The following is a 57671-nucleotide window of genomic DNA, read 5'->3' as shown; positions in this document are numbered from 1 at the left end:
TAGACATTACTTTCAAGATTCGCCACACTCCCGAATTTACAAAAGGAAAACTGATACAGGAAGGGGAGAGGCAGTTTCACATCTTGTCGTCCGAAAAGTTGCAAGGCATTGCTCCGGGACAGTTTGGGGTGATTTATGATGAAGAAGCAAAAGTTTGTGTGGGGAGCGGTGAAATCATCTGTTAAATAGTTTATTTTGATTGGTGAAGATTGGATTATCAGGAGATTTTTCACTACTTTTGTTTCGTAGAATATAAATAAAGGAGGATTGCTTATGACAACGATGGAATTGAAAAGTCTGAAAATGGACTTGGTGGAGGAACTCCTGAGTTTGAATGACAAAGAGATGCTCAATCGAGTGAAGAACTATTTGAAACGACTGAAAAAAATGGAAGCTGAAAAAGAAGAGGAAGAAATCACGAAAGAAGAAGTTCTAGCAGGGATTGACGCCGGACTGAAAGAGGTAAAACTTTCAATGGAAGGTAAGTTGGAGGTAAAGACTGCAAGAGAGTTCATTAATGAATTATGAAATTATAGTTAAGCCGACATTTCAGCGGGAGGCTAAAAGGTTGGCGAAACACTATTCCTCTTTTAAGGAGGATTTTGTTTCATTGATTGATGATTTAGAACAGAATCCTCTGCTAGGAACGGACTTGGGACATGGACTGCGCAAAGTTCGTATGAAAATAACTTCAAAAGGAAAAGGTAAAAGTGGAGGAGCAAGGGTTATAACATTTACTTTAGTCGTTTCTCAACAAGATGCAGTTTTGAATCTTCTTTATATTTATGATAAAGCAGATAGAGCGTCTATATCAGAAAAGGAAATAGAACAACTTCTGAAACAGAATGGATTGAAATAGAATAGAGAAAGGCACTGTTCACTAGTTTGTGCTAATAGGATGTGTAGGGTAATTCTTATAAGGCGGCATCTCAGATATAGTATTCCGCTAAATCCACAATCCCAGCCCTCATCGCATATTTAGTAGCTTCATGTACATTATTTACTCCCAATTTGCGAAAGATATTCTTACGATGACTGTTTATCGTATGGAAACTAAGATTTTTCTCTGCTGCAATCTCTTTCGTCGTTTTTCCCAATGCAATTTCTTTTAGGATATTCTTCTCCGTTTGTGTCAATAGATGATCGTCTACGCTTGAGGCAGCCAGCGGAGAAGAAGCGCCCGAAAGCAACAGATTGCTGACATGATTGCAAATATACCGTTGTTTGCGGGTGGCACATTGAATGGCAGTCATGATTTCTTCTTTTGAATTATCTTTCATCACTACCCCGAAAGCCATACTGCTGAACAGTACCTGGCGGAGAAAGTTCAGGCTAAGTTCGTCAGAGAATAGAATCCAGTCGGCTTCCTTGAATCTTTCCTGCAAGACAATCAATTCATCCGCCCCGGCAAAATTGAACAGTGTATAATCCAATACAATCACCGCTTGCGGATGCAATCGTAGCTGCTGAATCAGTTCAGCCTTGTTATCAGCTTCTAAAAGGAGGGACACTTCCTTTTGTTTACTTAGCAGGAACATCATTCCTGCCTTACTGATATCCTGATTGTCTGCGATGATAAATTCTCTCATAAGCAACGATGAATAAAAAAACTCCGCTACAAATGTACGCATTTTGCGCGATTTGTAGCGGAGTTATGATAAGATTCTTGTATCCGGATTACCAGGAACGTCCTTTGAAGATATTTGACTGGTCAAGCGGAACGATATTTCCGTTCAATGTCAGGTTATTGTTGCTGAAGTTCGGGCTGATGCTAACCGAAGCAGCATTGTTTCCGCTGCTCATATTGATAAATACTTGAGCGGAGATGCCGATACCCTGAACGCTGAATGAGCAGTTCACATTTCCTTTTTTGTCGATATTCATCTTCATATCCGAAGAATTACCATCTACTGTAACACCACCGATTCCGTTAGGACCTGGGTAAGGAGTGTTGAAAGCAGTCTGTACGGTAGCTCTGTTGCCGTTCATCAAGACGAAGTTTGTGTTTGAAGTAACAAAAGCACTCATACCGTTGCGGAAGACAACCTGATTAGCTTCCAATACAAATTGCTTGTTCTTCAAAGCCTGTACAGCTTGTTGATAGGCTGCCATGTCCTGCACCTCTTCTTCGGCACGGAGTTTTGCTCTTTCTGCATCTCTTTGAGCTTTTCTTTCTGCGCGGCGTGCTGCTGCGTTACTTTCTTGTGCATACATCATTGTGCTTGCACTTACTAATACTAATGCTACTAATGCAATAAACTTTTTCATAACTTTTTTTTGTTTAGGTTTAATACGTTGTTCGTTTATTGCAAAAACAAAGTGTATGCCAGATTGTTCACGAACGTCTTGCAATTTTATATCCGATGGCTGCCACAGTGATACTCATTAAGGGGCTGATAATGTTGAAAAAACAATAAGGTAGATACACAAGTGTGGGTACACTCAAGATAGTAGCTTGTGTCATTCCGCAACTATTCCATGGAATCAATACGGATGTAACGGTTACTGCATCTTCCGTCGTACGGCTTAGTAAGCAACTTTCATACCCTTTCTTGGCATAAATATCGCGAAACATATTTCCCGTCAGAATGATACTGATGTATTGGTCGGCAGTTGTCAGATTAAGAAACAGGCCGGAGCAGACTGTCGCTCCAACCACGCCGACTGTTTTCTTCATGAAGCGGACGAAGATGGAAGTGATACTTCCCAGCATACCGCTTGCTGTCATTGCCCCGCCAAAACACATGGCACACAGAATCAGCCAAATCGTATTCATCATTCCCGCCATCCCACGTGTAGCGATTAAATCTGTCAGAACGGCATTGTCTGTATGTAAATTTGTCGCTCCATAGACGGTCATCATCAGTCCTTTGAACAAAGAATCGAATCCGGAAACGGCAACTCCGGAAATCTCTTGCAACAACTCCGGCTGAAATATCAAAGCAAAGACACCAGCCAGCAGAGTGGATAGGAACAGCGTAACGATAGAGGGTACTTTCCGTGCTATCAGTATTCCGGTTACAACAGGGACTATTAACAACCACGGAGTGATATGGAACTTTTCATTCAAAGCGGTTGCCACCTCCGCAATATGTTGTGTATTGCTGGCATCATGGGAAAGTCCTGCCACTGTGAAAATAATCAGCGTGATGATAAGAGACGGTACCGTAGTAATCATCATATAACGAATGTGACGGAACAGGGGAGTGTCTGTGATGGAAGACGCCAGGATAGTGGTTTCGGATAAAGGAGATATTTTATCCCCGAAGTATGCCCCCGAAATGATAGCTCCGGCAATCCATCCATCTTCAAAGCCTTGCGCCTTTCCGATACCCATCAATGCAATACCGATAGTGGCAATAGTGGTCCACGAACTTCCGGTCATTACAGAAATCAACGCGCAGATGATGCAGGTCGATGCCAGGAAGAAACTGGGATGGATAATTTGCATCCCGTAATAGATTAAAGTCGGCACTACTCCGCTAATCATCCAAATGCCACTCAACGCACCGATTATCAACAGAATGATGATGGCTGTTGCCACTCCGGCAATATTGTTGGTGATGGCGAGCTCGTAATCTTTCCAGGGAATCTTATAAAACACCATACCGATCAGGATACAAATGGCTGTAGTGGTAAGCAATGACACTTGACTTCCGCCGCTTAGGGCATCACTGCCAAAGGTACGGATAGTGGCAAACAATAATAACACCAGTACAACAATCGGTATCAACGATACGAGGGGAGAGGGAGCTTTCTTCATCTTGATTCTTATAACCTTTTATTTATTTTCCGGCTACTGTTTGTTGATAGCCGCGCAAAGATACAACAAAAAAGAATGAAATCTTTTGCTTCAAAACATCTGGTAATAAAAATTATTAGATGTTTATATTTGATTGGAATATATAGGAGACGGCTCAACTGGCAAAAGTCTTGCGCCTGATCCACCAGTAACGGATGAAAAGCACTCCTGTCAGGATGAGGGCGATGGATAATCCGGTATAGAAAACAGAAATGAACGTTTCGGGCAGGAGGTGGAAGCTACGGATGGTGATTCCCAGGGAAATCATGAATATCATTGTAATCCAGCTTTTCACATCGAAAAAGGAGAACGGACAATTCCGGCGTTCTTTCTTTTGCTCGATTCGCTGGGTATGTTTATAGTAGAGCCTTCTGAAAACCAATACGAAGAATAATAAGAAAACCACGGTGGCTTCTCCTATTTTGAACATCCAATCTTGGGAAGTGTTTAACCAGGTCACAATTCCTATTCGCAGAATATTGGCACCGGCTATAATCCAGACGGCACCGGCTGTGATAAGTAAGATTTGTCTGTTAACTCCGTATTTCATTGGCGTTTTATTGTAATAAACGGTTTGACCGTTCGTTTTGTTGACTCATTTCTTGTAGAAAATCGTAATTAATAAAGAAATCCCGGTTAAAATGACTCCGATACTGATAACTCCGTGCCAGCCATACAGTTGCCAAAAGCTGCCTGCCAGAAATGTTCCCATAGAACCACCGATAAAGTAAGTAGTCATGAAAACTGTATTAATACGGTTCGAAGCACGCGGATTCAGTTCGAAGATACTTGTCTGGTTACTTAGCTGGATGCACTGCATTCCTATGTCAATGATGATGATACCGGCGATGATACCGACAAAGGTGTTTTCACCGACGAAGAACAACAACCAGGCAAAGAGAATCAAACCGCAGCCGATAAAGTTGAAGCGGCGTACACCTACCCGTTTTACGTATCTTCCTACAAAAGAAGCAGTCAATGCACCGGCTACTCCGCAAAGTCCCAGCATACCGATTACATCGCTGTTGGCGAAGAACGGAGCTTGTCCCATTTTAAAAGCCAGACAGGACCACATGGCAAGGAGAGAACCGAAATTCAGTGCTGCCCGAATCGAATAAATGCGTAGTTGCGGATATTCTTTCACTAAGGCTAACAGAGATTTCATCAGGTCGCTATATTTTCCCTGGAAGTTGGTCTGAATATCGGGAAGGACTTTTAATACAACAATCGCGCAGATAAACATCATGCCTGCAGCAATGTGATACATTTCCCGCCAGCCAATCAGTTCACCGATAAATCCGCTGACGACACGTGAAGCCAGAATACCGGTCAATAGTCCTGATAAGACAATTCCTACGTTTCTGCCTTTATGTTCCGGACGGGAAAACTGCGCGGCTATGGGAATGAATATTTGTGGAATCATGGAACAGACTCCCGTGAGGAATGAAGCGATGAGTATCAGATGGAAATTGCGTGTCAAGGCAATCGTCAAGAGGGAGAAGATTAGGACGGTGAAATTGACAAGGATGATTTTCTTTCGTTGATATAAGTCGCCTAAGGGGGTGATGAACAACAGTCCTGCTGCATAGCCTATTTGCGTGACCATGGCAATCAGGTTAGTTCTGAACTCTGATATGCCAAGTTCATGGCGTATCATATTTAATAGAGGTTGGATATAATAGATGTTGGCTACCGAGACACCTGCCACAATAGCAAGTGTCCAGAGGATGGATGCCGGTAGTCCTCCGTTTTCTTTTAATGGCTGTTTCATGCGGCAAAGATAATAAAATAAGATGTTTATTCGATGAAGAAAGTAGTGGAAACTGTGTTGCCTTCTCCGTCTACTGTCGTCAGGGAATGTTTGCCGGGAGCGGGTTGCAGGGAAATTTTGTGGAAATCCTGCGTTTGTGTCTGATAGGTGTCGTCAAGATGCCAGAAGATAGTCGCATTGGGGTTACTGTGTGCCAGTTCGACCGTGAGAAACCCTTTACTGCCGTCCAATTGTTTGGGCAACTTGATATGGGCGTTCATCGGAGGGTAGATGAACTGCATGGATTGGAAAGAATCTTCTCCACAGCCGGCTTTGAAAGGTGGCAGTGGTTTGTATTCCGGATGGTGCTGTTTATAGTACCACTCCCATACGGGTGGCAGGGCAAACCATGATTTCTGAATGGTAGGTTCGGTATTTGCACAGTTTTCATAGATGCGGTGGCTTTCATCGGCAGATAGGGTGACGAGATGATGGTAAGGACAAGCCTCTGTCCGTAATCCGGCAGGAAGAATCAATACGGTATCAGTTTCTTCACAGAAACGTCCTTTCAGATGACCGGACTGGCGGCATATTTCCGCATCAACGAAAACGTCTGTGGGACGTTCGAACCAGGATGAAGAAGGGAGATAACTGAATATGTCGAATAATACGGGACCGGCAGTTTGTGCACCAACCAATCCGGGCTTTCCTTCTCCGGTTGCATTGCCTACCCATACGCCTACTGCATAGCGCGGAGTCACACCCACTGCCCACGCATCACGGAATCCGTAGCTGGTTCCGGTTTTCCATGCGATAGTTTGCATGGATGGAATTGATTTCCAATCAATCTCTTCGGGACGGTTGACTTCTGTTAAGGCGGAGAGGGTGAGCCAGGCTGCTCCTGCTTTAGCCGAAGTGGTTTCTTCCGAATTCTCTTCTATGGAGATAGGACTGGAGTTACTTTGTTCTCGTTTTTTCTGCTTGTTATGATTGCTTTTATGATTACGGCTTGTTTGCTTCGTATCATTGTTTATTGGTTCTGTATTTTCTGTTTCCAGTAGTATCTGTGCTTCCTTTCCTTGAGATACGGTCGGGGAGGGGCTATTGCTGGAAAGGCTTCGTCCCATTTGCGCATAGGCATTCGTTACATCCCATAATGTTGCTTCTGCACCTCCTAAAATCAGTGACAAACCATAATGAGAGGCTGCTCGATTGATAGTCTTGAATCCCATCTGTTGCAACAAATGGTGAAACTTGGGTACTCCATATCTTTGTAACATGGTTACAGCCGGGATATTCAACGAACGGGCAAGGGCTTCGGAAGCGGGAACAGCTCCTTCAAACTGCATACTGAAGTTTTGAGGAGTAAATCCGTTGATATTAACCGGTACATCCGGTAACAGCATTTTCGGCAATAAACTTCCTTCCTGTAGCATGGCATTGTAGAGAAAGGGCTTTAAAATACTGCCTGTACTTCTGGGAGCTTGGATCACATCTACCTGGTTTCCTCCTTGTTTACGGTCGAAATGTACATTTCCGCAGTATGCTACTACTTGATTGGTGGGAATGTCGATAACCAGAATTGCCAGGTTGCGGATATCACTTCGATTAAACTCGTTGCTCCACCGTTCTGCCAAACTCTCTATGTGGGTTTGTATCCCTCTGTCAATAGTTGAACGGGTATATAGCCCGTTTCTTTCCTGATAGAAACGACTGACTAGGTGGGGAGCTATTTGAGGAAGCGGATGCGGCTCGTCGGGTAACGGTTCGCTGACAGCTAATTCGTAGGTAGACGTATCGATAATCTCTTCTTCAAAAAGTTGCTTTAATAGACGGTTGCGTTTGGAAAGCAGTGTCTTTCGTCCTTTGGATAGATGGATCATGGCAGGGGCATTGGGGAGGACAGCCAGCATGGCCGATTCCGCCCATGATAAATCTTCGGCAGAATGACCGAAGTAACGCCAGGCAGCAGCATCCAATCCTACAACATTTCCTCCGAATGGCGCATGAGAGACATACATGGATAAGATTTCCTCTTTAGAAGCCCGAAATTCCAGACGGGTAGCCCATATCATTTCAACGACTTTCTCTCCGAGAGTTCTGGGCTTGTTCCGGGCGAGACGAATGGTTTGCATGGTAAGAGTACTTCCTCCGCTTACGACACGTTTGTTCTTTAAATTTTGATAGAGTGCCCTTCCGGTAGCTAACGGATTAACTCCCCAGTGGTGATAAAAGTGTTTGTCTTCAAAGGTAATGAGGCATTGCTTGATTTTTTCGGGTGTTGTTTTTCGGGGAGAAAACCGCCATTGACCGTCCGATGCGATACGTGCTCCCAATAATTCTTCATTTCGATCAGTCACAACGGTAGAGTAGGGTACATGAAACAGTTGCCGGGGAAGGCAAAAGATGTATCCTATTATCAAAAGAGTAATGCTTATAGTCATTACTTTCTTAGTGACAGATAATCGTTTGAAGAATTTTATAGGATTCATTTAAATATTAAAAGCTAAGAGACATATCTTTGTGACAAATAATTAAGTAAGAAATAATAAGGTACGAAATAATTAGGCACGGATTACACGGATTACGCGGTTTAAGTGAACGAGTAGAACCGTGAAATCCGTGTAATCCGTGCCAAGTATTATCGACTGACAATGGTTCTTCCTGCTTTGCTTCGTGCCTGTACGTTTACATCATACATCGCTTCACATTGAACGGCAGGGAGAATAAAGTTACCAGCATAGGTCGCTTGTAACCTGACAGTGAATACCTTTGTCTCACCGCGGCGCAGATTGAAATAGGTCAACACCCTGTCATCACGTATATCCTGATAGCTGTACTTGCTGACTGATTGACCGGAGCCGTCGGCTGCTGCGTTTTCCGTTTCGGGAGCAACCATTCTTTCATTGTATATTTCCCAACCGGACGGTATGATATGCGTCAGTGCCAGATTAGTGTAATCGGAAGTACCGCTGATATTGGATATTGAGGTGATAGCCATAAAGTCAGTTCCCTGTATGATGTCATTGACAGAGAGCGGTGTACCGTTCAGGTTAGCATATCTTATATCCATGCGGAGGTTATCGCTGATAGCTGGTAACGTATCGTTTAATAACTGCGTACGTGTGATAAGGTCTACGCTAAGCGCTCCCTTTCCTTGATTCTTCACAGAAACAGTGCCGGATTTTGGAGTGGTAGCGATCTCTTTTTCAAACACAGCTTTGGCTGATTTTACAGCCGGTTGCTGTTTATCGTTCCATGACCATACAAAATCCAGTGTGCCTGATAACTTTTCTGCCAGACGTCCCATTGCCATCAGAGCAAAAGCGGTAGATTGTGTACTGAACCAATCCTCTTGTGACAGATTCTTAGAAACGACTTTCGCTTGTTGCAAAGCATCCCGTTCCCGGTTCATCAGGATGAGTGTTTCCAAAATCATAGCTTCATCACGATCGGAAGAACCGTAAATCTGATTCATGGAAGAGTAGGGGTTCACCGTTGTTTCCACATTATACACAAGTTCTTCAGCCGGTTTCATCTTTCCGGTCAGTGCGTATGCGGCTGCCAGCCTCCATTTGGCCTGAATAGATAATCCGGTCTGTTCTTTCATTCGGTTCATGGCTCCATATTCCGGTACTCCTGCCAATGCAAGGGTATATAAACGGAAGGCTTGTTGCAATTCCGACTGCCATTGCTGCCAACCGCTTGCTTCCTGCGGCATACGCCAGTTTTGTGCGGCTGCACGTTGGAAGCGCTTCCACTTGTTCAGTACGTTCGCATGAACGGCATATCCTTTTTCTTGCGCCAGCGTCAGGAACATTCCTGCATAAGAACTGATCCATTCGTCGGCAACAGCATTCCCCGGCCAATATACAAATCCGCCGTTGGGGAGCTGACGACCATAAATCTGCCGGATAGCTTCCTGTACATTCGTCTTTATCTTTTCGGCTTCCGTCTTATCTATCGTCTTGAATTGAGCGACAAACAGAAGAGGCAGAGCCTTGGAAGTCAACTGCTCCGTGCAATGGTGCTGATAATTGTATAAGAAGTCGAACCGACGGCTGATATCTACCGAAGGTATGCGGGATACTTCCAGCTTGATCTGATTATTTGCGGAAGAACTGCTTAGGTTGTATGACAATTCTTTGCTTTGTCCGGCTTCTATCCATTGACTGTTGCGCAGGGTTACTACCGGATTCGGATTGCGTACGTCTATTTCAATGGTTTCTTTGGTTTGTTGTCCACCGCCATTTGCTGTCAGGTGGATCGTAGCCTTTCCGGTTTTGCTGCCTGTTTTTAAGGTAAAGAAGACAAGTTGGTCTCCCGGTTGGGTAAATTTGAGCGATTGTTGGTTAGCTCCTACAATCTGTACTCCTCCACCGGATGCCTGAAGTGATACGGTCACATTCTTCACTTGATTCTCCATCGCAAAGATATTGACCGGAACGGTAATTTCTTCCTGAATACTAAGCACACGGGGCAAAGTAGACAACATCATCAATGGAGTTCGTACGAAGGCAGTCTTTTCCGCATTGCCATAAGCACCGTCCTGTCCGGCAACCACCATGGCACGTACCGAACCTACGTACATCGGAAGTTTCAATGTATGCGTCTGGCTCTTTCCTTTTCCCAGATAGAAAGGACCTATAAACTTGACTACCGGTTTAAAACGGTTTGCTTTAGCATCGGCAGGTTTCAGTGTGGCGTCTCCACCTGTGCTGAAAAGCGAACTGTAGCTTCCGGCAGAAGCTCCCAATACATTATCATACATATCCCATGTCCGGATGCCAAGCGCTTCGCGTGAATAGAAATCATTCCATGGGTCCGGGGTCTTGAAGTTGGTAAGATCCAATAAACCGTCGTCTACAATCGCCAATGTATAAGTCATCGGTTTACCGCTCTTTTCGCTGACGGTCACGTTGAAGTTGGTTTCCGGGCGTAACACTTCCGGCATCTGTATCTGCGGTTGCAATACTGTCTGACTGTTAGTGACAAATACTGGAACAACACCGTACATACGGATAGGCAGGTCATTGACTGTTTGTGCGTGAGGCTGTAACAGACTGATATGCAAATATACGTTCGGAGTCATCTCCGGCGTAATCTTGAATGTATATTTCGTATCTCCTCCGTTGGAGACTTCTATCCATTCCTGACGTAATACTGTCGAACCGTTTTCGATAGATACCAGTGCACGTCCTCCCGCTGCTGCAGGAATAATGGCTGTGGCTGTTTCTCCAATTTCATACGAATCTTTGTTCAGAGAGAAAGCAAGCATCTTGATACCGCTGGGATCTGTTTTGCTCGAACGTCCGCGCCATTCCGGCCAGTCTATATAAACGGTTCCTCCAGTGGCATGTCCGCTCTCTTTGTCTTTTACGTAAACCAAATATCGTCCCCACGACGGATAATCGACGCGGAACTTGAAGGATGCTTTCCCGCCTCTTGTCTGTAAATTGCCGCTGGCAACAGGCGTGATGGAACTGTTGTTGATGTAAGTGCCAAAAGATTCACCGCTGTTCTCCCACCACCAGCTCCAGCCGATGCGGTATATTTTGTATTCCAGATTAGTACGGTTCACTAACTGTCCCTGCGTGTTTACAGTCACGATGTCGAATACGTGGTCTTTGTCCGTTTCAATATATTTGCCTTTCGGCTGGTTCAAGTTGATACCGATGTAAGATGTAAATGGCGAGAATGGGATTGTTTGGGTGTAGATGCTGGCATCTCCTCCCGGTTCGAATACACGGGTGGTGAAAGTTGCATTCAACATACCCGGTGCTTCGGTTGCGGTCGGAACTTTCAGTGTGACACTGGCTTTTCCTTCTGCATCCAGTGTACCGTCGAATACATCAGTTTTGATAGTTGTGAAATTCGTGGCCGGATTATTGAAGATATATTGTCCGTAATTCTTAAACTGTGTATTCACTTTAGATAAAGACATTTCTATTTTAGCTTTCAATTTGGAGGCAGTGGCTCCTGTCAGCCAGGTTGAAGTGAGTGGGGCGTAGACATCCTTGTCCGTAGCTTGAAGAGTCTTCGGCAATGCCAGGTTTATTTTCAAGCGGTTGGGCTTTATGGTTTCGATACGCAGACCTTTGTGGAAGGTGGTTCCTCCTACTTTAATATATGCATTCCAGAGCCCGGTTGGATCTGTAGCCAGTGTCGGAACGTCGAATGTGTAAAATCCGTTCATTCCTTGCGTTGAAATCATTTTGGTGTAGAACTGTCCTCTCGGATTGTATATTTCCAGTGCTACGGGATGCTTGTCGGGGATTCTCTTTTCGCGGTCCTCCAATATAAAGGAAATGTGCAATGTGTCTCCCGGTCGCCATACTCCTCTTTCGCCATATATGAATCCTTTCAATCCCTTTTGAATATCTTTTCCTCCTACATCGAATCTGCTGACGGACTGTTCTTCACCGTCTACGACACGCACATACGCCTTTTGCTTTTCCGATTCTGCCACGATAATGAAAGGTACGCCCTTCGGAGTGATTTCAACGAACCCGTCTCCATTGGTTTCTCCCTTTCCTATGGGCTGTAATTGGAAATTATATGCTGTTACCTGTGCTTTTCCTATCGGTTTGGTGTCCAAAATATTGCTTACGGCAATCCATAGTTTGTTCAGTGAATTTCGTTTTACAATCATCCCCAGATTGGAAGCAAACACATTACATGCAGCAATTCGGTCTGAATTCATATAATAAGATGGATGGCATGGATTGTCGCGTTCCGTCCATCGGTACACGCTCCAGTCCATTGTTCCTCCGTTGTAATAATAGTAAGCTTCGGGCGTATTCCAGATGGCTTCATCTTCTTCAGACAAGACACTTCCGCTTACTTTGGTCAACCCATCGGATGTGTTACTGTCGGCGAATTTCATATTCTGATTCTCGTTTCCTCCACAAGGATAAGCGGAGTATTCCTGACGGAATGAAAGTATGACACGGTATATGGCACCCGGCTCCTGATGAATCAACCCGGCAAGATCTATTGAGTAATCCCCCCAATGATGAATGTCTTTGGAAGCATCTTTGGCAAGCCACAATGTTTTCTTATAAACCAGCCTTCCTGAGCGGCGTAGCTCATTGGCTGAGGCGAGCGAATTGGTTTGCATGAACATCAATACATTATTCTCGAAGATACGGATCACACTCAAATCCACGGCATACAGATTGACAGCCCTGAAAGGAATAATCAGATTTTTCGAATCGGGCAGGATGGCGGCGGAGGTAGACATTTCTACTTGTGGTTTCAGACTAACTTCACTGAACGAGATCGTATGTGAAGTTCCCAGCGCTTTACCTTGACTGTCTTTGACTCCTTCATGGATATTCAATGTCAGTTTATTCTGCGTGTTTGCTTCGAAATAGATGAAGACTCTGTTCTCGTTAATTTGGAAGATAGATGAAGAGACTTCCGGAATCTCAATCAGTCCTTTTAAATCCTGGGTAGTGGATAAAGGAGCGGAGAAAACAATCTCAATTCCGTTTTCCGGTTGTTCAATGCGTTCGGCAGACATAAAACGGAAGCAATCTTTAGCCGGTATCAGCACTTCTTCGCTTTGTTTGCGGTCAATGCCGGCTGGGTTACCATTGGCTGTAATGGTCAATGGGTAATCATCAGCTTCTCTGGGTATTTGTCTGATGTTGAACTGATACCGGGTAAGGTTGTCTGTCGCGGTGACTTCTACCGGATAACTCTTCTTGCCATCGCTGGCAGTCAGCATCTTTTCCACTTCCTCTTTTTTCACTACATCGCTGAAGCGTATTTCTCCTTTAATATTTATTTCATCCGGTTGGGTAGCTGTAATTGGCAACGACTCCAACTGCAAAGTGAAGTTACGTTCCTGCACACGGAATGAGAAGTTGAACTCTTTTAGTTTTTTGTCCACTTCGATGAAGTCTCCCAGTTGGAAAGTTCCTTCGTAGAGCGTTCCCGGTTTCAATGTTCCTTCTTCCGGCACAAACTCAATGGTGTTGTTGCTTACCCAATATGCTTTTCCTTTTAATGAAGGGGAAAAGCTGAACGGATTGTTTTTTAACTCACTGTTCAGATCCACCATGGGTTGGTCATGGGTCAACTCTATGCGTATGGTTGAATTCTGTGAAATAACTCCTCCCGTATACGCATTTACATACGGTGCATAATCGGCAGAAGGAATGATGTCTTTTTGAGTACGTGTGCATGAATATAGGCCCACAGTCATCATGATAAGTAGGAGTAGTCCGGTAGCACTAATGCTACGTGTAGTCTTTGTTAGTCCCATAGCGATGAGTTTTTTATAGTTCAACAAACAAATATACAGTTTTTATGCTAAATCCTTTGTTATTCTGATTATTTTTGCAAGTTCTTAATCAATTTATTTATGGGGAAAAAGAAAGAATACAAAGAGGCCAATCGACGATTTCTGAAAAAACTGTCTTTTCAGGAAGGTGTTTTTGCGTTGCCGTGTGGAATTTATTACAAAGTTTTGGAAACTGGTGAAGGTACGATTTCTCCGGGTGCGCGGAGTATTGTTACCGTGCATTACAAAGGAAGTCTGATTGATGGCCGGGTATTTGATAATTCTTATGAACGTACTTGTCCCGATGCCTTACGTCTTAGTGATGTAATAGAAGGGTGGCAGGTAGCACTTCAGAAAATGCATGTTGGGGATAAATGGATTATCTATATACCTTATGCAATGGGATATGGTATTAAATCTTTTGATTCTATTCCTGCTTACTCGACATTGATATTCGAAGTGGAACTGCTTGGAGTTGCATAGAGGTGAGCTATATACGATCAGATGCATGGATATTTTTCTTTTAGCTTCTTCATAAAGGATTTGCTTTTGCAAAGGTAGCTAAAAGTAGAAATATCCGGTAATAAAAATATGCAGCTTTGGAGACATTTAATAATGCTGACCTATCTTATAGTTCCTTTATGTCCTTGGCAGAATTATCTTCTGCCAGTTCTTTAATCTCTTTATTCAAAAACACAGAAAGTACAGTTCTTACTACAACAACTCCGCCCAAGATTGCCAGCTCATCCAAAGTAGGATCAACTACAGTTTTCAGAATGTCGGATGCGATTAGAAATTCCAGTCCCAGCAAAAGGTAACTGCCGAAATCTGCTCTAAGCTGCCGGATATTATTAATGGTATAAGTTCCGTTGAACCGTTTTATCTCATTGCGCAGGAAGGCAACGAAACCAACGAGCACACCATAGGTCACAATCAGTAGACTGATAACACTGATGATAGTGGCGAGTGTATTTAAGAATGTGAGTAGCATTGTTGTATAATGTTTAGTATCTGTTATATAAACAAGCGAAGTTGTATATTAGTTCTTAAATAGATCTTTCGTTAGGATTGAGTTCTCAATCTAATTTGTGTATCAATAAAATACAAATCTCCATCTATTCCATAAAGTATCGCCTGTGTACTCAAAGTTGTTCAGCTTTACAACTATATCTTCATCTCCTGTATAGACTCATTTTCTCCATCTTTACTTAAGAATTCTATATTCAAATTAGAGGGGGGATCCATAAATCGTCTGAATTGGCAAATGAAATTAACTCTTCAATTTGCCTTCTCTTATAGCTCTCTGTTGGTCCAAACGTTCTTGTTGCTTCCTTTTTTCTTCTAATGAGGCTGGCTGCTTGCTCCATAATGCTATTGACTTGCGAGTACGCTCTATCCATTGCTTGTGAAATTCGTTGATGTATTCCATAATTTTATTGATTATGAACTTATGCAGATATGGTTATTAGGTTTATATCCAACAAAGTTCAGTTGATAAATTAGCATTGTTATATAATAATTCTTTGGTGTTTATGCCAATATCTTTTTATAAATATAGAATGGAAACGCTATTCCAAAAGTTTTTGTTTTTAAATAAAAATAGGAGAGTGCTGTATTGAGGACTCTCCTTATGTATAAAAGTAATAAATTACTTACCCAAAGCCTGAGCTCTGTCAACAGCACAAGCTACTGTACAACCTACCATCGGGGTGTTACCAATTCCCAGGAATCTCATCATTTCTACGTGAGCAGGAACAGATGAAGAACCAGCGAACTGAGCGTCTGAGTGCATACGCCCCATCGTATCTGTCATACCGTATGAAGTAGCGACACTGCATCCCTATAATTCAATCAAATTAATCGTAAATGATTGTTTTACAGGTTAATATTGAAATGTTTTAAAGAACGCTCCAGATTATAAATCTCTCTGCTTTGAATAAATGGTCGTGAATAAGTCACAAACCTTATATATTTAGTAATGCTGTTACTTCATTTTTTAGTTTTGGCAAATGATTAATAACCATACTCCAAAGTATATCTACGGATAGACTATCATAGCCATGTATGATATAATTCCTGGCATCTACTATTTTACGAGAATTGGTTATAGCTATATCTTTATCAACTTTTAGTATTCTATTCATAGCTTCACCAATAATTTCTATGTTTCTTTCAACGGCTCGTCTAAGGCATAGGTTACTATAGAAGTCATCATAAACTTTAGGAGCATTGCCGAAGAAACTTTCTACTTCTTCAATGGCAGTTAGAATATCTTGCAAGTGTTTCTTTATTAATTCATCCATAGATTAAAGTTTTAGTTGCATCCACATTCTTCTTCAAATATGGATTCTTAATAGTCTGTTCTTCTAGTAAGTCTACTTTTCTACCAAACAAATTTTCTAAAGCATATTTGAAATCAAAGAAATTATCAAAGTAATCGCTTACTTCTGCCTTATTAAAATCGACAATTAAATCAACATCGCTGTTGTCATTAAAACGACTCGTAAGAACAGAACCAAAGACAAATAATTTATGTACCTTATGTTTTTTGCATAGGTCAATTATCTTTTGGATATTATTTTCAATCAGCTTCATAGGTGTATCTCCTTTCAATGCAAAGATAATTAATAACTCTTACTTTAACAAGGTATCATTAGGGATAGTTGTATTAATACTCTACTTTTTTTGCATTGGACTAATAAATACTTTCTTTTTTAGTTTAAAGTAGTATCTATATCCATCTTAGTAAAGTGAAATCAGTATTAGGTAGGAATACAAAACTAAACTATATTAGAAAGGTAGGAGAGAGGTAAATCAGCAGTTCAATCTATGAACATACTGAAAATAAAAAATCCCCATAACCTTATCAGTTACAGGGATTTACTATATGGTAATTATTTGAATTACTTACCCAAAGCCTGAGCTACGTCTACAGCACAAGCCACAGTACAACCTACCATAGGATTGTTACCAATTCCCAGGAAGCCCATCATTTCCACGTGAGCAGGAACTGATGAAGAACCAGCGAACTGAGCGTCAGAGTGCATACGACCCATCGTATCTGTCATACCGTATGAAGCAGGACCGGCAGCCATGTTATCCGGGTGAAGAGTACGACCTGTACCACCACCTGAAGCTACAGAGAAATATGGTTTACCAGCAAGAACACGTTCTTTCTTGTAAGTACCTGCAACTGGATGTTGGAAACGAGTCGGGTTAGTAGAGTTACCTGTGATAGATACGTCTACACCTTCTTTCCACATGATAGCTACACCTTCGCGAACGTCGTCAGCACCATAACATTTTACTTTTGCACGAGGACCGTCAGAGTAAGCGATTTCGCGAACAACTTTCAGTTCACCAGTAAAGTAATCGAATTGAGTCTGAACGTATGTAAAGCCGTTGATACGAGAGATGATCTGAGCAGCGTCTTTTCCAAGACCGTTCAAGATACAACGCAACGGTTCTTTACGTACTTTGTCTGCTTTAGCAGCGATTTTGATAGCACCTTCAGCAGCAGCGAAAGATTCGTGACCTGCCAGGAAAGCGAAACATTTAGTTTCTTCACGCAGCAACATAGCAGCAAGGTTACCATGGCCGATACCAACTTTACGGTCGTCAGCTACAGAACCCGGGATGCAGAATGCTTGCAGACCGATACCGATAGCTTCAGCAGCTTCAGCAGCGTTTGTACAACCTTTTTTAATAGCAATGGCAGTACCTACAACATAAGCCCATTTTGCATTTTCAAAACAGATAGGCTGAGTTTCTTCACACGTTTTATAAGGATCAAGTCCATGAGCTTCACAGATAGCGTTAGCTTCTTCGATATCTTTGATGCCGTTAGCGTTCAAAGCAGCGATAATCTGTTTGATACGACGGTCTTGGCTTTCGAATTTTACTTCTCTAATCATTGTTTCTTTCCTCCTTATATTATTCGTGACGTGGATCAATAGATTTAACTGCTCCCTGTTCTGCTGTTACGCGTCCGTAAGTACCTGTAACTTTCTTCAAAGCTTCGTTAGCATCAGTACCTTTCTTGATTTCGTCCATGAACTTACCCATGTGTACGAATTCGTATCCGCAGATTTCGTCGTTCTTGTCCAAGAAGATTTGTTTGATATAACCTTCTGCCATTTCAAGGTAACGAGGACCTTTAGCCAAAGTACCATAAAGAGTACCTACCTGGCTACGAAGACCTTTACCCAAGTCTTCCAAACCTGCACCGATAATCAAACCACCTTCAGAGAAAGCTGATTGAGTACGTCCGTATACGATTTGCAAGAAAAGTTCGCGCATTGCAGTATTGATAGCGTCGCAAACAAGGTCAGTGTTCAATGCTTCAAGGATCGTTTTTCCCGGAAGAATTTCAGCAGCCATAGCAGCAGAGTGAGTCATACCGGAACATCCGATAGTTTCAACTAAAGCTTCCTGAATGATACCTTCTTTAACGTTCAGTGTCAGTTTACAAGCACCTTGTTGAGGAGCGCACCAACCGATACCGTGTGTCAAACCAGAAATATCAACGATTTCTTTAGATTTTACCCATTTGCCTTCTTCGGGTATGGGAGCCGGTCCGTGGTTAGGGCCCTTCTTTACAACACACATGTGTTCCACTTCGTGTGAATAAGTCATAATTAGCTCTTTTTTTAGTGATATAATTAAAAATACGTAGTCACGATTCTCTAAATCGCCCACAAAGGTAGTCGATTTATTTGTTTCTGCAAATCGCCTTTTATTACTTTTTTGTGAAAAGAGACAAATCTGTTTACGTTTTTTCGTCGTTTGTAAAGTCGGGATTGCATTTGTGAAAGATTGAGACCGCGAGAACTATCTATCCTGTGCTTTGTTGTTATTAGAAAAAGAAAATTTATGGAACTGAATCAGATAGATATACATTATTTAATAGCGGCAATTTGCGTTATTTCATCTGCGCTTGTGTTTTATACGATAGGTGTTTGGGGAGAACGTCTTCAAAGGAAATTAAAGTTTTGGCATATCATTTTCTTTCTTCTCGGGTTGCTGGCCGACACGGTGGGTACAAGTCTGATGGAGCATATTGCCGAACTTACTCATCTGCATGACGAAATGCATACGGTGACAGGGGCAATTGCTATTCTTCTGATGTTTGTACATGCGTTATGGGCGATATGGACCTATGTGAAGGGAACGCCTATAGAAAAGAGACATTTTAATCGTTTCAGCATTGTAGTTTGGTGCATTTGGCTTATACCTTATTTAATAGGAGTTTATTTGGGGATGCGATTACATGTATAATAAATAGCCTGAATAGAGCCGGCTATTCATAAATCACCTTACAATATTCTTGTCGGCTGACGATAGCCGGCGATTCGGACAACTATCGTTGTCTGATTAGCCGACTGGAGTTGACTGGATAGCCGACTGGAGTCGTCTGTTATTAAACAGTTGCTTTCCGTTCGGGATATATATGCTATTTGCCTGTTTCTATTAATATAGCAAGTATTGGTTCTCACTATGTGGTGAAACTGTGAAATACATATTCTGTGAAGGATGTGAATACCGTGTTTTATATGATTTGTTCACAGGAAGTGTCTGTAAATGAGTTGATATGCGTCGTGTGAAGGCAGTGGAGGATAGATAATGAAGTTAAGACAGGTAAGATTGTGGAAGGATTATTACTGGATGTAGAATAAAATTCGTAGCTTTGCTGCATAATTTATATAAGAAAGTTATGATCGAAGTTGTAGAATCTACTTTGCAAAAGGCTGCGGGTGAAGGAATGGATGAATTTATCCAGGCGTTTACAGATAAATATAAAGAGATTATCGGTGGCGAACTAACTGCCGAAACAATGCCTCTGCTGACAGGGGAACAACATTCTTTGCTGGCTTATCAGATTTTTCGTGATGAGGTGATGGCGGGGGGATTTTGCCAATTGATTCAGAATGGTTATGGTGGCTATATATTTGATAATCCGTTTGCGAAAGTGATGCGTTTATGGGGAGCGGAAGAGTTTTCGAAATTAGTTTATAAGGCTAAGAAAATCTTTGATGCCAACCGGAAAGACTTGGAAAAGGAACGGACGGATGATGAATTTATGGCTATGTACGAGCAATATGAAGCTTTCGATGACTTGGAAGAAGCCTATTTAGAAATGGAAGAACAGGTCACAGCATTGATTGCAAGCTATGTAGATGAACATTTGGAACTTTTTGCAAAAATAATAAAGTAACGGATGCAGTATTTTTTAAGTACTTGCATTTATTAATTATGAATTAGAATTTATATCTTTGCAAAATCTAAAAAATATGTTTATGAAACAAGTGAAATTTTTCTTGGTGGCTTTGATGGCTGTGGTTATGGGTATGTCAGTTACTTCTTGTATGAATGGAGATGATAACCACAATGTTACAATGACTGTTCCTGTTAAGTATAATTATGGATCATTTTTGATGGGTGATGGAACTACGAAGTTGGTGCCAACTACAGAGTTGGGCTTTTTGGATGGAAATATGTTTATAATTTCATGCCAATATGACCAATCACAGGTGACAGCAAATAGTACTAGTATACCAGTTACTTTGCTATCTACTCCGCTTTGTATTGACCCTAAAGGTAATGAAGGTTTGAATCCTCAAAAAACGGAACCTACTAATCCTCTTTATTCATTGGATAAGCAACAGTCAAGTTTGGTTTATTATGACAAAAATACAATCGTTTTGACAATGCCATATTGGGTGAAAGTTACAAACTCTAGTGTTGAAGATTCAGAAGTAAAGAAGCATTCATTTGTTCTTTCTTATGATCCTGAAGCAATGACTGCCTCTGACACTAAGTTAAAACTATATATTAGCCATGTTGTTGAGGATGCAGGTGAGACCGTAACTCGTTCTAATTTTACATATGCTTATAGGGCTTATTCAATTAGAGCTGCTCTTGCTGCATTTAAGGAGAAAACAGGCAAATTACCGAAATACCTGGAACTGACAGCTGAAATCAATAACTCAAAAGATGAATTGGTCGATAAGGATGGGAAGGAAACTTCGGTTGAACGTTCGGTTGAATATGATTACGCATTTACAGAATAACATTGAACTACAAAGAACTATTTAACATAGCAATGAAATTGATTTCCTCTCCGGCCAAGGCCTGGGAGGAAATTTCTATGGAAGAGGATAGGCGAAAAGTATTTATGGCTTTTGTCTATCCTATGATTGGTTTATGCGGTCTGTCCGTATTCATCGGTTCGTTATTGACGAATGGGTGGGGAGGTCCGCAAAGTTTCCAGATAGCTATGACCAATTGTTGCGCCGTAGCTGTAGCCCTGTTCGGTGGCTATTTTCTGGCAGCTTATGCCATCAATGAAATGGGAACAAGGATGTTTGGTCTGCATAGCAATATGCCGTTGACACAACAGTTTGCAGGATATGCATTGGTTGTGTCTTTCCTGCTTCAGATAGTAACCGGACTATTACCTGATTTTAGAATTATTGCTTGGTTGCTGCAGTTCTACATCGTCTATGTGGTATGGGAGGGAGTTCCTATACTGATGGGAGTAGAAGAAAAACAACGATTAAAATACACCCTTTTGTCGTCTGTATTGTTAATACTATGTCCGGCGGTGATACAGATCGTGTTTAATAGACTGACGGCTATACTTAATTAATGAGTAAAGATGAAACAACCTCCTGTAAATATAAAGAATAAGCGGGCTACGTTTGATTACGAGCTGATAGATACCTACACAGCAGGTATTGTATTGACCGGTACGGAAATAAAATCCATTCGTTTGGGAAAAGCCAGTCTGGTAGATACGTTTTGCTATTTTACGAAAGGCGAATTGTGGGTGAAGAATATGCACATTGCCGAATATTTCTATGGATCGTACAATAACCATACGGCACGTAGAGAGAGGAAGTTGTTGCTTAATAAAAAAGAATTGGAGAAACTTCAGCGGGAGATGAAAAATCCCGGCTTTACGATTGTCCCTGTACGCTTGTTTATCAATGAGAAAGGTTTGGCGAAACTGGTAGTCGCTTTGGCGAAAGGTAAGAAAGAATATGATAAACGAGAATCTATAAAGGAGAAAGACGACCGTAGAGATATGGCAAGAATGTTCAAGCGGTAAGTAAAAACCGCTATAAGATAAACGCCGGACTGCGAAGTGTCTGGCAGAAGATGGCAGAGTAGGTATTTAGGTATTAATGTGATAGGGTAATGAAAAAGACAATTTCTCAAGTCGTATCCGAGCGCATCCTTATTCTGGATGGGGCAATGGGTACAATGATTCAACAATATAACCTCAAGGAAGAAGATTTTCGTGGTGAACGGTTTGCGCATATCCCCGGACAGTTGAAAGGGAATAACGACTTATTGTGTCTTACACGTCCCGACGTGATTCAGGATATTCATCGTAAATACCTGGAAGCAGGTGCGGATATCATCGAAACCAATACATTCAGTTCGACTACAGTTTCTATGGCTGATTATCACGTAGAAGAATACGTGCGTGAGATGAATCTGGCAGCCGTAAAACTAGCCCGTGATCTTGCCGACGAGTACACTGCAAAGAATCCCGATAAACCGCGTTTTGTAGCCGGCTCTGTAGGCCCAACCAATAAAACCTGCTCTATGAGCCCGGACGTGAACAATCCGGCTTATCGTGCTTTGAGTTACGACGAACTGGCTGCATCCTATCAGCAACAGATGGAAGCAATGCTTGAAGGTGGCGTAGACGCCATTCTGATCGAAACAATCTTTGATACCCTGAATGCTAAAGCTGCTATTTTTGCAGCCGAACAGGCAATGAAAGCAACAGGCGTCGAAGTCCCTGTCATGTTATCTGTAACAGTGTCCGATATTGGCGGACGAACATTGTCCGGCCAGACATTGGACGCATTTCTTGCTTCCGTGCAACATGCCAATATCTTTTCTGTCGGTTTAAACTGTTCTTTCGGAGCCCGCCAATTGAAACCATTTCTGGAACAACTGGCAGCTCGTGCACCTTATTATATTAGCGCCTATCCGAATGCCGGATTACCGAATAGCCTGGGTAAGTATGACCAGACACCTGCTGATATGGCTCACGAAGTGAGAGAATATATCGAAGAAGGGCTAATCAATATCATTGGCGGCTGTTGTGGAACGACGGATGCCTATATTGCCGAATATCCCGCCCTCGTGAAAGGTGCTAAACCACACGTCCCTGCTCTTGCACCGGATTGTATGTGGCTTTCCGGACTTGAACTGTTGGAAGTCAAACCGGAAATTAACTTTGTAAATGTCGGCGAACGTTGCAACGTAGCCGGTTCTCGTAAGTTTCTTCGTCTGATAAACGAAAAGAAATATGATGAAGCTCTCTCCATCGCCCGTCAACAAGTGGAAGATGGTGCCTTGGTGATTGACGTCAATATGGATGACGGACTGTTGGACGCAAAGACAGAGATGACTACTTTCCTGAATCTTATCATGTCCGAACCGGAAATTGCCCGTGTTCCGGTAATGATTGACTCTTCCAAATGGGAAGTGATTGAAGCCGGCCTGAAATGTCTGCAAGGAAAGTCAATCGTTAACTCCATTTCTCTGAAAGAAGGCGAGGACGTTTTCCTCGAACATGCCCGTATCATCCGCCAATATGGAGCGGCCGCCGTCGTAATGGCTTTCGATGAGAAAGGTCAGGCAGATACAGCCGCCCGTAAAATAGAAGTTTGCGAACGGGCTTACCGTCTTTTGGTAGATAAAGTAGGTTTTAATCCTCATGATATTATTTTTGACCCCAATGTACTTGCCGTAGCTACGGGGATCGAAGAACATAATAACTATGCCGTAGATTTCATTGAAGCTACCGCATGGATCAAAAAGAATCTTCCGGGTGCTCATATTAGCGGAGGAGTCAGTAACCTTTCTTTCTCTTTCCGTGGCAATAATTATATCCGTGAGGCGATGCACGCTGTATTCCTTTATCATGCCATTCAGCAAGGAATGGACATGGGAATTGTGAATCCGGGTACTTCCGTGTTATATAGTGATATCCCGACCGATGTATTGGAAAAGATAGAAGATGTCGTCTTAAATCGTCGTCCGGACGCAGCGGAACGTCTGATAGAATTGGCGGAATCGCTGAAAGCAACTATGAGCGGAACTGCCGGACAACCAGCCGCCAAACAAGATGCGTGGAGAGAAGAATCCGTTCAGGAACGCTTGAAATATGCCTTGATGAAAGGAATCGGAGATTTCCTTGAACAGGATTTGGCGGAAGCATTGCCGCTTTATGATAAAGCAGTCGATGTGATTGAAGGCCCGTTGATGGATGGAATGAATTATGTAGGTGAGTTGTTTGGTGCCGGTAAGATGTTTCTTCCCCAAGTTGTGAAGACTGCCCGTACGATGAAAAAAGCCGTAGCTATCCTGCAGCCGATTATCGAATCGGAAAAAGTGGAAGGAAGCGCCGCGGCTGGAAAAGTGTTGCTGGCAACTGTAAAGGGCGATGTGCACGATATTGGAAAAAATATTGTAGCGGTGGTGATGGCTTGCAATGGTTATGATATTGTAGACTTGGGAGTGATGGTGCCGGCGGAAACCATTGTGCAGCGTGCCATTGAAGAAAAAGTGGATATGATTGGATTGAGTGGTCTGATTACTCCCTCTTTGGAAGAAATGGCGCATGTGGCTTTGGAACTCGAAAAAGCAGGACTGGATATTCCTCTTCTGATTGGTGGGGCTACTACATCGAAAATGCATACGGCATTGAAAATTGCTCCTGTCTATCACGCTCCGGTGGTACATCTGAAAGATGCTTCCCAGAATGCAAGTGTTGCTTCCAAATTATTGAATCCACAGCTGAAAGCCGAATTGGTGAACGAACTGAATAGCGAATATGAGGCGCTTCGTGAAAAAAACGGTCTGCTGAAACGTGAAACGGTTTCATTGGAAGAGGCGCAGAAAAATAAGTTGAATCTGTTTTAAATAGTATCACAATGAAAAAGATTTTCTCTTTCTTATGTCTGATTGCAGCAATAGTTGTTGCTATGAGCGCATGTTCTTCTACCAAAGAAGAAAAAGGAACGTCCGAAACCGGAAATGCTGCTTTGGATAATATCTTCGCACGTAAAAGTGTGCGTACTTATCTGAATAAGGGAGTGGAGAAAGAGAAAATAGACTTGATGCTTCGTGCCGGAATGGCTGCCCCTTCGGGGAAAGATGTCCGTCCTTGGGAATTTATAGTAGTATCCGATCGTGCCAAACTGGATTCAATGGCTGCTGCGCTTCCTTATGCAAAGATGTTAACCCAAGCCCGTAACGCTATCATTGTCTGCGGAGATTCTGTACGTTCGTCTTATTGGTATTTGGATTGTTCAGCAGCAGCGCAAAATATTCTGCTGGCTGCCGAAAGTCTGGGACTGGGGGCTGTATGGACGGCTGCCTATCCTTATGAAGACCGTATGCAGGTGGTACGCAAATATACCAATCTACCTGATAATATCCTTCCGCTTTGTGTCATTTCTTTCGGCTATCCGGCTACAAAAGAGAACCCGAAACAGAAATTTGACGAGAAAAAGATACATTATAATCAGTATTAGTAAGCAAAAGTTTTGTCTTTTCAATAATTTCCTTACATTTGCAACGCTAATTAAAATCTGATACGCAAATGTTTGGAATAGACGACCCTTTTATAATTCTGCCTTACCTTCTTTCAGTGGTATGTGTGATCTTTGCTGCCTGGTTTGGGCTGAAGTATTGGAATAAGGACGACGAAAAAGACGAAACTCGATGAATACATTTACACTCGGCTTGATTGTGATAGGATATCTCCTGTCACTTGCTTACCTCGGCTTTTTGGGATACAAGAAAACAACGAATACCAGTGACTATCTGGTAGGCGGACGTCAGATGAATCCTATTGTTATGGCACTTTCTTACGGTGCTACGTTTATCTCTGCATCTGCTATTGTAGGTTTTGGAGGAGTGGCGGCAGCTTTCGGAATGGGTATTCAGTGGCTCTGTTTCCTGAATATGTTTATTGGGGTTGTCATTGCTTTTATCTTTTTCGGTTTACGCACCCGGCGTATGGGTGCAAAACTGAATGTGAGCACTTTTCCTCAATTATTAGGGCGTCATTTTCGTTCCCGTAATATACAGGTATTTATTGCTGCTGTTATTTTTGTCGGAATGCCGCTTTATGCAGCAGTTGTGATGAAAGGTGGAGCTGTATTTATCGAACAGATCTTTCAGATTGATTTCAATATCTCTTTGTTGATATTTACATTGGTTATTGCTGCTTATGTTATTGCAGGCGGTATGAAAGGAGTCATGTATACAGATGCGTTGCAGGCAGTAATCATGTTCGGTTGCATGCTGTTTCTATTATTCTCTTTATACCAGGTGCTCGGTATGGGTTTTACCGAGGCGAATAAAGAGTTGACTGCTATTGCTCCGTTAGTCCCGGAAAAATTTAAAGCATTGGGACATCAGGGATGGACTGCAATGCCTGTTACAGGTTCACCGCAATGGTACTCACTTGTTACTTCCCTTATTTTAGGAGTAGGAATCGGATGTCTTGCGCAACCCCAGCTAGTGGTTCGTTTTATGACTGTGGAAAGTAGCAAACAATTAAACCGCGGTGTATTTATCGGTTGTTTCTTTTTGATTATAACAGTAGGAGCTATCTATCATGCCGGAGCTTTGAGTAACCTTTTCTTCCTGAAAACAGAAGGAGCGGTTGCTACCGAAGTAGTGCAGGACATCGATAAGATTATTCCATATTTTATTAATAAAGCGATGCCCGACTGGTTTGCCGCACTCTTTATGTTATGTATCCTTTCGGCCAGTATGTCTACACTAAGCTCGCAGTTCCATACAATGGGGGCTTCGGTAGGTTCTGATATCTATGGAACTTATAAACCCCGTTCGCGGAATAAACTGACCAACGTGATTCGTCTGGGAGTATTGTTCTCTATTCTGGTCAGCTACATTATTTGCTATATGTTGCCTCATGATATTATCGCCCGTGGAACTTCTATCTTTATGGGGATTTGTGCTGCAGCTTTCCTTCCAGCCTATTTCTGTGCTTTATATTGGAAGAAAGCTACTAAGCAGGGTGTCATGGCAAGTCTTTGGGTCGGAACAATCGGTAGCCTGTTTGCCCTTGTATTTCTTCATCAGAAAGAATCTGCAGCATTAGGTATCTGCAAAGCATTATTTGGACGGGATGTATTGATTACCACTTATCCTTTCCCTGTGATTGATCCGATATTATTTGCCTTACCATTATCTGTATTAGCCATCATCGTAATCAGCTTAGTAACCAAAAAATAAGTATTAAGTAAGTATCAAGTATTAAGTATTACGCCATGCGGATAAGCACCTCAAAGGCCACGGTTAATACTTAATACTTGATACTTAATATTAATCATGCTTTTATTTTCTTCTTGTAGGATTCGTAGCGCGACATGATATCACGGACGAAATTGTAAGTCTCGATACCACGGAAATACCCGTTTTTGCAGACAGGGTCGGTAAAGTATTCTTCGTTGCTTTTGAGCAGGATGAAGTTTTCTACATTGTCTTTCCATACTAGTTTGTTCTTTCCGTATTTTTCGGCTAGCGCCATGGCATCGTATATATGTCCCAAGCCGGCATTATAAGATGCCAGAATGAAGTTGAGTCGTTCCTGTTTGTCGGGAATCATACTGAAACTGCGGTCGGTGGCGGCGATATATTTAATAGCCGCTTTCACACTTTCCTCCGGGTTCTGCTCCTTGCCGGGAGGTACTCCCATTGCCCGGGCGGTGGCAGGCATTAACTGCATCAGTCCTTTGGCGCCGGCCCAGGAAACAGCGGTGGTATCGAAATTAGATTCTGTATAGGCTAGTGACGCCAGCATACGCCAATCCCATCCGATATCTTTGGAATACTTTCTGAATAAATCATCATAATGAGAAATTTTCCCCTCTTTCAATGAAAGGATAGGAGAGTGGGGCATCATTTTACTATTCTCAAAATAACGTTTCATACTGGCTGTGTAGGCAGGAGAGGTCATATTTTCCTGATGCCATTTAGTAGTGGCGGCTGCCAGTTCGGGACTGTCTTTTCGTACTGCCCACGAAGACCGTTGATCGAAACTGATAGACAGATCGATATTTAAATTAGGATAATAGGTCTTATTTAATTTTGCCAGGTCATTGTCGGCTACTGTATACGGAATTTTTCCTTGCGCCACTTGCGTTATCAAGTCCTCGATGGTAGTACTGTCATTGGTAACTTCATGAATCCGGATGCCGCCTCCTAATTCGCTGTTCAGATTGACGAGGCGGTCGTAATATTTCCCCGGCTTTACGTATATATCTTTTCCTACCAGTTCGGTTACGTCTTTTAATGGCTTCTGTTTTCCTCTTCCTTGTTGAACAATCACTTGATGGGTGATGACATCTTCACCACAATAAAGCAGACTGTCTTTCCACTCTTTGGTGATAGGCAGATTATAGGCAATCATATCTCCTTCGCCTGCCAGCAATTTTTGAATCATCTCGTCAACGCTTTTGGCAACTTCAATCCTAAGCTTTAGTCCCAGACTTTTGGCAAACTGCTCGCTAAGTTCATACTGGAATCCCATTTCCTGTCCCCGATAAATAAAATAGGAAGTAGAGCTATACAATGTCAATACAACGAGTTCGCCACTATCTTTTATTTGTGGAAGATCACGTGCGGATTCATCCGTTGTACTATGTTGTTTGTTCCGGCATCCGAACACACAACAGAACAATACGAGAAATAAAGGGATAATCAGTGTCTTGACATTCATACCTGACATTTTGCTTTTAACTCTCAACTCTCCATTCTCCACTCTCAACTCTTCAAGTGTTTCTTGATGTACATAGTCAGTATATCAATAGCTACCTTATTACTGCCGCCTTCCGGTACAATAAGGTCGGCATATCGTTTGCAAGGTTCGATAAATTGCAGGTGCATAGGCTTTAAAACCCGTGTGTAGCGTTCCATTACAGCTTCGGCAGTACGTCCGCGCTCAATAACATCTCTTTGGATAACACGTATCAGGCGTTCGTCGGGATCGGCATCTACAAAGATTTTAAGGTCCATCATATTGCGTAGCTTTTTATCACATAAAGCAAGGATTCCTTCAATGATAACCACTTCACGAGGTTCGATATGAATCGTTTCGGGCTGGCGTGTGCAAGTGAGATAAGAATAGGTAGGTTGTTCAATGCTATTTCCTTCTTTCAGCATCATGACATGTTTGGATAGTAGGCTCCATTCAAAAGCATCGGGGTGGTCAAAATTGATATTCTGGCGTTCTTCAACCGGGACATGACTACTGTCTTTGTAGTATGAATCCTGTGGTAAGAGTACTACTTCCCCTGCGGGGAGACTTTCTATAATTTTCCGTACGACGGTGGTCTTTCCGGAGCCTGTTCCGCCTGCTATTCCTATAATTAACATCTCTTTAAATGTATATTTGAACCAAATAGAGTATTTTTGCATTACTATTAATGCGATGATTGCATTAACAAGACAAATATAGAAACAATTCATTAAAATAACAACGTAATGGTAAAACACATTGTATTATTTAAGTTAAAAGACGAAGTTCCTGCTGAAGAGAAACTGGTAGTCATGACTAAATTCAAGGAAGCGATAGAAGCTCTTCCTGCTAAAATCTCTGTCATTCGCAAAGTGGAAGTCGGATTGAATATGAATCCCGGTGAAACATGGAATATTGCGCTTTACAGTGAGTTTGATACACTAGAAGATGTGAAATTCTATGCAACACATCCCGACCACGTAGCTGCCGGTAAGATTCTGGCTGAAACGAAAGAAAGCCGTGCATGCGTAGACTATGAATTATAAACCCCAAAAATAAAGATGAGAAAAATAATTTCTTTCCTGCTTTTAAGCTTTGTTGTATATGCATTGCAAGCGCAGATCAAAGATCCGGTAAAGTTTAAAACAGAACTGACACCTCTCTCCGATACGGAGGCAGAGGTGGTGTTTACGGCTGCCATTGATAAAGGTTGGCATGTTTATTCTACCGACCTGGGAGATGGCGGTCCTATTTCTGCAACATTTAATGTTGATAATAAATCGGGTGTCGAGCTTGTCGGTAAACTGAAGCCTGTGGGCAAAGAAGTAGCTACTTTCGATAAATTGTTCGAAATGAAGGTACGTTATTTCGAGAATACAGCAAAGTTTGTGCAGAAAGTGAAATTTACGGGTGGAGCTTACGCAATAGAAGGTTATCTGGAGTACGGAGCCTGTGATGACGAGAGTTGTCTGCCTCCTACTCAAGTGCCATTCAAGTTTTCGGGAGTAGCAAAAGCCGGAAATGCTGCCGCAACGAAAACAGAACAATCGAAAGCAGAACAACCGGAACAAAAAGTAGTGGATAAGGCAGATAAGAAAGAAGAGGCAACTTCTGTTGCTTCGAAAGACTCATCTGCTATGATGGAGTTGGTGCCTGCAACTACAACGGAAGCAGCCACGGATATTCAGCCGGCAGTTGCCTCTAGTGAACTTTGGAAACCCGTTATCAGTGATCTGCAAGCATTAGGTGAGGAGCACGGTCAGGAAGATATGTCCTGGATATATATATTTATTACAGGGTTCCTTGGAGGATTATTGGCTTTGTTCACTCCTTGTGTGTGGCCGATTATTCCAATGACAGTCAGCTTTTTCCTGAAACGCAGTAAAGACAAAAAGAAAGGTATTCGTGATGCGTGGACGTATGGTGCATCTATCGTCGTGATTTATGTGGCATTAGGTTTGGCTATCACGTTGATTTTCGGTGCCAGCGCATTAAACGCTTTATCTACCAATGCTATTTTCAACATTCTCTTCTTCCTGATGTTGGTGATTTTTGCCGCTTCATTCTTTGGAGCGTTTGAAATCAGACTACCCTCGAAGTGGGGAAACGCAGTAGATAGCAAAGCAGAATCTACGACCGGATTACTAAGTATTTTCCTGATGGCTTTCACGCTTTCATTGGTATCTTTCTCCTGTACAGGTCCGATTATCGGATTTCTGCTGGTACAGGTATCTACCACAGGAAGTGTGGTTGCTCCGGCAATCGGTATGTTAGGATTTGCCATTGCTTTGGCATTGCCATTTACACTTTTTGCCCTGTTCCCGTCTTGGCTGAAATCTATGCCGAAGTCCGGTGGATGGATGAATGTAATCAAAGTAACGCTGGGTTTCCTCGAATTGGTGTTTGCGCTTAAATTCTTGTCGGTAGCTGATTTGGCTTACGGTTGGAGACTGCTTGACCGCGAAACATTCCTGGCTCTGTGGATTGTAATCTTTGCTTTGCTTGGATTCTATCTGTTGGGTAAGATCAAATTTCCGCATGATGACGATGATGATAAGGTGGGAGTCACCCGCTTCTTTATGGCATTAATCTCTTTAGCGTTCGCCGTATATATGGTTCCCGGCTTGTGGGGAGCACCATTGAAGGCTGTATCTGCATTTGCTCCGCCTATGCAGACGCAAGACTTCAATTTGTATAAGAACGAGGTACATGCGAAATTTGATGATTATGACTTAGGTATGGAATATGCCCGTCTGAACGGTAAACCCGTTATGCTCGACTTTACCGGATATGGTTGCGTAAACTGTCGTAAGATGGAAGCAGCGGTGTGGACTGATCCGAAAGTGAGTGATTTGATTAATAACGATTATGTACTGATTACTCTCTACGTGGATAATAAGACTCCGTTGACAGAGCCCGTAAAGATAATCGAGAACGGTACAGAACGTACTTTGCGTACTGTCGGCGATAAATGGAGTTATCTGCAACGTGTGAAATTCGGAGCCAACGCCCAGCCTTTCTATGTATTGTTGGACAATCAGGGTAAACCGTTGAATAAGTCGTATGCTTATAACGAAGATATTCCTAAGTATATCGAATTCTTGCAGACCGGATTGGAGAATTATAAGAAAGGGAAAAATTAAAATCTTCGATAAGGCACTGTCTTGAATGATAAATGAAATAAAAGCGGTCTCATCTTTTCGGTGAGATCGCTTTTATTTTTTTATTTCAGAAAAAATACATACGTTTGTAACATCATAACAATACCTTTGTGCCCAAAAATAAAGAAAATATGTACGCAACAGACACTCTTGTAAATGAACGGGAATTGGTTCTCCGTCTGATAGACGGAGATGAAGAGGCCTTTTGCGAACTTTATGCCGCTTACAAGAATCGTTTGCTCTACTTCGCCCTGAAGTTCGTCAAGTCGCGTGAATTTGCTGAAGATATTTTTCAGGATGCATTTACGGTAGTCTGGCAAACTCGTCGTTTCATCAATCCCGAAGCCTCTTTTTCTTCCTACCTTTATACCATCGTACGTAATCGTATTCTGAATCAGTTGCGCGACATGGCTAATGAAGATCAGCTGAAAGAACAGATTCTTTCTCAAGCGATTGATTCAACAAACGAGACCAATAACCATATTTTGCTCAATGATTTGAAAGAGATTGTTGCCCGTGCATTGGAACAATTGACACCCCGCCAACGGGAAGTGTTCAAAATGAGCCGTGAGTTACAGATGTCTCATAAAGAAATAGCCGAAGCGTTGGGTGTCTCTGTTCATACGGTGCAGGAACATATTTCTGTATCTCTGAAAGTGATTCGTTCTTATCTGACTAAATATTCAAGTACATCAGCTGATATACTTTTGATTCTATTTTGTTTAAACTTATAATAAATGTTAATCACACCCTAGTTCTTTCTTACTTTTGTGTATTACTTATACAAAGGGAAGGAAATTAATATCCTTATTTTGAATGTATGATGAAAGATACTAAAACAGAAAAAGATAAATTGCATCGTTACCTGGATGACCTTTATACCAGGGAAGAGGCTTCACAACTTTTGCAAAGCATAAAAGAGGCAGAAAACCAAGATTTATTGGATGAACTGGCAGCAGAGGTTTGGGAAGAATCCGGGAACTTGCAGCCTGCTACTGATTTGGAACGGGAAAAATATAAGAGAGAGGCACGTCAGTTATTGAAACGTATTGAACACAAAAAACGTACCTGGTTCCGTCGGGCGTTTGTGGTGGCGGTTAGTACGGCGGCTGTCATAGCCATTATAATAGGGAGTGTCAACTTTTTCCGGTATATGAATGAACAGCAGGTCACACTTGCTGAAGTCACCACTTCTTTTGGTGAAAAAAGGCAAGTGACTTTGCCGGATGGAACTCTTTTGGTATTGAATTCTTGTTCTCAAGTGCGTTATCCGGAACGTTTTGTGGGAGATAGCCGTGAAATAGAACTTGAAGGTGAGGGATATTTCCGTGTTGCCCGTAATGAAAAGATGCCATTTGTTGTAAAGACGAAGCGGCTGGATGTTCGGGTATTGGGTACTCGTTTTGATGTCAAGTCCTATTCAACGGATGAGATTGTATCTGTGAGTGTGGAGAGTGGTAAAGTACAGGTTGATTTACCGGAAGCGATGATGAGGCTGACTGCTAAAGAGCAAGTGCTTATCAATACGGTTTCCGGTGAATATAGCAAGAAAACAGAAGACAGGGGAGTGGCTGTCTGGATGAAAGGAGGTTTACGTTTCTACAGTACACCGATTCGGGATGTGGCAAAAGAACTGGAGCGTGTATATAATTGCCGGATTACTTTTGCTCCCGGTCAGGATTTCAATAACTTGATTACCGGTGAGCACGATAATAAGAGTCTGGAGGCCGTACTTAAATCCATCGAATTTATCAGCGGTGATATCAAATATAAGAAAGAAGGTATTAATGTCCTTCTTTATAAAGAATGAGATGAAGAAAAGATAATGTTTAACCTTTAAAAGAATAATAGATGAAAACAGCCCCTTCATGAACCCCCTAAAATGATAGAAGCACTCCAAAGGAATGCCTCTATCCGCAATCCGGACGGATATTCATAAGCTTCGACCCAAATGAATAACGTATCGCGTATTGCTTGTTTTTAATAACTTTAGTCAATTACTAAAACGCACAAATTTATGAATAATCTTCTTATTTGTAAAGGGATAAGTAAAAATAGCTGTTCGTTTTTAGCTTTTTTACTATTCACCTTCATTTTAATTGTTCCGGCTGCTGCTCAAACATTGAAAGAGCATGATATAACGCTTCGCGTGCAAAATGAGCCGGTAGAAAGTGTTTTCAATAAAATCAGCAAACAGACTAATTTTAAATTTCTCTATGACCAGGAGACAGTGAACAAAGCTCCGAGAGTTTCTTTCGACATTAAAAATGCTTCATTAAAACAGATTCTGGGCGAGATAACCACCCAGGCCAAACTTTATTTCAATAGGACCGATCATACAATTGCTGTCAGCAAACAGCCGCTTAAAAAGGAAGAAACAGTTCAACGTACACGCACTATCCAGGGAATTGTTGCAGATGATAAAGGAGAACCGGTGATTGGTGCCAGTGTTCAGATTAAAGGAGAAGGCAGTGGTACCATTACCGATATTGACGGACGTTATTCAATCATGAATGTACCGGAATCTGCCACACTGACTATTTCTTATATCGGCTATAAAACTGTGAATATCTCTGCAAAAGATAAGAATACGGCAAAAATCACGTTGGTGGAAGATAGTAAGATGATCGATGAAGTAGTCGTGGTAGGCTATGGTGTTCAGAGAAAAAGAGATGTTTCTACTTCTATTTCTTCCGTGAAAGCCGAACAAATAGCAGAAGTTTCCGCTTCCGATTTTCGTCAGGCGTTGGCGGGAAAAATGCCGGGAGTACAGGTTACGCAACCTAGTGGTGATCCGGAAGGAAGCGTAAGTATCCGTGTTCGTGGTATCAGCACAGTGAATGCAGGTAGTGATCCTCTCTATATTATCGACGGTGTACCGGTGGAACGTGGATTTGCCAATCTGAATAATAATGATGTTGAATCTGTAGAAGTTTTGAAAGATGCTTCTTCGGCAGCTATTTATGGTAGTCGTGGATCGAATGGTGTAATTATTATCACAACCAAACAGGGGCAGTCGGAGAAAATGAAAGTGCAGTATGATGGATATTATGGTATCCAGAGTGTTTCGAAGAAACTTTCAATGATGAATGCATATCAGTTTGCCGAATTTGCAAAAGATGGGCATGACAACGCCTATCTGGATGCCAATCCCGGTGGATCGCCGGACGATCCGAATGGAATGCGTCCCAACTCATGGGAACGTATCCCCACTGAACTCTTTCCTTATCTGAATGGTGACAAAGGACTGACCGATACGGACTGGCAAGACGCTATATTCCGTACTGCTGCTACTACCAGCCACAATGTATCTATTTCCGGCAGAGGAAAAACAGTCGGTTATTTTATTTCAGCCAACTATTATGATAAAGAAGGTATTATCATTAATTCCGATTTTAAGAAATATAGTATGCGTATGAATTTGGACGGGAAATATAAAAGACTGAAATTCGGTCTGAATTTTTCTCCTTCTTATTCTACTTCCAACCGGGTAGATGCTTCCGGGTCTAACGGTATTGTGCAATCAGCCTTGATGATGCCTCCGGTATGGCCGGTGTATAATGCGGATGGAAGTTATAACTATCAGGGAAACGGATATTGGAGAATTGGGAATGACTATCAGCACAATGCCGTATTAAATCCGGTAGCCATGGCAAACCTCCAATCGGATGTTGTAGACCGTATGGCTATTGTAGGAAAAGTCTTTGCGGAATTGGAGTTATATAAAGGGCTTACCTATAACATTTCTTTTGGTGGTGATTATTACGGTTCACATAACGATCAATACCGTTCATCGGAGCTTCCGTTATTAGGACAGAAATATTATGATGTGAAGTCGAATCCTACTGCATACAGTTCATCCGGTTTTTATTTCAACTGGTTGGTTGAGAATAAAATCAATTATAATACGACCATCAAGGATGCTCATTCTATCAATGTCGTTTTAGTGCAATCGGCTCAAAAAGAAACATATAAAGGTGATAATGTGACGGCTACCGATTTCCCGAATGACTACATACAAACGATTTCCGGAGGTACGGTGACGAAAGGTGCATCTGATAAAACACAGTGGACAATTGCTTCTTATCTGGCACGTGTACAGTATAGCTATAAAGGTAAGTATATGGCTTCAGCAGCCATTCGTGCAGACGGTTCTTCCCGTTTTGGAAAAAACAACCGTTGGGGATATTTCCCTTCTGCTTCTTTTGCATGGAGAATAAGTGGAGAAGACTTTTTCACGAAAGCAAAATTCCTGTCATTTGTTGATGACTTGAAACTTAGAGCCAGTTATGGAGTTACCGGTAATTTCCAGATTGGTAATTATGACCACCTGTCTCTGATGGCTTCCGATAATTATATACTCGGTACAGGCAATGGGCAGTTGGTGAATGGATATAAACCTAGTACCATAAAAAACGAGGATTTGAGTTGGGAAAAGAATGCGATGGTGAATGTAGGTATTGATTTACAAATGTTCAAAGGATTGTTGGGGTTGACTGTGGATTATTATAATACCAACACTTCTAATATGTTGTTGAACGTACCTGTTCCTCATCTGACCGGATATAGCACTGCATTGATGAATATCGGTAAAGTGAACAACAGGGGATGGGAAATAGCATTGACCTCGCAGAAGAATATAACGAAAGATTTCGGTTATTCATTCAATGCCAATTATGCTACGAATACAAACGAAGTAAAGGCGCTCGGTCCGGGTAATGCTCCTATCATATCTACCGGTAGCGTAGATCATGCGTATTACATAACGAAAGTTGGTGAACCTATCGGCTGTTATTATCTGTTGGTGCAGGATGGTATTTTCTCCAATGAAGAAGAATTGAAGAAATATCCTCATTTCAGTAATACCAAGCCCGGAGATTTCCGGTTTGTGGATGTAGATGGAGACGGTGTGATGGACTTGGATAAAGACCGTACGATAGTAGGTAACTATATGCCTGATTTCACCTATGGATTCGGGGGAAAAGTGTGGTTTAAGGGATTTGATCTTGATTTCAATTTCCAGGGAGTGTATGGTAATGAGATTTTGAACTTGAATCGCCGATACATTGATAATCTGGAAGGCAATACCAATGGCACTACCATCGCCTTGAATCGTTGGAAGAGTCCGGAAGATCCGGGAAACGGTCAGGTGAATCGTGCCAATCGTAAATCAAAAGGTTATAATGGACGTACGTCAACTTGGCATTTGGAAGATGGTTCTTATCTGCGGTTGCAGAATGTGACACTGGGATATACTCTGCCGAAGAATCTGACCCAGCGCTTTTTTGTAGAAAAGTTGAGAGTATACGTTTCCGGACAAAATCTCTGGACTTCAACTAATTATAGTGGATACAATCCGGAAGTGAATGCCCGGCCGTCTAATTCTCTTTCACCAGGTGAGGATTATGGTACTTATCCATTGGCTAAAACATTCTTATTTGGATTGAATATAACTCTTTAATCATCCTTTAAAATACACGTTGTATGAAAAAATATAAACTAATACTATTCTTGTCAACTGCTTTTCTATCAGTTGCCTGTACAGATAGTTTCTTCGATTTGGAACCAAGTAGCAGTGTACCTACCGATAAGGTATATAAGACAGCAGACGATTTTAATGTAGCTGTGATGGGATGTTACTCTAAATTGCAGACACAGGTTTCCTATTTTACGGAGTGCTGCGAATATCGGAGTGATAATTTGACATTGAGCGCACCTACTGCCGGAACGCAGGACCGTTATGATATCGACCAGTTTGCAGATAAAGCTTCTAACGGCATTCTGGAAGATGCTTGGGCGAATTTTAATAATGGAGTCTATCGTTGTAATCTTATATTAGATAGGATTGATGAAGCCAACTTTGACGCTACTCTGAAAAAACAATATAAAGGAGAAGCCCTTTTCATTCGTGCACTTACCTATTTTAATATGTACCGTCTGTGGGGAGGAATACCTATGACTAATAAGGTGGTAACAGTGGCCGAAGCTCTGAAAATCGGACGTAGTTCAGACCAGCAGGTTTATGATTTCCTTGTCGGTGATTTGAATCAGGTTATTAATGAAAGTATGTTGCCGTCTTCTTATGCAAGTGCCGATATGGGACGAGTGACTTCCGGTGCTGCAATGGCACTGCTCGGCAAGATTTACCTCACTTTCCATAAATGGACGGAAGCTCGAAATGTGTTATCTCAATTGATAGGTAAGTATTCTCTGATGACTACTCCGGACCGGGTTTTTGATGTAAATAATAAAATGAATGATGAGATCATTTTTGCTGTTCGCTTTAATAAGGATGTGGAAGGAGAAGGGCATGGATACTGGTTCTCTATTATTAACCTGACCGACGATACCAATCAGACAAAGGCGCTGAAAGAATGTTATAAAGACGGGGATAAGCGGAAAGATTTGATTACTTATGTAAAGGTGGAAGATAAGGTCTGTGTCATGAATAAATTTAAAGATATCAAGAGCGCGACTTATAACACTGTTGGTAATGACCAGATTATTCTCCGTTATGCCGATGTATTGTTGATGTATGCGGAAGCTTTGAATGAAATTAGTTACAGCAATTTGCAGAATTCAGAAGCCTTGGTTGCTTTGAATGCTGTACATACCCGTGCCGGATTGTCTCCGATTTTGATTACAGAGTTACCCGACCAGGATAGTTTCCGTAGTGCGATCATGCTGGAACGTCAACAGGAATTTCCTTATGAGGGACAGCGTTGGTTCGATTTGGTACGTATGGGAGGTGCTAAGGAAGCCATGAAAGCGGAAGGACATATTATTCAGGATTACCAATTCCTGTATCCTATTCCCAAAACAGAATTGGAAAGAATAAACAACACAGAATTGTTGTGGCAGAATACGGGATATTAATAGGGTTAAACTAAAAGAATTCAGACAATGAAAAAAATAATATATAGCTTGTTGTTTATTCTCACAGTAGTTTTTACTGCTTGTGAAGAAGATCTGCCAAAAGCGAATTTCGATTTATATGAACTGAAGTCACTTACGGCAACAGCCGGAGATATGAATGTGACTCTTGCTTGGGAGGCATACGAAAATGCCCGGCCTAATGAATATTTGATTCTTTGGACTTCCGGATCGTCAGACGCGGAAGGAGGTGAGATGACTGTGGATGCGAAAACAATGACTGCCACAATCAATAATCTGGTGAATGACGTTGCTTACACTTTTTCTGTACAGCCTCGTTATACAGGAGGATTGGCTAGTAAAACGACTGCTGCTTGTACGCCGAAGAATGCGAGATACCCGATTTCTGATCTGACGGCAGCAGCCGGCAATGAAAGAGTGCGTTTGAGATGGACAAAACCTGCCAGTGAACGTTTTACCCGTTATCAGGTTACTGTTAATCCGGGCAATCAGATTATCAATCTGGATGACACTTCATTGGAAGAATACATTGTTGACGGGTTGACTAACGATCAGGAATATACGTTCAACGTAGTTTGTGTTTATCCTACAGGCAATTCTATTCCAGTGGAAACTTCAGCTACTCCGGGATTGATCTATCCTATTCTTGCCAATACGGAACTGGTCGTGTGGGAACCTTGCGCCTTTGCTTATAACGATATGTATTTTATGGCAGGTGAAGTGAAATCGGTAAGCTGGGATTTTGGTGATGGTACGACATCAGGAGAAAACAACCCTGTACATGCATTTGCTACTACCGGAACTTATACAGTAGCTGTTACGGTGACTTATGTAAATAACACAACCGAGTCGGGTAGTCTGGCTGTTACAGTCGGCAATTATAAATGGAATTCTGTCGATTTGAACTTTGGCGGACTTACCGGATATGTAAAGACTTCCAATCCGGTGTTCTCTCCGGATGGAAAAACAATGTACATCCCAACATCTACTCCTGCAGGGCATTTATTTGCTATTGATGTAGTGAGCGGTGAATTCAAATGGGTGTTTGCTATTGATAAGGTGACTTATGGCGGAGGAGCGTTAGTCGGTTCTGATGGCACTATTTATCAGTGTGTAAGTAATGCTTCCGTAAATAATGTATATGCAATAGCACCTACTAATGGTAAACAAAAATGGGCGGTTAAATTGGATGGCGTAATAGGAGCTTTCCCTGCATTGTCTGCAGATGGTATCCTTTATTGTTTGACTAATAAAAGCATATTGTATGCACTTGATGTAGCTAATCAGGGCAGTATCAAATGGCAAAAACAGTTAGATGGTGACACGGGAGGTGCTGTTGTCCTTGATAAAAAGGGCAATGTTTACGCTGGTACGAATGCAACTATTTATGCCTTCAACTCAAAGGGTGAACCGCTTTGGACATTAGAGGGAGATAATAAAGTTACAGAACGAGGAGCTTTTGCGTTGAATGGTAATATGCTTTATGCGACGTTGAAAGGAGGCGGACTTGTTGCTGTCGATATGACAAACGGGACAAAGAAATGGACGTATCCGACTACGAAAGGTGATGCCTATTTTCCGATTGTAGATAAAAATGGTAATATCTACTTTACAGAGAAAGGATCGCAGACAGTTCATGCAGTAAATGCCAACGGGGCTAAAATCTGGGAGAAAAAAGTAGGCAACAATTTGAATTACAGTGGAGGTGCCTTGAGCACGGATGGTATTCTTTATATAGGTACTCAATCGAATAACAAAGTGTTGGGACTTGATATCACTAATGGAAACATTGTTTTTGAAGAAATTGTAGGACAACAAGTCATGGCAGCTGTTACTATTGGTCCGGACAAACGGCTTTATTGCGGAACGATCGGATCTGGTAATATCGGTGCTGTCAAAGCATTTGATATTAATAAGACTTTGGAGACAGACTCCTGGAGTATTCGTGGTGGTGATATTCAAGGTACAAACCGTCAAAAGTAAGTGATAATGAGAATCTCGGTTTTTATTGTATTTATGACGATGACAATGGGAGTATATGCACAGAAATATAAAGTAGGTACTACTACGGCTTTGTGGAAAGTACCTGCTTCCACAGACTTTTCTCAAGCTCGGTCTGTGGGGCTAGAGTATGTGGAAGTTGCATTTAACCAGTGTTATAGAGGCGTTCCGGCAAATGAGGTCATTCCTCGTGTTCGGGATATGAAAGCAAAAATTGATAGTGCCGGTATCAAAGTCTGGTCTATACATCTTCCTTTTTCCCGAACGCTGGATATATCGGTTCTCGATGAAAAGAAAAGGAAAGAAAATGTAGATTTTATGGTGGAGATGATTGAACAGTGTGCTCAATTTCAACCGAAATGTTTAGTTCTGCATCCAAGTTCCGAACCGATTGACGACAGTATTCGGGCACAAAGAATAGCCAATGCTTCCAGGTCTATCGCTTATCTGAAGAAGTATGCGGATCAGATAGGAGCACAGTTATGTATAGAGAATCTGCCGCGGACTTGTCTGGGAAATACTCCTGAAGAACTTTGGGAGATTATCAAAGACATTCCCGGTGTGAAGGTTTGTTTTGATACCAATCATTATACAAAAGGAACGACGGAACATTTTGTAGAAACCATTGGTGAACGTATTGGCACCATACATGCTTCGGATTTTGATTTTGTCAACGAGTGCCACTGGCTTCCTACGCAAGGCGATATTAAGTGGGGAAAGTTAATGCACGCACTTGAAGGAGTCGGTTATGAAGGAGTTTTCATGTATGAAGCGACTAAAGATCATGAAAGCCATGATACACGTCCAACACCGGAACGGGTCGTTGAAACTTTCAATAAAATAATTAATGATTATAAAACACTGAAATAAGATGGATATAATAAGAAAAATACAATATTTACTGTTTTGCCTTTTGGCAATAGGTTTTGTTGCTTGCGATGATGATGACAACAACAGTACCGAAACAGGTCATGAAGGAATCCTTACTCAATTGGCAGAGGAAGTGGATGCCACAGCACAACAGTTGTGGAGTTCTTCTCCTTTGATTGTCAATGCCGGACGTACTGCTACTTTGACCAAAATTCAGAGGTATGCGGATAAATGTAAAGATGATTATTTCATCAGTTATCTGAATGGTTTCGACCAGGCAAGTACAAGTATGGAAAAGTGTGATCCTATTATCTATTTTTATCGGAGCGCATTTGACCGCGTGATGGATGGAGTTAAAAACTCAAAAGTGGAAAATGGTACGGCAGAGATTTGGGCACTCTATAATATGGGGTATGTGGTTAAGACTCCGTCAGGGTGTTTTGCTATTGACATATCTCATCGTTGGGCAAAAGAACTGGCACCTTATATTGATTTTCTCTGCGTCACTCATAAGCATTCCGATCATTATAACAATGATCTTATTCAGGCTATGTTTGATTTAGGCAAACCGGTATTGTCTAACTACCTGAAAGATACGACATATCCTTATACCGCAAAAGGAGATAAAGATTATGAAATAGGAAAATTCAAAATTAAAACCTGTATCACCGATCACAACAATTCCGGGTTATCTAATTTTGTGACTGTATTTTCGATTGATTGTGGTGAAGATACCGGTAACTTCGTCTTTATGCATGTAGGAGACTCCAACTATAAACCGGAACAATATACGAATCTAGCTTCTCATGTGAATGTATTGATACCACGTTACGCTCCCAATGCACTGACTGAAAATAATATTCTGGGTTCGGGTGCAGGGCAGGTAGAACCGGATTATGTCTTGTTATCGCATATTCTGGAACTTGCTCATGCCGGTGTTGACGAATCGAGATGGTCATTGGAACTGGCACTCGAACGGGCTTCGAAGATTAACTGTGAACAGACCTATGTACCAATGTGGGGAGAAAAAATGGTCTGGAAAAACAATAAACTGAATTAAAATTCTTGATGTTTGAACTTATGAAACGGATATGTAACTTCATACTTCTTCTATGTTTGGTACAACTGGCTGTTGCCCAAAATAGAATAACTGAAATCAGAGAAAACTTGTTAGGAAATCATCCTGATAAAATACTGGTTGTATCACATCGGGCCGACTGGCGTAATGCTCCGGAAAACTCATTGCAAGGTATACAGAATTGCATTGATATGGGAGTCGATATGGTAGAGATCGATTTGAAAAGAACCAAAGACGGACATTTGGTAGTGATGCATGATAAAACAATCAATCGCACCATGAACGGAAAAGGGCTGGTAGAGGATTATACATTAGCGGAATTGAAAGCAATGCGTCTTAAAAATGGGGTCGCTTGTAAAACAAGACATCAGATTCCTACATTGGAGGAAGTCATGTTACTCTGCAAAGGTAAGATAATGGTAAATATTGATAAGGGCTATGATTATTTTCAGGAGGCTTATGCCGTACTTGAGAAGACTGGAACAGTCGACCAGTGTGTTATCAAAGCCGGGCTTCCTTATGAACAAGTGAAAGCTGAAAACGGTGCTGTGTTGGATAAAGTAATTTTTATGCCTATTGTACAGTTGCACAAAGAAGGAGCCGAAGCTATTATTGATAGTTACCAGACACACATGAAGCCTGCTGCTTATGAATTAGTATTCGACAATGATAGCCCGGAGGTTCTTAACCTGATAAAGAAAGTGCGTGATACAGGTTCTAACTTGTTTATCAATTCTCTTTGGCCCGAACTATGTGGCGGTCATGATGATGACCGTGCGGTGGAACTCCATCAACCGGAAGAAAGCTGGGGATGGATCATTAATCAGGGAGCGAAATTAATTCAAACCGATCGTCCTGCTCTGTTATTGGAGTATCTGCGCAAAAAGAAACTTCACGACTAACCGTATTTCTTCATGTTAAAACAGCTTATAAACTTTTACAAGGTCTCTTCACCGGGACCTTGTAACGGGGAGGCTTTATCCTCTTCCGATGAACGTCGTCTGAAGTATTTGAAATGGGCTACCTTCCTTTCGGCAACTTTTGGCTACGGTATGTATTACGTTTGCCGCCTTAGCCTGAATGTCGTAAAGAAGCCCATCGTAGAGGAAGGAATCTTCTCTGAAACGGAACTGGGAATAATCGGCTCCGTATTATTCTTCACTTACGCTCTCGGAAAGTTCACGAATGGTTTCCTTGCCGACCGTAGCAATATCAATCGCTTCATGACTACTGGTTTATTGGTTACGGCATTAGTGAACTTATGTCTCGGCTTTACCAATTCTTTTATTCTATTTGCTGTCCTTTGGGGGATTAGCGGATGGTTTCAGTCTATGGGGGCCGCCTCCTGTGTGGTTGGCCTTTCCCGTTGGTTCACGGACAAAGAACGGGGTTCCTATTACGGATTTTGGTCTGCCAGCCATAACATCGGTGAGGTGTTAACCTTTTTGATTATTGCGTCTATTGTCAGTGTCTTGGGTTGGCGATACGGCTTCTTCGGAGCCGGTATTGTCGGTTTGCTTGGAGCTTTAATCGTGTGGAAGTTCTTTCATGACACTCCCGAGAGTCTGGGTTTCCCTCCAGTGAATGTTCCCAAACAGAAAAAAGAGATGAGTGCAACAGAAACGGCGGATTTCAATAAAGCACAGCGCCAGGTGTTGATGATGCCTGCCATTTGGATTCTTGCTCTTTCGAGTGCTTTTATGTATATCAGTCGTTATGCGATAAACAGCTGGGGCGTCTTTTACTTGGAAGCTCAAAAAGGGTATTCTACCCTGGATGCCAGTTTTATCATTTCTATCTGTCCGGTTTGTGGTATCATTGGTACGATGTTTTCCGGAGTGATTTCGGATAAATTGTTTGGTGGTCGTCGCAATGTTCCTGCCTTAATCTTCGGATTGATGAATGTATTTGCACTTTGCCTTTTCCTGTTGGTTCCGGGCGTACATTTTTGGATAGATGTATTGGCTATGATTCTTTTTGGTTTAGGAATTGGAGTACTAATTTGCTTTTTGGGTGGTTTGATGGCTGTCGATATTGCTCCTCGCAATGCATCGGGAGCTGCATTGGGAGTTGTTGGCATTGCCAGTTATATTGGTGCCGGATTGCAGGATGTGATGAGTGGTATACTGATAGAAGGGCAAAAAACGGTTCAGAACGGAGTAGATGTTTATGACTTCACTTATATTAATTGGTTTTGGATAGGGTCGGCTCTACTGTCAGTACTTTTTGCGTTATTGGTCTGGAAAGCAAAATCAAAAGAGACAGATTAGTTCCAAGTATATTAGGTTAGATTGAAAAAACTTGTTTGTAAAAGAATGTAACAGGTGTTTGTTTTCAAAGGTATTGGATTTAATTTCGGGAAGTTCGTTGTTACGATTCTTCCCGAAATGTTTTTATCATATTTACTTTGTCTCTGCCAGCCAACGATTGATATTGCGGGTTTCCGCACTGAATTCCACACCGATCCTCACTACTTCCCGATGATCTTTCTGATAAGGAATTAGGTAACCTTTTTCATTAATCTGTTTTATTGCTTCTTCTGCGGTTCCATTTAGTTTGAATTCAAATACATAGACATATTGGGGCGTTTTGACCACAGCATCGGCACGTCCGCGAGCACTGCGTACTTCTGCTTCTGTGAATTGTCCCATTAGTTTGAATACAAGATAGAAGATAACCTGATAGTGCCGTTCGGTCTGGTCATTCAGTTCATACGGAATATCAGCAAAGAAAGCCTCCAAACGGGTGAGGAAAGATTCATAATCACCTGTGCGTAATTCCTGAACGAATTTTCCGATATAAAATCCTTGATCGTTGTTCTTCATTGGAGTGTAAAACGGAACAAGAAAGTTAATGAATCCGTAGCGCACTTCATCATTCGGAAAATCAAGCCGATAGTTCTGAAACTCTCTGTCGTAATCCTTAATAGTCAGATATCCACTTTGATAAATCAGCGGTATAGGATTATTAGCATCCATTCTGTATTCTACAAAAGAAGAAGCAGGCGCTTCTATACCATTTAATAAAGTACGGAGATCATATTCACTTTTTTGTAGTAGTTCAACCAAGAATGTTGGCGTACCGGTTTGGAACCAATAGCTGCCCAACTCCAATTTACTGAAAGCATTCAATACGCTGAACGGATTGAATACCCCTGAGCCATCCGAGTGAAAATGATAACCGTCATAGTTGCGTTTCATTGCTGCGACTACTTCTTCTGGAGTCTGATGATTTTTGCGACCGAAAATTTCAATCTCGGGTTTGAAAGTACTCTCCAGTTCTTCTCGGGTAATACCGCAAAGTGTGGCATAAGAATAGTCTAGGCTAATGTCATTCAACTGATTCAGATCGCTGAATACGCTGACTTGAGAGAACTTCGTAACTCCGGTCAGGAAAACAAAACGGAGATATGCGTCAGCACTTTTCAATACTCCATAAAAGGCTTTCAATATCTGACGATACTCTTCGAACAATCTCGGACGGGTAATGGCTTGCAAAAGAGGTTTGTCATATTCGTCTACTAATACAACGACGTTTTTTCCTGTTTTCAGAAAAGCTTGCTCGATCACATAGCTGAAGCGTTCTTCGGGGCTACGATCTTTTTTCTCATCACCATAAATAGCTTCCCATTTCTCTAAATATTGGTTTAGCATTGCGATTAAATCCGCTGCCGTCTCATATTTTTTTGCATTCAGATCAAGGTGTAAAACTGGATACTGTTCCCATTTTGTCTCTAGTTGTTCAATGGCCAATCCATTAAATAGCTCTTTTTTCCCTTGGAAATAAGCATCGAATGTCGAAATTAATAGACTTTTACCAAAGCGGCGTGGTCTGCTTAGAAAATATGGCTTTCCCAAATTGGCCATACGCCATACAAGCGCGGTTTTATCCACATAAAGATAATTCTCCTTCCGTATTCCTTCAAATGTCTGTATTCCAATAGGAAGTTTACGCATTAAGTTGTCCATATCCGATGGTTTTAGAGTTTCATACGCAAAGATACAATATGCAAATGAGAATTTAAGTAGAATACAAACATTATCTTTTCAGAATAAATTCAGTTTTACGCCTTTCTTTTGCCGGAGATAATTTATTATCTTTGTAACTTCAACCCGATAATCAATGAGTAGAATAATATTAAATACTAAGATTTGGCTGTTTGTGTTGTTGGTTGGAATGTCGTTTCCTGCATGGGCACAAAGTGATGATTTCAATACATGGACTAAATTTAAGGTAAATCATAAGATAGATTCTCGTTTCTCGGTTTCAGGCGATTTGGAATTACGTATGAAGGATGATGTAAGTCGATTAGATCGTTGGGGACTGACAGTTGGTGGAAGTTATCGCCCTTGTTCTTTTTTGAATCTGGGAGTGGGATATGAGACCCATCTTCGGAATTTGGGTGATTCAGACTGGAAGTTGAGACATCGCTATCATATATCTGCCACTGCCAACTTTCGTTATCAATGGTTGAAAGTGTCTTTGCGGGAGAGGTTTCAGCAGACTTTTGACCGTGGTGATTCTGAAACTCGTCTACGTTCTCGTTTGAAGTTATCCTATGCTTCTACAAAAGGAATCGTTTCTCCTTATTTTTCTGTTGAAATTTATCAAAGTCTGGATGATACCTCTTTTTGGAGAGCAGACCGTATGCGCTATCGTCCCGGAGTGGAGATTGCTTTAGCCAAACGTTGGTCATTGGATGCATTTTATTGTTATCAATATGCATCTTCGCAAGGCAGACACATTGCCGGAATAGAAGTGGGGTATTCTTTTTGAAATAAATGACGGATAGTAAATAATAACCAATGCTAATATAATAATGTGGAGTTCAGAATGTCTTGTTTTTGCATGTGTTATGTAAATGGCTGATTACGTGCTTTTTATATAAAAGATTAATCTTTTTAAAGGAAAATATTTCTTTTCTTAACTATAATCTGTACTTTCGCTTCCACATTTCAAACTGTAATGTGGGAATTTAAGATTTTACAGTTGCAACAGACGTGTTGTATGGTTTTTCATAACCGAAAGTGAATACTTCCTCTTATGGCATTCTTTCTGCTCAATCAAGAATTTCTTTTTTTGAACTAATAGAAAAACAAAATGAAAACATGCCATAACCTATTTGTGGGAGTAGGTTTTTTTATCCTTTGTTGTACTATGTTTACTGCTTGTGTAAACCATATTTCGGAGGAAGAAGGGGAAATCATTAATAATGGAGATATTCCGTTGAAGTTTGTAGCTGATATTCATGAGATCATGAATACTCGTGTAGTAAACAATAGTTTTGGAGAAAAAGATGAAGTGGGGTTATTTGCACTTGCAGGAACTACTACAATGCAAGAAGAACGTTATGCAGATAATCTTCATTTTGTGCGTTCATCTACTGGTGAGTTTGTATCTGATGAATCGGTTTACTATCCGGATGATGGAGTTACATTGAATTTAATCAGTTATTATCCATATCAGAATAGTGGAGTAGCAATGGGGGAAAGTTCCATGCAAGTGACCGTTGCAACAACTCAAGATAAACTGGATGATTATTCTCATTCTGATTTTCTAGTTGCTTCCAAAAAGGAAGTATTAGCCAGTAAAGATGCAGTTGCTTTGACTTACAACCACCAGTTCTTTCGCATGAAAATAGTCCTTGTCCCCGGAGAGGGAGAGAATATAGAAGAAATACTATCTGTGAAACCTACACTTTCGGTGAGTGGCTTTTATACTAAGACCATTTATGATTTTCAGAAGAAAACATTCTCTGCCTATTCTGAAGAGAAAGATATTACTCCTGCAGGAGAATGGGAAATAAAAGACGGTCGACTAGTAGGAAAAGAGCTTATTTTGATTCCCCAAGAGGCGACTGTTGGGTATCAATACATAACATTGGAAGCTGCCGGCAAACTATATACCAGTTTATTACCATCCACTTTACAATTGGAAAGTGGAAAACAGAGAGAGTTGGAAATAACGTTTGTATCGGCCGAAGATATATTAATGAGTAAAGTGAACGGAGAAATCGGGGATTGGGATGGGACAGAAGTGGATCATACCGAATCGGGTATTTTGCATAAATACATAGATGTATCGAAGCTGACTTTTGAAAAATCGAATGTGTACAAAGTGATACATTCGGGAAAACAAGTAGCCGAAATATGTAAAGAGTATCTTGTTACTCCGGATTTTTCTTCTCAAGCGATTGTTGCCTATCCGATGAAAGAAGACGGTAGCGTTAATTTATCTCAAGGGATTGTAGCACAGTTATTAGGAAAATCAGGAAAAGTAAATGGTGGAAGTGTATCATGGAATATGGAAGATCATTCATTAACCTATGTGGATGGCACCTTATTGGCTCGTAATAATGTTTATGTGCTGGCAGACGGAGCAATCTCCTTATCAGTAACACTGGCAGATGATGTGTTACCTGTTCTAGCATTGGAAGATGTGGTTCGTGACGTACGTGGAGGAGTCATCCATAATTATCCGCTAGTGAAGATCGGAACTCAATACTGGATGAGGAGTAATTTGGAGGCATCTTTATATGTAAACGGTGATGCGCTCCCTAAATTGAATCAGGTAACAGCAAATATAGCCGGATATTTGCAATCTACTACAGAGCATTATTTTTATACCGCTAATGTTGCGCTTTCCGGTAGGATCTTGCCAACTCACTGGAGTATACCGAATTGGGAAGACTGGAATATTTTAAAAGACTACTTGAAGGGGGAAGCTTCTTTGTTGAAGTCAGGGATCTGGTTGTCCCTGAAGACGGAAGAACAAGTGCAACCTGCAACTAATTTATCCGGTTTTAATGGTATTCCTGTAGGAATGTATGTAGGGGCTTTTCAAGCAGATTATGAGAACAAACATTTGGCATATTGGACATTGGACAATACAAATGCCACCATCGATACTAAGGTTTTCTACATGAAAAGTGATACGAATATCATAGAAGAATCTAATGCGGGTATTGATACGAAAGCTTTCGCTATTCGTTGTATTAGAAAGTAAATCAGTGAAAATTGCATCTCCTTTTCATAAATTGCTTATATTTGGGAAGTAAAACTAACTAAAAGAGAGAACTATGAAGAAGATAATAAATCCCTGGAAGGGTTTGGAAGGGTACAATTGTTTCGGTTGTGCTCCTAATAATGAAGCTGGAGTAAAAATGGAATTTTATGAGGATGGTGACGAAGTAGTGAGCATTTGGAAGCCACGTCCCGAGTATCAAGGCTGGATTGACACTTTGCATGGCGGTATTCAAGCAGTTTTGATGGATGAAATCTGTGCGTGGGTGGTGCTTCGTAAACTACAAACGACTGGAGTGACTTCGAAGATGGAAACCCGTTACCGAAAATCTGTTGATACCAAAGATTCTCATATAGTATTGCGTGCCTCTATTAAAGAAGTGAAGCGGAACATTGTCATTGTTGAAGCAAAATTATATAATAAGGATGGAGAAGTGTGCACGGAATCAGTTTGTACTTACTTTACTTTCTCGAAAGAAAAGTCGAAAGACGAAATGCATTTTACGAAATGTGATGTAGAGCCGGAAGAGATATTGCCTTTAATTTGAAATAAAAACTCAAGTTTTTGTGATAAATGTTTGGTGGTTTCAAACAAATGCTTTACTTTTGTCGCAGTTAATAAAAGAAATATGAAATATACAACTACACATCATCATCATCATTTTCCTAACGAATAATCGGTGGGCGTGGATGATATTGTGTATAACTATATAAACGATAACTAAGGCTTGCCGAATACGGTAAGCCTTTTTTTATTTCTCAACGCATATTATAATTAAAAATTAAATAAAGTCATGTTAAGAATCGCAGTACAAGCCAAAGGACGTCTCTTCGAAGAGACAATGGCACTTTTAGGAGAGTCGGATATTAAGTTGAGCACTACAAAACGTACCTTATTGGTGCAGTCTTCCAATTTCCCTATTGAAGTTCTATTCCTTCGTGATGATGATATCCCGCAGACAGTGGCTACCGGTGTGGCAGACTTGGGAATTGTTGGCGAAAACGAATTTATGGAGAAAGAAGAAGATGCGGAAATTATCAAACGTTTGGGATTCAGTAAGTGTCGCCTTTCATTGGCTATGCCGAAAGATATTGAATATCCCGGTTTGTCATGGTTTGACGGTAAGAAGATCGCTACTTCCTATCCGGTTATTCTTCGTAACTTCCTGAAGAAAAATGGTGTAAATGCTGAAATTCACGTGATTACCGGTTCCGTAGAAGTGTCTCCGGGAATTGGATTGGCTGATGCTATTTTCGATATTGTAAGCTCCGGTTCTACGTTGGTAAGTAACCGTTTGAAAGAAGTGGAAGTCGTAATGAAGTCGGAAGCATTGCTGATTGGCAACAAGAATATGAGCGACGAGAAAAAAGAAGTGCTCGAAGAACTGCTGTTCCGCATGAATGCAGTAAAAACAGCCGAAGATAAAAAATATGTATTGATGAATGCTCCGAAAGATAAACTGGAAGAAATCATTGCTGTATTGCCGGGTATGAAGAGCCCTACGGTGATGCCGTTAGCACAGGAAGGCTGGTGCTCTGTTCATACAGTACTTGATGAAAAACGTTTTTGGGAAATCATAGGAAAACTGAAAGGACTGGGAGCGGAAGGTATTTTAGTACTGCCTATTGAAAAGATGATTGTATAAATATATAGGCACAGATTTCACGGATTACACAGATAATGTAGTCGCTAATCCCAGATACCGTGTAACCCGTGAAATCCGTGCCTAATAAGATATAAACTATGAAATTGATTAAATATCCCTCAAAAGAACAGTGGACGGAACTTTTGAAACGTCCGGCACTGAATACGGAAAATTTGTTCGACACTGTTCGCTCTATTATAAATAAGGTAAGAGCAGAAGGTGACAAAGCCGTCTTGAAATATGAAGCTACTTTTGATAAAGTCACCTTGTCTGCGCTTGCTGTGACTCCTGAAGAGATACAGGTTGCCGGAACATTGGTAAGCGATGAACTGAAAGCAGCCATCTCCCTGGCAAAACAAAATATTGAAACCTTTCATGCTTCCCAACGTTTTATCGGAAAGAAGGTAGAAACAATGAACGGTGTGACTTGCTGGCAAAAATCGGTAGGAATCGAAAAAGTGGGATTGTATATTCCGGGTGGAACAGCACCACTTTTCTCAACTGTATTGATGTTGGCTGTTCCGGCTAAAATTGCAGGATGCAAGGAAATCGTACTTTGCACGCCTCCCGATAAGAATGGAAATATTCATCCGGCTATTCTTTTTGCTGCGCAACTGGCAGGTGTCAGTAAAATATTCAAGGCTGGTGGTGTGCAGGCTATTGCCGCTATGGCCTATGGAACGGAGAGTGTACCTAAAGTATATAAGATATTTGGTCCAGGTAATCAATATGTGACAGCTGCCAAACAGTTGGTAAGCCTGCGTGATGTAGCTATTGATATGCCTGCCGGCCCTTCTGAAGTCGAAGTTCTGGCTGATGCATCTGCCAACCCGGTTTTTGTAGCAGCAGACCTTTTGTCACAGGCAGAACATGGAATAGATAGCCAGGCTATATTGATTACCACTTCCGAGAAACTTCAAACAGAAGTAATGGCGGAAGTAGAACGTCAATTAGCCGAATTGCCCCGTCGTGAAATTGCTGCAAAATCATTAGAGAATAGTAAACTGATTTTAGTAAAGGATTTGGATGAAGCATTGGAACTGACTAACGCATACGCGCCGGAACACTTAATTATAGAAACGGAAAACTACATGGAAGTAGCAGAGCGTGTAACAAATGCCGGTTCTGTTTTCCTTGGATCGTTAACTCCCGAAAGTGCCGGTGACTATGCTTCCGGAACAAATCATACCTTGCCTACCAACGGTTATGCCAAAGCATATAGTGGCGTCAGTCTGGATAGTTTTATCCGCAAGATTACGTTCCAGGAAATTCTCCCGGAAGGAATAAAGGCTATTGGTCCTGCTATTGAGGAGATGGCGGCTAACGAACATTTGGACGCGCATAAGAATGCGGTCACAGTTCGTCTCAAAGCAATTCAAAATTCATAACTTAAAATTTAAAGAAGTGAAAACATTACAAGAATTAACCCGGCCGAATATCTGGAAATTAAAGCCTTACTCTTCGGCACGTGATGAATATAAAGGAGTCACCGCTTCTGTTTTCCTGGATGCAAACGAAAATCCGTACAATACGCCTCACAACCGTTATCCGGACCCTATGCAGTGTGAACTGAAAACATTGTTGTCGAAAATTAAGAAAGTATCTCCCGAACATATTTTTCTCGGAAACGGCAGTGATGAGGCCATCGACTTGGTCTTTCGTGCTTTCTGCGAACCGGGTAAAGATAATGTAGTAGCTATCGATCCTACCTATGGAATGTATCAGGTCTGTGCCGATGTAAACGATGTGGAATATCGGAAAGTATTGTTGGATGATGACTTCCAGTTCTCTGCTGACAAATTGCTGGCAGCTACCGACGAGCATACCAAACTTATTTTCCTTTGCTCGCCTAATAATCCGACGGGAAATGATTTGCTTCGTTCCGAAATAGAGAAGATTCTTTGTCAGTTTGAAGGATTGGTAATGTTGGATGAGGCTTACAATGATTTTTCTAAAGCTCCGTCTTTCCTCGAAGAGTTGGACAAATATCCTAATCTCGTCGTATTCCAGACATTCTCCAAAGCTTGGGGATGTGCTGCTATCCGTTTGGGAATGGCTTTTGCTTCCAAAGAGATTATTGATATTCTTAGTAAAATCAAATATCCCTATAATGTCAACCAGTTGACTCAACAGCAAGCCATCGCCATGTTGCATAAACATTATGAGATAGAACGTTGGGTGAAAACTCTGAAGGAAGAACGTGACTATCTGGAAGCGGAATTTGAAAAGCTTCCATGTACCATTAAACTGTTTCCGTCTGATGCGAATTTCTTTTTGGCAAAAGTGACGGATGCCGTGAAAATCTACAATTATTTGGTAGGTGAAGGAATTATTGTGCGTAATCGCCATAACATTTCGCTTTGCTGCAACTGTTTGCGTGTGACTGTCGGTACCCGTGTAGAGAATAATACACTATTAGCCACCCTTAAAAAATACCCGGGATAATTTATGAAGAAGAAAGTATTATTTATAGATCGAGATGGTACGTTGGTGATCGAACCTCCCGTAGATTACCAACTCGACTCATTGGAGAAGCTGGAATTCTATCCGAAAGTATTCCGTAATTTAGGTTTTATCCGCAGCAAACTCTATTTTGAATTTGTGATGGTCACCAATCAGGATGGATTGGGTACATCTTCCTTCCCGGAAGAAACGTTTTGGCCTGCCCATAATCTGATGCTTAAAACATTAGAAGGAGAGGGGATTACTTTTGATGAGATTCTAATAGACCGTAGTTTCCCGGAAGATAATGCGCCCACCCGTAAACCACGTACCGGAATGCTGACGAAGTATCTAAATAATCCGGAATACGATCTTGCCGGAAGTTTTGTGATAGGCGACCGTCCTACGGATGTGGAACTTGCCAAGAATTTGGGTTGTCGGGCAATCTATCTGCAAAATTCACCTGAAACCCTGAAAGAAAAAGGATTGGAAGAAGTCTGCGCCCTTGCAACAACTGACTGGGATCAGATAGCCGAGTTCCTTTTTGCCGGAGAACGGAAAGCGGAAGTACGTCGTACAACCAAAGAAACAGATATTGATGTGGCTTTGAACTTGGATGGAAACGGCACTTGTGACATCTCTACCGGTCTTGGCTTTTTCGACCACATGCTCGAGCAGATTGGAAAACACTCCGGTATGGACTTGACGATCCGTGTAAAAGGAGATCTGGAGGTAGACGAACATCATACGATCGAAGATACTGCTATTGCATTAGGAGAATGTATTTACCAGGCTTTAGGTAGTAAGCGTGGAATTGAACGTTATGGCTATGCTTTACCGATGGATGATTGTCTTTGTCAGGTTTGTCTGGACTTTGGTGGTCGTCCCTGGCTGGTTTGGGATGCCGAATTCAAGCGTGAGAAGATAGGGGAGATGCCGACGGAAATGTTCCTTCATTTCTTTAAGTCACTAAGTGATGCGGCAAAAATGAATCTGAACATCAAGGCGGAAGGACAAAATGAACATCATAAGATAGAAGGTATTTTTAAAGCCCTTGCCCGTGCCTTGAAAATGGCAATCAAAAGAGATATCTATCATTTTGAACTTCCATCCAGCAAGGGAGTACTTTGATCTTTTTATAATAACAATATAGACTTATGCAGAAAAGAATCCTGTTAAGCCTACTTTTGGGAGTAATCTTCTCTATATCTATTTTTAGTCAGAATTTGAAAGTAGAGAAGATTACTCTTCCTGATAGTGAATTAACCAATCTGTACAAGATCGATTCGGGTGTATATCGTTCAGAGCAACCTTCGCATGAAGACTTTAAAGCTTTAGAAAAGTATGGTATTGGCGAAGCTCTCAATCTCCGTAATAGACATAGCGATGATGATGAAGCCGCAGGAACGAACGTAAAGCTTCATCGGGTAAAGACCAAAGCTCATTCCATCAATGAAGAACAGTTGATTGAAGCATTGCGTATTATAAAGAATCGTAAAGCGCCGATTGTTATCCATTGCCATCACGGATCAGATCGCACAGGAGCTGTTTGCGCACTTTATCGAGTGGTATTTCAGAATGTTTCAAAAGAAGACGCGATTCATGAAATGACTGAAGGCGGTTTTGGCTTTCATCGTATTTATAAAAATATCATTCGGAGGATTAAAGAAGCGGATATAGAGCAAATAAGAAGAAAAGTTATGTGTACAGAGGGATTTTAGTATGTAATTTTGTGCAGATACATGTCTTGCTAAAATGTTGTATCGAAGCTATGATGAGGCGTTATATTTTCTCAACTATTCTCACTGCTATGAGAAAAAATTCTCACTATAATGAGAAAATCTTCTCATAGTAATGAGTATTTTTTCTCATAGCAGTGAGAATAGTTTGATGTTTGTACTTCCCTATAAATTCTCTATTTCTTTAAGCCACATAGCTGAATTGGCATCACTAGGCATCCTCCAATCCCCCCGTGGACTAATAGAAATACTTCCTACTTTAGGTCCGTCCGGTAAGCAAGAACGTTTGAACTGCTGATTGAAGAAACGACGGAAGAAAGTGGAAAGCCATTTCTTGATGGTTTCTTCATCATACATATCTTTGAATGTCGTTTTTGCCAAATAGAATATCTTGGAAGGCCGGAAGCCGAAACGTAAGAAATAATATAGGAAGAAGTCGTGCAGTTCATAAGGACCTACCAGATCTTCTGTTTTCTGTTTAATTTCTCCGTTCTCATCCGCCGGAATCAATTCCGGGCTAATAGGAGTGTCTACAATATCAAGCAAAGTAGCTTTCGAGTTTTCGTCCATACCGTTTTCTGCCACCCATTGTACTAAATATTTCACAAGTGTTTTGGGAACACTCGCATTTACCCCGTACATGGACATGTGATCGCCGTTGTAAGTAGCCCATCCCAATGCAAGTTCCGATAAGTCCCCTGTACCGATAACCATTCCCCAAGTCTGATTGGCCACATCCATTAGTATTTGTGTACGTTCGCGCGCTTGCGAATTCTCGTATGTAACGTCATGTACATTCATGTCATGTTCGATGTCCTTAAAATGTTGGATGCAGGCATCTTTAATACTAATCTCACGGATGGATATACCTAATGATTTCATTAGATCGATCGCATTATGGTAGGTGCGGTCAGTCGTTCCGAAACCCGGCATCGTGATTCCGAGAATACCATTTCGGGATAATCCCAGTTTATCGAAAGTCTTCACGCAGACGAGCAGTGCCAGTGTTGAGTCTAATCCACCTGAAATACCGACTACGGCTGTTTTGGCTCCGGTGTGAACTAATCTTTGTGCTAGTCCGGCCACTTGGATAGAGAATACTTCTTCGCAATGTTCATTTAGCTCAATTCCTTGTGGTACGAAAGGATGGGCGTTGAACTTCCGGGTTAAGGTCAGTTCTTTGCTGTTGACAAATTCTGTCGCGATAGAAACTGCTTTCTTGTCTCCTAAATTTGCCTGATTAGCGGCGAAAGTAGTATTTATCCTGCGTTCTGCCCGGATGCGTTCCACATCAATTTCGCTGATAATCAGTTGCTCTTTCATACTGAAACGTTCGCTGCGTGCAAGCAGTGAACCGTTTTCATAAATCAGCCCATTACCGGCAAAAACCACATCGGTAGTAGATTCTCCAAAGCCACAAGACGAGAATACATATCCGGCAATACAACGTGCAGATTGTTGGCTGATGAGAGAACAAAGATAATTGTTCTTTCCAATGCCTTCATTATCAGCAGACATATTGAACAGAATCTCTGCCCCTTGCAGTGCCAGTGAGGAACTTGGAGGTATAGTAGACCAAAGGTCCTCGCATATCTCAATGCCAAAAGTCGTATCTGAAGTCTCAAAAAGCAGATTTGCACCTATGGGAACGATTTGTCCACACAGGCGTACGTTGTTTGTAGTCAACTGAAGCGCTGATGTGAACCAACGTTGTTCGTAGAATTCTTTATAATTCGGCAGATAGGTCTTGGCTGCAACTCCCAACACTTTCCCTTTCTGAATCACTACGGCTGCATTGATTACTGTCGAATTGACAACGACAGGCATGCCAACAATAGAAATGATATCTAATTGACGGGTGTTATTCAGAATTTGCATCAGCCCCATTTCTGCTTCTTCCAGCAAAAGTTGTTGTCCGAATAGGTCACCACAAGTATATCCGGTGATACTCATTTCCGGGAAAATAATGATCTGCACTCCTTTTCCTTCAGCCACTGTAATCAGACTTTCTATCTTCTCTACATTGAATTTACAGTCAGCCACTTTTACGTGTGGCACGGCTGCAGCTACTTTTACAAATCCGTAGTTCATCTTATACCTTATTTATATATAATGAGTGCAAAAATAGGAAATAGTTTTGAATAATTATCTTTTCTATATTGAATCCTCTTAATAA

At 41.5% G+C, this 57671-nt stretch carries 49 protein-coding genes and 1 pseudogene (1 of these 50 running past the window's edge); 32 read left to right on the top strand and 18 right to left on the bottom strand.

All coding sequences use genetic code 11. The features are described from left to right. The 3 genes from mnmA to LPH68_RS13650 form a co-directional block, all read left to right on the top strand. Positions 1–185, top strand: partial view of a tRNA 2-thiouridine(34) synthase MnmA gene (gene mnmA, locus LPH68_RS13660; protein ID WP_151923418.1) — the 3' portion only. Its footprint begins 883 nt before the window's first position; only the last 185 of its 1068 coding nucleotides appear in the window; its start codon lies off the left edge, out of view; it ends in the stop codon at positions 183–185. Between the two features lie 88 nt (positions 186–273). After that, a complete protein-coding gene (locus tag LPH68_RS13655; protein ID WP_004316007.1) occupies positions 274–528 on the top strand; it encodes a hypothetical protein in 255 nt (84 codons plus the stop codon). Then, the gene (locus LPH68_RS13650; RefSeq protein ID WP_008643242.1) at positions 518–859 is read left to right on the top strand and encodes a type II toxin-antitoxin system RelE/ParE family toxin; all 342 of its coding nucleotides are present in this window, start codon (positions 518–520) and stop codon (positions 857–859) included. The genes LPH68_RS13655 and LPH68_RS13650 overlap by 11 nt, the downstream gene beginning before the upstream one ends. 70 nt (positions 860–929) lie before the next feature. Here the strand turns inward: LPH68_RS13650 and LPH68_RS13645 are convergent, their stop codons facing one another. The 7 genes from LPH68_RS13645 to LPH68_RS13615 all read right to left on the bottom strand — a co-directional run bounded on the left by LPH68_RS13645 (position 930) and on the right by LPH68_RS13615 (position 13824). Continuing rightward, positions 930–1589, bottom strand: a complete 660-nt coding sequence (locus tag LPH68_RS13645; protein WP_008770885.1) for a response regulator transcription factor — start codon at positions 1587–1589, stop codon at positions 930–932. An 88-nt stretch (positions 1590–1677) separates the two neighbouring features. Then, positions 1678–2268 carry a DUF4251 domain-containing protein gene (locus tag LPH68_RS13640; RefSeq protein WP_151923419.1) on the bottom strand — a complete coding sequence of 197 codons (591 nt, stop codon included), beginning with the start codon at positions 2266–2268 and terminating at the stop codon, positions 1678–1680. Positions 2269–2335: 67 nt separating this feature from the next. Next, complete coding sequence (locus LPH68_RS13635; protein ID WP_151923420.1) at positions 2336–3763, bottom strand: Na+/H+ antiporter NhaC family protein; 1428 nt, start codon at positions 3761–3763, stop codon at positions 2336–2338. 154 nt (positions 3764–3917) lie between these two features. Beyond that, the gene (locus LPH68_RS13630; protein ID WP_008018526.1) at positions 3918–4352 is read right to left on the bottom strand and encodes a hypothetical protein; all 435 of its coding nucleotides are present in this window, start codon (positions 4350–4352) and stop codon (positions 3918–3920) included. Positions 4353–4397: 45 nt separating this feature from the next. Next, positions 4398–5573, bottom strand: a complete 1176-nt coding sequence (locus LPH68_RS13625) for an MFS transporter (RefSeq protein WP_151923421.1) — start codon at positions 5571–5573, stop codon at positions 4398–4400. 26 nt (positions 5574–5599) lie between these two features. Then, a complete protein-coding gene (pbpC, locus tag LPH68_RS13620) occupies positions 5600–8044 on the bottom strand; it encodes a penicillin-binding protein 1C (RefSeq protein WP_192923096.1) in 2445 nt (814 codons plus the stop codon). A 149-nt stretch (positions 8045–8193) separates the two neighbouring features. Further along, entirely contained in the window at positions 8194–13824 is a 5631-nt protein-coding gene (locus LPH68_RS13615) for an alpha-2-macroglobulin (RefSeq protein WP_151923422.1), read from the bottom strand. Between the two features lie 99 nt (positions 13825–13923). Here LPH68_RS13615 and LPH68_RS13610 point away from each other — a divergent pair, with 99 nt between their 5' ends. Beyond that, positions 13924–14325: an FKBP-type peptidyl-prolyl cis-trans isomerase gene (locus LPH68_RS13610; RefSeq protein WP_008021699.1), complete on the top strand. Its 402-nt coding sequence runs from the start codon at positions 13924–13926 to the stop codon at positions 14323–14325. A 145-nt stretch (positions 14326–14470) separates the two neighbouring features. Here LPH68_RS13610 and LPH68_RS13605 read toward each other — a convergent pair whose 3' ends face one another. From LPH68_RS13605 to LPH68_RS13575, 7 genes and pseudogenes are all read right to left on the bottom strand, one after another. Further along, a complete protein-coding gene (locus LPH68_RS13605; RefSeq protein WP_004315995.1) occupies positions 14471–14833 on the bottom strand; it encodes a DUF1622 domain-containing protein in 363 nt (120 codons plus the stop codon). Between the two features lie 279 nt (positions 14834–15112). Further along, on the bottom strand, positions 15113–15271 hold the full coding sequence (locus tag LPH68_RS13600; protein WP_008021703.1) for a hypothetical protein: 159 nt from the start codon (positions 15269–15271) through the stop codon (positions 15113–15115). 219 nt (positions 15272–15490) lie between these two features. Beyond that, a pseudogene (locus LPH68_RS13595) lies at positions 15491–15664 on the bottom strand (GGGtGRT protein); the annotation flags it as partial. A 142-nt stretch (positions 15665–15806) separates the two neighbouring features. Beyond that, positions 15807–16145: a DUF86 domain-containing protein gene (locus LPH68_RS13590; RefSeq protein WP_004315993.1), complete on the bottom strand. Its 339-nt coding sequence runs from the start codon at positions 16143–16145 to the stop codon at positions 15807–15809. After that, a complete protein-coding gene (locus LPH68_RS13585; RefSeq protein WP_004315992.1) occupies positions 16138–16437 on the bottom strand; it encodes a nucleotidyltransferase family protein in 300 nt (99 codons plus the stop codon). Before LPH68_RS13585 ends, LPH68_RS13590 begins: the two co-directional genes overlap by 8 nt. A gap of 308 nt (positions 16438–16745) precedes the next feature. Beyond that, positions 16746–17756 carry a GGGtGRT protein gene (locus LPH68_RS13580; protein ID WP_008021709.1) on the bottom strand — a complete coding sequence of 337 codons (1011 nt, stop codon included), beginning with the start codon at positions 17754–17756 and terminating at the stop codon, positions 16746–16748. A 19-nt stretch (positions 17757–17775) separates the two neighbouring features. After that, positions 17776–18477, bottom strand: coding sequence for an iron-sulfur cluster assembly scaffold protein (locus LPH68_RS13575; RefSeq protein ID WP_007759112.1), 702 nt, complete (start codon positions 18475–18477; stop codon positions 17776–17778). A 237-nt stretch (positions 18478–18714) separates the two neighbouring features. Here LPH68_RS13575 and LPH68_RS13570 point away from each other — a divergent pair, with 237 nt between their 5' ends. The 9 genes from LPH68_RS13570 (at position 18715) to LPH68_RS13530 (ending at position 27138) form a co-directional block, all read left to right on the top strand. Beyond that, positions 18715–19119, top strand: a complete 405-nt coding sequence (locus LPH68_RS13570; protein ID WP_008643251.1) for an HsmA family protein — start codon at positions 18715–18717, stop codon at positions 19117–19119. Between the two features lie 436 nt (positions 19120–19555). Continuing rightward, the gene (locus LPH68_RS13565; RefSeq protein WP_008643253.1) at positions 19556–20056 is read left to right on the top strand and encodes a DMP19 family protein; all 501 of its coding nucleotides are present in this window, start codon (positions 19556–19558) and stop codon (positions 20054–20056) included. An 82-nt stretch (positions 20057–20138) separates the two neighbouring features. Next, entirely contained in the window at positions 20139–20912 is a 774-nt protein-coding gene (locus tag LPH68_RS13560) for a hypothetical protein (RefSeq protein WP_151923423.1), read from the top strand. Between the two features lie 32 nt (positions 20913–20944). Continuing rightward, positions 20945–21490, top strand: coding sequence for a Yip1 family protein (locus tag LPH68_RS13555; protein ID WP_008021718.1), 546 nt, complete (start codon positions 20945–20947; stop codon positions 21488–21490). Positions 21491–21499: 9 nt separating this feature from the next. Next, positions 21500–21952: an SsrA-binding protein gene (gene smpB / locus LPH68_RS13550; RefSeq protein ID WP_008643258.1), complete on the top strand. Its 453-nt coding sequence runs from the start codon at positions 21500–21502 to the stop codon at positions 21950–21952. Between the two features lie 89 nt (positions 21953–22041). Then, the gene (metH, locus tag LPH68_RS13545; protein ID WP_151923424.1) at positions 22042–24789 is read left to right on the top strand and encodes a methionine synthase; all 2748 of its coding nucleotides are present in this window, start codon (positions 22042–22044) and stop codon (positions 24787–24789) included. A gap of 11 nt (positions 24790–24800) precedes the next feature. Beyond that, a complete protein-coding gene (locus LPH68_RS13540) occupies positions 24801–25403 on the top strand; it encodes a nitroreductase family protein (protein WP_230296962.1) in 603 nt (200 codons plus the stop codon). 68 nt (positions 25404–25471) lie between these two features. Continuing rightward, positions 25472–25597 carry a symporter small accessory protein gene (locus LPH68_RS26855; protein WP_004296931.1) on the top strand — a complete coding sequence of 42 codons (126 nt, stop codon included), beginning with the start codon at positions 25472–25474 and terminating at the stop codon, positions 25595–25597. Further along, complete coding sequence (locus tag LPH68_RS13530) at positions 25594–27138, top strand: sodium:solute symporter (protein WP_015532799.1); 1545 nt, start codon at positions 25594–25596, stop codon at positions 27136–27138. Before LPH68_RS26855 ends, LPH68_RS13530 begins: the two co-directional genes overlap by 4 nt. Before the next feature lie 94 nt (positions 27139–27232). On the opposite strand, the gene LPH68_RS13525 is transcribed toward LPH68_RS13530, so the two are convergent. Together LPH68_RS13525 and udk are read right to left on the bottom strand one after the other, a co-directional pair. Next, entirely contained in the window at positions 27233–28624 is a 1392-nt protein-coding gene (locus LPH68_RS13525; RefSeq protein ID WP_151923425.1) for a transporter substrate-binding domain-containing protein, read from the bottom strand. Positions 28625–28668: 44 nt separating this feature from the next. Next, positions 28669–29280, bottom strand: a complete 612-nt coding sequence (gene udk / locus LPH68_RS13520) for a uridine kinase (protein ID WP_032811070.1) — start codon at positions 29278–29280, stop codon at positions 28669–28671. Positions 29281–29388: 108 nt separating this feature from the next. Here udk and LPH68_RS13515 point away from each other — a divergent pair, with 108 nt between their 5' ends. The 11 genes from LPH68_RS13515 (at position 29389) to LPH68_RS13465 (ending at position 44916) form a co-directional block, all read left to right on the top strand. Beyond that, entirely contained in the window at positions 29389–29688 is a 300-nt protein-coding gene (locus tag LPH68_RS13515) for a Dabb family protein (protein ID WP_004315980.1), read from the top strand. A 15-nt stretch (positions 29689–29703) separates the two neighbouring features. After that, positions 29704–31785, top strand: a complete 2082-nt coding sequence (locus LPH68_RS13510; RefSeq protein ID WP_192923097.1) for a cytochrome c biogenesis protein CcdA — start codon at positions 29704–29706, stop codon at positions 31783–31785. Positions 31786–31934: 149 nt separating this feature from the next. Then, the gene (locus tag LPH68_RS13505) at positions 31935–32537 is read left to right on the top strand and encodes an RNA polymerase sigma-70 factor (RefSeq protein ID WP_009040891.1); all 603 of its coding nucleotides are present in this window, start codon (positions 31935–31937) and stop codon (positions 32535–32537) included. A gap of 86 nt (positions 32538–32623) precedes the next feature. After that, entirely contained in the window at positions 32624–33613 is a 990-nt protein-coding gene (locus tag LPH68_RS13500) for a FecR family protein (RefSeq protein ID WP_192923098.1), read from the top strand. A 207-nt stretch (positions 33614–33820) separates the two neighbouring features. Continuing rightward, complete coding sequence (locus LPH68_RS13495; RefSeq protein ID WP_087321404.1) at positions 33821–37264, top strand: TonB-dependent receptor; 3444 nt, start codon at positions 33821–33823, stop codon at positions 37262–37264. A 23-nt stretch (positions 37265–37287) separates the two neighbouring features. Next, positions 37288–38679, top strand: coding sequence for a RagB/SusD family nutrient uptake outer membrane protein (locus tag LPH68_RS13490; protein ID WP_087321406.1), 1392 nt, complete (start codon positions 37288–37290; stop codon positions 38677–38679). Between the two features lie 27 nt (positions 38680–38706). Continuing rightward, positions 38707–40680, top strand: coding sequence for a PQQ-binding-like beta-propeller repeat protein (locus LPH68_RS13485; RefSeq protein ID WP_087321408.1), 1974 nt, complete (start codon positions 38707–38709; stop codon positions 40678–40680). Positions 40681–40686: 6 nt separating this feature from the next. Continuing rightward, positions 40687–41568, top strand: coding sequence for a sugar phosphate isomerase/epimerase (locus LPH68_RS13480; protein ID WP_087321410.1), 882 nt, complete (start codon positions 40687–40689; stop codon positions 41566–41568). 1 nt (position 41569) lies between these two features. Continuing rightward, complete coding sequence (locus LPH68_RS13475) at positions 41570–42628, top strand: MBL fold metallo-hydrolase (protein ID WP_087321412.1); 1059 nt, start codon at positions 41570–41572, stop codon at positions 42626–42628. 20 nt (positions 42629–42648) lie between these two features. Further along, on the top strand, positions 42649–43548 hold the full coding sequence (locus tag LPH68_RS13470; protein ID WP_087321414.1) for a glycerophosphodiester phosphodiesterase family protein: 900 nt from the start codon (positions 42649–42651) through the stop codon (positions 43546–43548). Between the two features lie 12 nt (positions 43549–43560). Next, on the top strand, positions 43561–44916 hold the full coding sequence (locus tag LPH68_RS13465; RefSeq protein WP_151923427.1) for an MFS transporter: 1356 nt from the start codon (positions 43561–43563) through the stop codon (positions 44914–44916). A 132-nt stretch (positions 44917–45048) separates the two neighbouring features. On the opposite strand, the gene LPH68_RS13460 is transcribed toward LPH68_RS13465, so the two are convergent. Then, the gene (locus LPH68_RS13460) at positions 45049–46614 is read right to left on the bottom strand and encodes an ATP-binding protein (protein WP_087321418.1); all 1566 of its coding nucleotides are present in this window, start codon (positions 46612–46614) and stop codon (positions 45049–45051) included. Positions 46615–46768: 154 nt separating this feature from the next. On the opposite strand from LPH68_RS13460, the gene LPH68_RS13455 reads away from it, so the two are divergent. The 8 genes from LPH68_RS13455 to LPH68_RS13420 all read left to right on the top strand — a co-directional run bounded on the left by LPH68_RS13455 (position 46769) and on the right by LPH68_RS13420 (position 55477). After that, entirely contained in the window at positions 46769–47422 is a 654-nt protein-coding gene (locus tag LPH68_RS13455) for a DUF2490 domain-containing protein (RefSeq protein ID WP_087321420.1), read from the top strand. 324 nt (positions 47423–47746) lie between these two features. Beyond that, the gene (locus LPH68_RS13450; RefSeq protein WP_087321422.1) at positions 47747–49651 is read left to right on the top strand and encodes a fimbrillin family protein; all 1905 of its coding nucleotides are present in this window, start codon (positions 47747–47749) and stop codon (positions 49649–49651) included. Between the two features lie 73 nt (positions 49652–49724). Then, a complete protein-coding gene (locus LPH68_RS13445) occupies positions 49725–50216 on the top strand; it encodes a PaaI family thioesterase (RefSeq protein WP_087321424.1) in 492 nt (163 codons plus the stop codon). 246 nt (positions 50217–50462) lie between these two features. Next, complete coding sequence (gene hisG / locus LPH68_RS13440; RefSeq protein WP_008021757.1) at positions 50463–51314, top strand: ATP phosphoribosyltransferase; 852 nt, start codon at positions 50463–50465, stop codon at positions 51312–51314. Between the two features lie 98 nt (positions 51315–51412). Next, on the top strand, positions 51413–52702 hold the full coding sequence (gene hisD / locus LPH68_RS13435; protein WP_087321426.1) for a histidinol dehydrogenase: 1290 nt from the start codon (positions 51413–51415) through the stop codon (positions 52700–52702). After that, positions 52662–53759, top strand: coding sequence for a histidinol-phosphate transaminase (gene hisC, locus LPH68_RS13430; RefSeq protein WP_004310815.1), 1098 nt, complete (start codon positions 52662–52664; stop codon positions 53757–53759). Before hisD ends, hisC begins: the two co-directional genes overlap by 41 nt. 3 nt (positions 53760–53762) lie before the next feature. After that, on the top strand, positions 53763–54887 hold the full coding sequence (hisB, locus tag LPH68_RS13425; protein ID WP_008643284.1) for a bifunctional histidinol-phosphatase/imidazoleglycerol-phosphate dehydratase HisB: 1125 nt from the start codon (positions 53763–53765) through the stop codon (positions 54885–54887). A gap of 26 nt (positions 54888–54913) precedes the next feature. Then, entirely contained in the window at positions 54914–55477 is a 564-nt protein-coding gene (locus LPH68_RS13420; RefSeq protein ID WP_004315962.1) for a dual specificity protein phosphatase family protein, read from the top strand. Between the two features lie 183 nt (positions 55478–55660). Here the strand turns inward: LPH68_RS13420 and LPH68_RS13415 are convergent, their stop codons facing one another. Further along, the gene (locus tag LPH68_RS13415; RefSeq protein WP_087318203.1) at positions 55661–57586 is read right to left on the bottom strand and encodes an NAD(+) synthase; all 1926 of its coding nucleotides are present in this window, start codon (positions 57584–57586) and stop codon (positions 55661–55663) included. Positions 57587–57671: the final 85 nt, after the last annotated feature.

Source organism: Bacteroides sp. 1_1_30 (genome assembly GCF_020982715.1).
GTDB classification, from domain to species: domain Bacteria; phylum Bacteroidota; class Bacteroidia; order Bacteroidales; family Bacteroidaceae; genus Bacteroides; species Bacteroides xylanisolvens.
The sequence above is the reverse complement of the archived record's forward strand: the minus strand, read 5'-3'. Positions and strand labels throughout refer to the sequence as shown.

Excerpts from the sequence above, each read along its gene's own strand:
- LPH68_RS13655 (WP_004316007.1), top strand. The coding sequence starts at position 274 with ATGACAACGATGGAATTGAAAAGTCTGAAAATGGACTTGGTGGAGGAA.
- LPH68_RS13650 (WP_008643242.1), top strand. The coding sequence starts at position 518 with ATGAATTATGAAATTATAGTTAAGCCGACATTTCAGCGGGAGGCTAAA.
- LPH68_RS13645 (WP_008770885.1), bottom strand. The coding sequence starts at position 1,589 with ATGAGAGAATTTATCATCGCAGACAATCAGGATATCAGTAAGGCAGGA.
- LPH68_RS13640 (WP_151923419.1), bottom strand. The coding sequence starts at position 2,268 with ATGAAAAAGTTTATTGCATTAGTAGCATTAGTATTAGTAAGTGCAAGC.
- LPH68_RS13635 (WP_151923420.1), bottom strand. The coding sequence starts at position 3,763 with ATGAAGAAAGCTCCCTCTCCCCTCGTATCGTTGATACCGATTGTTGTA.
- LPH68_RS13630 (WP_008018526.1), bottom strand. The coding sequence starts at position 4,352 with ATGAAATACGGAGTTAACAGACAAATCTTACTTATCACAGCCGGTGCC.
- LPH68_RS13625 (WP_151923421.1), bottom strand. The coding sequence starts at position 5,573 with ATGAAACAGCCATTAAAAGAAAACGGAGGACTACCGGCATCCATCCTC.
- pbpC (WP_192923096.1), bottom strand. The coding sequence starts at position 8,044 with ATGAATCCTATAAAATTCTTCAAACGATTATCTGTCACTAAGAAAGTA.
- LPH68_RS13615 (WP_151923422.1), bottom strand. The coding sequence starts at position 13,824 with ATGGGACTAACAAAGACTACACGTAGCATTAGTGCTACCGGACTACTC.
- LPH68_RS13610 (WP_008021699.1), top strand. The coding sequence starts at position 13,924 with ATGGGGAAAAAGAAAGAATACAAAGAGGCCAATCGACGATTTCTGAAA.
- LPH68_RS13605 (WP_004315995.1), bottom strand. The coding sequence starts at position 14,833 with ATGCTACTCACATTCTTAAATACACTCGCCACTATCATCAGTGTTATC.
- LPH68_RS13600 (WP_008021703.1), bottom strand. The coding sequence starts at position 15,271 with ATGGAATACATCAACGAATTTCACAAGCAATGGATAGAGCGTACTCGC.
- LPH68_RS13590 (WP_004315993.1), bottom strand. The coding sequence starts at position 16,145 with ATGGATGAATTAATAAAGAAACACTTGCAAGATATTCTAACTGCCATT.
- LPH68_RS13585 (WP_004315992.1), bottom strand. The coding sequence starts at position 16,437 with ATGAAGCTGATTGAAAATAATATCCAAAAGATAATTGACCTATGCAAA.
- LPH68_RS13580 (WP_008021709.1), bottom strand. The coding sequence starts at position 17,756 with ATGATTAGAGAAGTAAAATTCGAAAGCCAAGACCGTCGTATCAAACAG.
- LPH68_RS13575 (WP_007759112.1), bottom strand. The coding sequence starts at position 18,477 with ATGACTTATTCACACGAAGTGGAACACATGTGTGTTGTAAAGAAGGGC.
- LPH68_RS13570 (WP_008643251.1), top strand. The coding sequence starts at position 18,715 with ATGGAACTGAATCAGATAGATATACATTATTTAATAGCGGCAATTTGC.
- LPH68_RS13565 (WP_008643253.1), top strand. The coding sequence starts at position 19,556 with ATGATCGAAGTTGTAGAATCTACTTTGCAAAAGGCTGCGGGTGAAGGA.
- LPH68_RS13560 (WP_151923423.1), top strand. The coding sequence starts at position 20,139 with ATGAAACAAGTGAAATTTTTCTTGGTGGCTTTGATGGCTGTGGTTATG.
- LPH68_RS13555 (WP_008021718.1), top strand. The coding sequence starts at position 20,945 with ATGAAATTGATTTCCTCTCCGGCCAAGGCCTGGGAGGAAATTTCTATG.
- smpB (WP_008643258.1), top strand. The coding sequence starts at position 21,500 with ATGAAACAACCTCCTGTAAATATAAAGAATAAGCGGGCTACGTTTGAT.
- metH (WP_151923424.1), top strand. The coding sequence starts at position 22,042 with ATGAAAAAGACAATTTCTCAAGTCGTATCCGAGCGCATCCTTATTCTG.
- LPH68_RS13540 (WP_230296962.1), top strand. The coding sequence starts at position 24,801 with ATGAAAAAGATTTTCTCTTTCTTATGTCTGATTGCAGCAATAGTTGTT.
- LPH68_RS26855 (WP_004296931.1), top strand. The coding sequence starts at position 25,472 with ATGTTTGGAATAGACGACCCTTTTATAATTCTGCCTTACCTTCTTTCA.
- LPH68_RS13530 (WP_015532799.1), top strand. The coding sequence starts at position 25,594 with ATGAATACATTTACACTCGGCTTGATTGTGATAGGATATCTCCTGTCA.
- LPH68_RS13525 (WP_151923425.1), bottom strand. The coding sequence starts at position 28,624 with ATGAATGTCAAGACACTGATTATCCCTTTATTTCTCGTATTGTTCTGT.
- udk (WP_032811070.1), bottom strand. The coding sequence starts at position 29,280 with ATGTTAATTATAGGAATAGCAGGCGGAACAGGCTCCGGAAAGACCACC.
- LPH68_RS13515 (WP_004315980.1), top strand. The coding sequence starts at position 29,389 with ATGGTAAAACACATTGTATTATTTAAGTTAAAAGACGAAGTTCCTGCT.
- LPH68_RS13510 (WP_192923097.1), top strand. The coding sequence starts at position 29,704 with ATGAGAAAAATAATTTCTTTCCTGCTTTTAAGCTTTGTTGTATATGCA.
- LPH68_RS13505 (WP_009040891.1), top strand. The coding sequence starts at position 31,935 with ATGTACGCAACAGACACTCTTGTAAATGAACGGGAATTGGTTCTCCGT.
- LPH68_RS13500 (WP_192923098.1), top strand. The coding sequence starts at position 32,624 with ATGATGAAAGATACTAAAACAGAAAAAGATAAATTGCATCGTTACCTG.
- LPH68_RS13495 (WP_087321404.1), top strand. The coding sequence starts at position 33,821 with ATGAATAATCTTCTTATTTGTAAAGGGATAAGTAAAAATAGCTGTTCG.
- LPH68_RS13490 (WP_087321406.1), top strand. The coding sequence starts at position 37,288 with ATGAAAAAATATAAACTAATACTATTCTTGTCAACTGCTTTTCTATCA.
- LPH68_RS13485 (WP_087321408.1), top strand. The coding sequence starts at position 38,707 with ATGAAAAAAATAATATATAGCTTGTTGTTTATTCTCACAGTAGTTTTT.
- LPH68_RS13480 (WP_087321410.1), top strand. The coding sequence starts at position 40,687 with ATGAGAATCTCGGTTTTTATTGTATTTATGACGATGACAATGGGAGTA.
- LPH68_RS13475 (WP_087321412.1), top strand. The coding sequence starts at position 41,570 with ATGGATATAATAAGAAAAATACAATATTTACTGTTTTGCCTTTTGGCA.
- LPH68_RS13470 (WP_087321414.1), top strand. The coding sequence starts at position 42,649 with ATGAAACGGATATGTAACTTCATACTTCTTCTATGTTTGGTACAACTG.
- LPH68_RS13465 (WP_151923427.1), top strand. The coding sequence starts at position 43,561 with ATGTTAAAACAGCTTATAAACTTTTACAAGGTCTCTTCACCGGGACCT.
- LPH68_RS13460 (WP_087321418.1), bottom strand. The coding sequence starts at position 46,614 with ATGGACAACTTAATGCGTAAACTTCCTATTGGAATACAGACATTTGAA.
- LPH68_RS13455 (WP_087321420.1), top strand. The coding sequence starts at position 46,769 with ATGAGTAGAATAATATTAAATACTAAGATTTGGCTGTTTGTGTTGTTG.
- LPH68_RS13450 (WP_087321422.1), top strand. The coding sequence starts at position 47,747 with ATGAAAACATGCCATAACCTATTTGTGGGAGTAGGTTTTTTTATCCTT.
- LPH68_RS13445 (WP_087321424.1), top strand. The coding sequence starts at position 49,725 with ATGAAGAAGATAATAAATCCCTGGAAGGGTTTGGAAGGGTACAATTGT.
- hisG (WP_008021757.1), top strand. The coding sequence starts at position 50,463 with ATGTTAAGAATCGCAGTACAAGCCAAAGGACGTCTCTTCGAAGAGACA.
- hisD (WP_087321426.1), top strand. The coding sequence starts at position 51,413 with ATGAAATTGATTAAATATCCCTCAAAAGAACAGTGGACGGAACTTTTG.
- hisC (WP_004310815.1), top strand. The coding sequence starts at position 52,662 with ATGCGGTCACAGTTCGTCTCAAAGCAATTCAAAATTCATAACTTAAAA.
- hisB (WP_008643284.1), top strand. The coding sequence starts at position 53,763 with ATGAAGAAGAAAGTATTATTTATAGATCGAGATGGTACGTTGGTGATC.
- LPH68_RS13420 (WP_004315962.1), top strand. The coding sequence starts at position 54,914 with ATGCAGAAAAGAATCCTGTTAAGCCTACTTTTGGGAGTAATCTTCTCT.
- LPH68_RS13415 (WP_087318203.1), bottom strand. The coding sequence starts at position 57,586 with ATGAACTACGGATTTGTAAAAGTAGCTGCAGCCGTGCCACACGTAAAA.